Consider the following 57671-nt stretch of genomic DNA (forward strand, 5'->3'; position numbering starts at 1 on the left):
AGAGCATATTGAGCGCTTACAGCTCCATATTTAGATAGTAAAGTTTGAATTTTCTCTTTAGCAAGAGCTCTAGTTTTTGTGTAAGACTCCGAACCTTTACTATAATCATTTAACTCTATATCAGAGCTTTGATACTTATCAGAGATGTTTTTTGTGTCATTATCAGCAAAAGCAATATTTGGAGTAGCTGTAAATAACATACTAAGTACCAATGTGCTAGATAATAACTTAAATAATCTTTGCTTAAACATATTAAATTACCTCTTTTCCCTTTTAATAATTACAATTAGCATAACATTCTTAATTATTTTAATCAACAGATTATTGTTAAGAAAAATACATTTATAATAAGTTACATTTTATATATATGAGAGAAATAAAAAGATAAAATTTTGCTATTGGACTATTCATTTATTTAATTAAAATTTTATAATTGACAAATAGTTGTAATATTTAGAAGAATCGATTTCCTAATAATGCTTGAGGATATATGCATTATTTTGTGGCAAACTTTTTAAAAAAACACCTAGATTTTATGTTATAATCTCTGTAAAACGCATATGCTGAAAAGAGGGATTTAAATGGGAAAAATAAATTTTGATTATAGTAAAGCTACGGAATTTTTTTGCCAAAAAGAAATAGATGTCATGCAGCCGTATGTAGATGTGGCACATGATATGTTACATAATAAAACTGGTTTAGGAAATACTTTTTTAGGATGGATAGACCTTCCTAAAAATTATGATAAGGAAGAGTTTGCTAGAATAAAAAAATCTGCTGAGAAGATAAAATCTGATTCTGAGGTTCTTTTAGTAATCGGTATAGGAGGCTCTTATTTGGGTTCAAGAGCTGCGATAGACATGGTAAGTCATTCTTTTAGAAATGGGCTTAAAAAAGAGCAAAGAAATGCTCCTGAAGTATATTTTGTAGGTCATAACATAAGCTCAACATATATTATGGATTTACTAGATGTAATTGAAGGTAAAGATGTTTCTGTAAATGTAATATCTAAATCAGGTACTACTACAGAGCCAGCTCTTGCTTTTAGAATATTTAAAAATTATTTAGAAAAAAAATATGGAAAAGAAGAAGCTAGAAAGAGAATATATGCAACAACAGATTCAAGTAAAGGGGCGCTTAGACAATTAGCTACAGAAGAAGGATATGAGACTTTTGTAATACCAGATGATGTAGGTGGTCGTTTTTCTGTATTGACAGCTGTTGGATTACTTCCTATTGCAGCTGCAGGACTTGATATTGATGCCATAATGAATGGTGCAAATGATGCTCGTGAAGCATTTCAAAATTCTGACTTAAAAAATAATGACAGTTATAAATATGCTGTAGCTAGAACAATTTTACATAGAAAAGGAAAAGATGTAGAGTTATTGGTTAACTATGAACCTCAACTACATTATATGAGTGAGTGGTGGAAACAACTTTATGGAGAAAGTGAAGGAAAAGAAAATAAAGGATTATTTCCTGCTTCTGTAGATTTTTCAACAGACTTACATTCTATGGGACAATATATTCAAGATGGAAAAAGACTTTTATTTGAAACAGTACTTAATGTTGAAAGTTCTAAGAGAAATATAACTATAAATTCAGAAGAAGTAGATTTAGATGGTTTAAATTATTTAGCAGGCAAAACTGTAGATTTTGTAAATCATAAAGCTTTTGAAGGTACTCTATTAGCACATACTGATGGAAAAGTGCCTAACTTGGTAATAAATATACCTAAGTTAGATGAGTATAATTTTGGATATTTAGTGTATTTCTTTGAAAAAGCTTGTGGAATAAGTGGATATTTACTAGGAGTTAATCCATTTGACCAACCAGGAGTAGAAGCATACAAGAAAAATATGTTTGCTTTACTAGGAAAACCAGGTTATGAAAAAGAAAAAGAAGAATTAGAAAAAAGACTTAAATAATTTTAGATAGTTAAGGTTTAATTAAGATTAGAATAATATAATGAAATCATCGAAAGAGAGTTTACTCAAAATAGATGATTTCATTTTTTTATGGAAAATTGGGAAAAATATATTTTGATAATTTATATTATATTTAGATAGGGAGTGGTATGAGATGTCAAGAAGAAAGAAAGGTATAAGTTTAGTAATATTAGTCGCTATAATAAGTTCAATACTTAGTAGTTTGCTAACAATAATTTTAGTTAAAGATAATTTAGGAAGTAAATCTACAGGAAGTTCTACGCCCATAGTTGTAAGTGATGATGGAAAGAGCCAAAACATTTACCAAGCAGTTGCAGAAAAGGCAACACCATCTGTTGTAGGTATTACGACAACTAGCGTCGATACTAGTAATATGTTTGCAATACCAACTGAAACACAAGGAGTAGGAACTGGGATTATAGTAGATTCAAATGGATATATACTTACTAATTCTCATGTTATATCAGATGGCCAAGCAACTAGTGTTAATGTTTTATTTAATGATGGTTCAACAACATCAGGTAAAGTGGTATGGTTTGACCAACAACTTGATTTGGCTATAGTTAAAGTTGATAAAACTGGATTAACACCAGCTGAATTTGCAGATAGTGATAAAGTAAAAGTTGGAGATATATCAATAGCAATAGGTAACCCACTTGGACTAGACTTCCAAAAGACAGTTACTCAAGGTATAATAAGTGGATTAGATAGAACTATACAAACAGAAAAAACTAATATGACAGGGTTATTACAAACTGATGCAAGTATAAATGCAGGAAATAGTGGAGGGCCATTGTTAAATCAAAAAGGTCAAGTAATTGGTATAAATACAGCAAAAGCTTCTCAAGCAGAAGGGTTAGGATTTGCGATACCAATCAATACAGCTAAAAGTATAGTTGAAGAAGTAATAAAAACTGGAAAATATGAAAAAGTAACTTTAGGTATAAAAGGAACCGATGTATCAAATTATGAAGCAGCTACAGGTACAAAATTAAGTACTGACAAAGGAGTATATGTTGCAGAAGTAATATCTGGTTCATCAGCAGAAAAAGCAGGAGTAAAAGTAGGGGATATTATAACTAAAGTAGGAGATGCAGATATAACTGGTATGAATGACCTTAATAAAAAGTTATATACTTTCTCAAAAGGTGCTAGCACAAAAATTACATTAAATAGAGGCGGAAAAGCAGTAACAATAAATGTAAAATTCTAAATGTTACTAGAGAAACAGAGACTACATGGTAAAGTGTAGTCTCTGTTTTTATTTAATTTTTATAGTATATATATCTAAATTAATTAAAATAACATATTGTTTATAGAGATTATCTATATTTACTTATAAAAATAAAATTAATAAATATTTAAATTTAATTTATAAAATCAATATAAATATCATAATAAAATAAAAATTTTTAATATTACTAAAAAAATATAGACAAAATAATAACGAATATAGTATTATGTAATTGTAGAAATGCTTTTCATAGAAATAACCTATGAAGATGAATTACATAAAGATGAAAAAAAAGGAATGGATATTCTTTAGGGGTGAAAAAATTATGAATCCATTAGTTATAAATTTACAAAAATGTAGTATACATGATGGTCCAGGGATAAGAAGTACAGTTTTTTTTAAAGGATGCCCACTTGAATGTGTTTGGTGTCATAATCCAGAAAGTCAAACATATACAAAACAAGTTTTGTATAATGAAGAGAGATGTTCAAGATGTGAAGCATGTATAAATATATGTCCTCACAAAGCAATTTACAAAGGTGAAACAAAAATATGTCTAGACCAAGAAAAATGTGAGTTTTGTGAAACTTGTTTAGATTATTGTATAAACAATGCTAGAGAAATAGTAGGTCAAGAGTATTCTGTTAAAGAACTGGTTAAAGAGATAGAAAAAGATAGAATTTTCTATGAAGAATCAGGTGGAGGAGTAACTTTATCAGGTGGCGAAGTAATGGCTCAAGATATGGATTTTATTTGTGGAGTAATAAACATGTGTAAATCAAAGGGAATTCATGTGGCAATTGATACTTGTGGATATGCAAAGTCAGAAAATTACGAAAGAGTTGCTGAATGTGCAGATTTGTTCTTATACGATATTAAACTTATTGATGAGGAAAAACATATAAAATTTACAGGAAAATCAAATGATTTAATACTTAAAAATGTTAAACTTTTGAGTGAATCAGGAGCTAATATAAATATAAGAATACCATTAATTGTAGGTGTAAATGTAGATGATGAAAATTTAGAGGTTAAAAAAATGATAGAGTTTTTAAAGCCTTTGAATATAAAAGATGTAAGTCTTCTTCCATATCATAACATTGGTAAACATAAGTATGATAAAATTTATAAAAAGTATGAAGGAGAAGAGTTACAAAGACCTACTGAAGAAAAATTAGAAGAAATAAAAAGGCTGTTTGAAGCAAGTAATTTCAATACTAAGATTGGGGGGTAATAAAATGTTAAGAGGAACTTTTGAAAGAACTAAAAAATTAAGAGAAGAAAGTGTTAATGCAGAACCACACATATCTATTGAAAGAGCAGTACTTATGACAGAAGCTTATAAAAAATATGAAGGAAGTGTAGAAATTCCTGTACTTCGTGCTTTATCATTTAAACATTACATTGAAAACAGAACTCTTAGTATAAATGATGGAGAATTAATAGTAGGCGAAAAAGGAGATTCACCTAATGGAGCACCAACATATCCAGAAATTTGTTGTCATACAATGGAAGATTTAGAAGTAATGCATAATAGAGACATAATAAATTTTAGTGTGTCTGAAGAATCTAGAAAAATACATCAAGAGGAAATAATACCTTTCTGGAAGAAGAGACAAACCAGAGATAAGATAATAAATGCTATGACACCTGAATGGTTAGCAGCATATGAAGCAGGTATGTTTACAGAGTTTATGGAACAAAGAGCTCCAGGACACACAGTTTGTGGAGATACAATATATAAAAAAGGATTTTTAGATTTAAAGAAAGATATAGAAGCAAGACTAAAAGAATTAGATTTCCTTAATGACTTAGATGCATATAATAAAAAAGCTGATTTAGAAGCTATGGCAATAGCTTGTGATGCAATGGTTATATTAGGAAAGAGATATGCTGAAAAGGCAAGAAAAATGGCAGAAGAAGAAACTGATGAAGCTAAGAAAAAAGACTTATTGTTAATTGCTGAAACTTGTGATGTTGTACCAGCTCATAAACCAGAAACTTATCATCAAGCTATACAAATGTACTGGTTTGTTCATATAGGGGTTACTACTGAGCTTAATATATGGGATGCATTTACTCCAGGAAGACTAGACCAACATCTAAATCCTTTTTATGAAAGAGATGTAGAAAATGGAATATTAGATAGAGATAGAGCACAAGAATTACTTGAATGTTTATGGGTTAAATTTAACAATCAACCAGCACCACCAAAAGTTGGTATAACACTGAAAGAGAGTAGCACATATACAGACTTTGCAAATATAAATACTGGTGGAATAAATCCAGATGGTCAAGATGGTGTTAATGAAGTTAGTTATATAATACTTGATGTTATGGATGAAATGAAATTAATACAACCTAGTTCAAATGTTCAAATAAGTAAAAAGACTCCTCAAAAATTCTTAAAGAGAGCTTGTGAAATATCAAGAAAAGGATGGGGTCAACCAGCATTTTATAATACTGAAGCAATAGTTCAAGAGCTTATGGAAGCTGGTAAAACTATAGAAGATGCAAGACTTGGAGGAACTAGTGGTTGTGTTGAAACTGGATGTTTTGGTAAAGAAGCATATGTTTTAACTGGATATATGAATATTCCAAAAATACTTGAATTAACACTAAATAACGGTTATGACCCAATTGCGAAAAAGCAAATAGGTATTGAAACTGGAGACCCTAGAGATTTTAAATCTTATGAAGAATTATTTGACGCATTTAAAAAGCAGTTACATTATATGATTGATATAAAAATACAAGGAAATGCTGTAATAGAAAATATATGTGCAAAACATATGCCTTGCCCACTTATGTCTACAATAGTTGATGATTGTATAGCAAAAGGTAAAGACTATCAAAGAGGTGGAGCAAGATATAACACTAGATATATACAAGGTGTTGGTATAGGAACTATAACAGATAGTTTAACAGCAATAAAATATAATGTATTTGACAAGAAAAAATTTGATATGGATACATTACTTAAGGCACTTGATTCTAACTTTGAAGGATATGAAGCTATACTTAATATAGTTTCAAATAAAACTCCTAAGTATGGAAATGATGATGATTATGCTGATGGAATAATGGAAGAAATATTTAATGCATATTACAATGAAGTAACTGGTAGACCAACTGTTTGTGGTGGAGAATATAGAGTAGATATGTTGCCAACTACTTGCCATGTATACTTTGGAGAAATTATGGGAGCAAGTGCAAATGGTAGACTTTGTGCAAAGCCAGTTTCAGAAGGAATCTCTCCAGAAAAAGGTGGAGATACTAATGGACCTACAGCAGTTATAAAATCTTGTGCTAAGATGGACCATATAAAAACTGGTGGAACATTGTTAAATCAAAGATTTGCACCATCAGTAGTACAAGGTGAAAAAGGATTAGACAACATGGCTAATCTAGTAAGAGCATACTTTAATATGGATGGACATCATATACAATTCAATGTATTTGATAAAAATGTATTATTAGAGGCTCAAAAGAATCCTCAAGATTACAAAGACTTAATAGTTAGAGTTGCAGGATATAGTGACCATTTCAACAATTTAAGTAGAACATTACAAGATGAAATAATAGGTAGAACTGAGCAAACATTCTAGGATTGTTTGTAAATAAAACTTCTTACTATATAAAAATGTAACTGGTATAATAGTATATATTACCAGATACCATTTTAAAAAATTTTAGATTAATTCTGAGCTAACTTTCTGGATGGGAAGTTAGCTCGTTGAGTTTAATGAAAAAATCGTTAAATTTATATTTAATAAACTATATAAAGAAGTAATTTATAATAATCATAATAAAATTATATTTTATAATAACTAAGATAATTTTAAGCAGTTAAAATATTATAAATTTAGCTACTTTAAAATAAAAACTAATAGAAAAAGAGGAGATTTGATATGAAAACTTTAGGATTTATTGGTTCAGGAAATATGGGAAGTGCAATGATAGGTGGTATAGTAAAATCAGGATTAGTAAAAGCAGAAGATATAACTGTATCAGACTTAAGTCAAGTTGCTTTAGATAAAGTAAAAGAACAATTTGGAATAAATACTACAACTGATTCAAAGGTGGCTGTTGCAAATTCAGATGTAGTGATAGTAGCACTTAAGCCTAATATATGTGAAAAAGCTTTAGCTCCACTTAAAGAATTAATAGATGCAAGTAAAATAATAGTATCAATAGCAGCAGGAAAAACTATAGAAACTCTTGAAAGTATTATAGGTTCAGATAAAAAGATAGTAAGAGTAATGCCAAATACTCCAGCACTTGTTGGAGAAGGTATGTCAGCTCTTTGTAAAAATTCAAATGTTACTGATGAAGAATTGAATATGATTAAAGCTCTATTTGAATCATTCGGAGAAGCAGAAATAGTAGCAGAATATTTAATGGATACAGTTACAGGTATTAGCGGCTCTTCTCCTGCATATGTATTTATGTTTATAGAAGCTATTGCAGACGCAGCAGTACTAGCTGGTATGCCAAGACAGCAAGCTTATAAATTTGCATCTCAAGCTGTTATGGGCTCAGCTAAGATGGTTCTTGAAACTGGAAAACATCCAGGAGAATTAAAAGATATGGTTTGTTCTCCAGCAGGAACTACTATAGAAGCAGTTAAAGTGTTAGAAGAAGAAGGATTTAGATCAGCAGTTATAAAATCTATTGTCGCTTGCATAGATAAATCTAAAGATATGAGTAAATAGTAAATTAAGAATAAGATAAAAATATATGTCTCAAAATGAATTTTGTAGTTTATTTTGAGACATTATTTATATGTATTAACAACTATAATTCTACTAAATAAAAAAGAAGTAATCTTCATATTGATTTTTTACAGATTATATAGATATGTATTAATCTTTTTAAATATTAGTTTGATAATATGAATTTTATTTTAAAATAAAATATTTATATAAATAGCCAATAGAATCTATTATTTTAACGGTTTTTGATATATGGAAAAACTAGCAAAAGAACTTGGTGTTGAAATTGATATATGTCTTAGTTATATTAAAGATAGAAAAACACAAAATGAAGTGTGCATAAAGCTAATTGACAGTAGTATATATGTCTTAATTATAAGACCTAAAGATACTACAGATATGGATGCCCAGTTAGAAGCAGTGAAACAAATCATTGCAGGAACACAATCAAGTACTATATATGGACGGAAAGGTATTAGCATAAACCGCTATAAATGAAGCCTATTACGTGGCTAGAGGAGAAAGAATTAACTATACTGACACTTTGGATAATGGTAGTGAAAAACCAATATCAGCGAGTCTTATTATTGGACGCTTGGTTATAAAAGAAAATTTAGATAAGATACTAATTGATAGCAAATGTTATACAAAAGAAGAAGTTTATGGTTCTAATTAATTAATAATTATAACCATAATTAATAAAAATTCCTATGGTTTTTTAATGATACCATAGGAATTTTTATTTTATATTTTATTTTTCAGCCCATGCATACCTTTTGTAATAAATATACTAATAATTTTTGCAGTTTTTTCTGCTGTTTCTGAATTATTTCCACTATATTCTTTAGAAATCATTTCTAAACAGCCATCTATAATTCCTCCTATAATACAAGCATCCAAAATATCAACTGTTTTTTTATCTTCTATTGTATGACTACTTTCTTGAATGCCTTTTTTCAGTATTTCTTTATATTTATAAAAAAAGGATGTACTTTTACCATTACAAGATAAATTTTTAATTGTGTTTGCATGTTCTTGGAAAAAGGTAACAATTTCTAAAATTTGAGGATATGGATTTTCAACAATATCATAAATATTACTTTCCTTCATTAGACTTATACATTTATTGAATAGTTCTTCTTCTATTTGTTCTTGAACATCATAAATATCTTTAAAGTGTGCATAAAATGTTCCTCTACTTACATCAGCTAATTCTAAAACTTCTTTCACAGTAATTTTACTAATATCACTATTTATACTTAGTTTAATAAATGCTTGCTTTATTGCTTCTTTTGATTTTCTTATATCTCTTCTTTCTTTTTTCATCTTCTAATTATCTCCAATAATTTTTTGATATATGTATAAATTCATACAAAATTTATTTAATTTGTATAGAACTATACAAAACATTTATAATTTATACATTGTGTATAATATTATATAATAGTATACTCTATCTAAAATAAAAATCAAGTTTTTGGAAAGGTGGAATTTTATATGAATAGTATAAAAAAAGAAATAGAAAATATAGTATCTTCTTCTAAAAAAATTGGGAAAGCATACCATGAAACTGGTGTTGAAGTTGGAAAAGCTTATGCAAAAGCAGGTAAAAAAACTGCAAAATTATTCAAAGAATTATATGATGGTGAAGAAACATATGAGGTAAAAACAAAAGAAGATTGATTTGTAGAAACATAGGGAGTTGAACATGAAGTTAGGTAATAAGAGGCTAAATAAGTAAATAAGAGACTAAATAAGTAAAAAAGAAGCTATTACACAAAAATTTACATTTGTTTGTGTGATAGCTTCTATATTGTTATAACAAGATTTTTGTAAGAACTATTTTTGAAAGATAGCTCTTTAAATTTATTTTTAAATTAAAATATTTACATATTAGTGTGTACTACTTTTTTTATTACTGTTTTCCTCACCTGAGCAAGAATTAGTACTTGGACAACCAGAACAACCAGAACATCCACTACAGCTATTTCCATTTTTGGTAGATTTAAATTTATTAAACAAAATTAAAAATGCAAGAACTATGATTATTCCGCCGATTAAAGCCTCCATTATTGAATTTCCCATAAATAATACTCCGCCAATACTTTTAACTATAAAAGCCATTATCCATGCTAATATAAACTGATATGCAAATGATGTAAACATCATTTTATTTCCATATTCTTTTTTCATAGTTGCAAGAGCAGCTATACATGGAGTATATAGAGCTGTAAATATTAAGAATGTATATGCAGTAACACCATTAAATATTGTTGGTAATACAACAGTCAAATTACCATATAGTATATTCAAAGAGTTTACCACGATTTCTTTTGCTCCAAGACCACTTAAGATAGCAACTGAAGTTCTCCAGTCATCAAAACCAAGAGGTTTAAATATAGGAGATATAATATGACCTATAGTAGCTAAAAAGCTTACATTTATATCTTCTGTAAATCCAAATACATTAAATGAAGAAAGTCCCCAAATAACAACTGACATTGCAAACATTACAGTAACTACTCTTATTAAAAAACCTTTTGATTTATTCCAAGTATTTTTAATAAGTGCGTCTATAGTAGGTATTCTATATTCTGGTAACTCTAATATAAATGGTTCAGCCTCTGTCTTAAAAGCTGTTTTATTTAAAACTAGTGCAACCACAATTGCCATAATGATACCGACCAAGTATAATGATGTAGTTACTAAAGCAGCATTGTGTGGGAAAAATATAGCTACAAATAATGCATATATAGGTAGCTTTGCTCCACAAGTCATAAGTGGTGCAATAAGAGCTGTAACTCTTCTGTCTTTTTCACTTTCTAGTGTTCTAGTTGCCATTATAGCAGGAGAAGAACATCCCATACCCATAACTATGGGTATAAAAGCTTTACCAGATAGACCAACCTTTCTCATAACTTTATCCATCAAAAATGCTGTTCTTGACATATATCCACTATCTTCAAATAGAGATATACCAAAGAATAATGTAAATATTAAAGGGAAGAATGGTAAAGTACCACCAACACCTCCAATTATTCCATCAACAATAAGTGATTTAAACCATGGGCTAGAGTTAGCTAACATATCACTAACGGGTGTAGAGATATAAGCTTCTATAAGGCCTGCAAAGCCCTCTTGAAGTGGGCCTCCAACCCAATCAAAGGTGAACTTAAATAAAAGAAACAATACACCAATAAATATTGGATAGGCTAATATAGGATTTAAAACTATATTGTCTATTTTATCACTGATAGATTTTTTGTGTGTATATGTAGTCTTTGTACATCTTGATAAGATAGATTCTAACTTCTTATACGTTTCTGTTTCGCTTCCAAAGTCTGTTCGATATTTAAATGATTTTTTAGTAGCATCTTTAATTTCTGATTCTATTTTTTCTACGCCATCTTTCTTTTTTGCGATGATTGGAACAACAATTACTCCAAGTTCTTCACTTAATTTTTTATCATCTATATTAACACCCTTAGATTCTGCAATATCTAACATGTTAAGCAGTATAACGATAGGTTTATTAAATTGCATAAGTTGAGTTGTTAAGTAGAGATTTCTTGATAAGTTAGAAGCATCTACTACATTCACTATTACATCAACATCTTCATTTTCTAAATATGACTTAGAAACCTTTTCTTCATTTGAGAAAGTATCCATTGCATATATACCAGGTAAATCTACAACCTTTATTTCTTTCCCAATAAATCCTTCTTTTTTCTCAATAGTAACACCAGGCCAGTTACCAACATACTGATTTGAGCCTGTAAGCAGGTTAAAAACAGTAGTCTTACCAACATTTGGGTTTCCTAATAATGCTACATTAATCACAGGTAGCTCCTCCTCTATTATTGTAAAGAAATATTTTTAGCATCAGATTTTCTAATAGCTAAGTCAAATCCTCTAAATCTAATTATAATTGGGTCTCCAAATGGAGCAACTTTTTTAACTTCTATTTCAGTACTATTTATACATCCAAGTGCAAGTAATCTTTTAGATAATTTAATATCTCCATCTATATTATTAATAAGTCCTTTTTCTCCTATTTTCAAATCGTAAACAGTCATTATTAACACCTCCTAATGAAATTCATTATCATTAAAATTGTAACAAGTATGATACAAAAAGTCAAGGATTATAGGGGGAATTACAAGTTCAAATTGATGATATTTACTTTAAATATATTATAGAATATTTTAGTCTAAATTAGGTGTTTTTATATATTTTGTATTATAATGTAATATGATATATAAAATTTGGAGGAATTAACTTAATGAAAACTAGAAAAATGACATTTTTAGGTCTTATGATAGGATACAGTTTAGCCTTATATGTACTAGAGACATATATACCAAACCCTCTTATAATTATATTTCCAGGAGCAAAATTGGGTTTGAGTAATATTATAACTTTAATTTCATTAATGTTGTTAGGTGTCAGAGATACTGTTATAATTGTTACTATCAGGGTAATTTTGTCATCAATATTTGCAGGTCCTCTATCTTATCTTTTATTTAGCATAGGAGGAGCTTATTTGAGCCTTTTATTTATGTATTTAGCAAGTAAAATAAAGGGATTATCAATGATAGGAATAAGTATTTTAGGGGCAATAGGGCATAATATAGGTCAATTAATAGTTGCAAGTTTAATAATAGAAAATATACTTGCTATAGGATACTTGCCATTTATGTTAATGGCATCATTAGTAACGGGTATGTTTGTAGGATTAGTATCTAGGTATACGGTGCCCAAATTAAAGCATTTTTATAGTAAGTTTTATTGACATAATATTGACAAAATATAATATTGTTTGATAAAATGTATATAAAAATATACAAATTTGTAATAGTGGTGATTATTATGGCGAACAATGAATTAGAAGCGTTAAAAAATGAAATTGAAGCAGTTAGGGAAGAGATAAATACATACATAGAATATCCAGAAATATTTCAAGAAGAGCTCGTAGAATCAAGTAAGAAAATAGATATATTAATAAATAAATACATGTACTTAAGCAAATAGCCCACAGTTGTGGGTTTTTTTGTATTAAAAATTAACAGATATTACTATTTATCATATACTAATAATAATATTAAGGTATAAGATGTTATTTTTGATATAGAAATTATCTGTATGATATGATGTAGAAGCTATTTATATGATATAAATTATAATTGGGTCAGGAGGTTTTATATTATGGGCGATATAGGAACTAAGGAGATAGCAATAAGATTATTATTAGCATTAGTTATAGGAGGAATAATAGGACTAGAGAGAGAAAAGATAAGGCAATTTGCAGGATTTAGAACACATATATTAATAGCAATAGGTTCTTGTATTACTTCAATAACTTCAATCCAGTTATTGTCTGACTATAGTTTATATACAAATGCTGACCCAGCAAGAATGCCTGCTCAAGTGTTGTCTGGAATTGGTTTTTTAGGTGCAGGAGCAATTCTAAAGAACAAAGGTGGAGTGAAGGGGCTTACTACAGCCGCTGGGATGTGGGCAACTGCATGTATTGGTATAGCGGTTGGTTATGGTTATTATGAGCTAGCAATTTTAGGATGGTTGTTTGTAATGATAGCATTATTTGTGCTTAGGATACTAAATACGTTTCTATTTAGTCAAGAAAAAAATGTATTGATATTAAAAATAAATAATTTAGATTCAATACCTTTTTTATATGATAAATTTGAAAAAAATCAACTTATTGTAAGGAATATGGAAATAGAATGTCGTAGTGAAGAATATTGGAAAGTAAACTTTTTTATATCTTATGATAAGAGAATACACTTACATGATATTATGAAAGAAATAAATATGATAGAAGGAGTAATAAATGTAGATTATTTGGACTAAAATATATACAATATATTTTGTAAAGTAAATAAAATATAAAAATGAATTAAAATAGAGGTGTATAATATGGGAACTGATAGAAGTACGATAGAAGAAAAATACAAATGGAAAATAGATAAGATGTACTCTACTAAAGAAGATATTGAAAAAGACATAAGTAAAGTAAAAAATCTTATTCAAGAAGTAAAAGAATACAAAGGTAAATTTTCTGAGAGTAAGGAAAATTTATACAAAGTATTAAGTATCTCTGAAAATGCATCTAGAATCATCCAAAATCTATATGTATATACTCATATGAAACAACATGAAGATACTAGAATCAATGATAATCAAGGAAGAGCCACTAAGACAGAAATGTTATCAACTGATTTAGGAGTGGCTACTTCTTATATAGTTCCAGAAATACTGTCTATAGAAGAAGACAGATTAAATGAATATTTGAAAGATGAGAAGTTATCATTTTATACAAAATATATAAAAGATATATTGAGAGATAAGCCTCATACTTTGAGTGAAAAAGAAGAAGAAATACTTGCAGCTACATCTGAATTATCAACAGTTCCAGAAAATGTATATGATATGTTAGCATATGCAGATATGGAATTTCCTGAGATAGAGGATGAAAAAGGTAATAAGGTTAAACTTTCACATTCAAACTATTCTCTATTTATAAAAAGTAAAAATGGAAGAGTTAGAAAAGAAGCTTTTGAAGGAGAATTTTCTACTTATGGAAAATATAAAAACACATTTGCTTCAACACTTTATGGTGGAATAAAGTCAGAGATATTTTATGCAAAAACTAGAAAATATAATTCAGCAATAGAAGCATCGCTATTTTCAGATGATGTAAGCCTAGAGGTTTATAATAATCTTATATCAGCAATAGATGAAAGTATTCCTACTTTGAATAAGTATGTTGAACTTAAAAAGAAGTTCTTGGGATTAAATGAAATACACATGTATGACTTATATGTTCCTCTAACTGATAAATTTGATATGGATATACCTTATGAAAAAGCACAGAGCATTATATTAGAGGCACTTAAGCCTTTAGGAGAAGAATACTTAAAAGTTATAAAAAATGCATTTGAAGAAGGTTGGATTGATGTATATGATAATGAAGGTAAAAAAGGAGGAGCTTACTCTTGGGGAAGCTATGATTCACATCCTTATATATTAATGAGTTATAAAAATGACCTTAACTCTCTATTTACATTAATTCATGAATTAGGTCATTCTGTCCATAGCCATTATTCGAGAACAAGTCAGCCATTTTTATATTCAGATTATAAAATATTTGTTGCAGAAGTTGCATCTACATTAAATGAATTACTTCTTATAAATTATTTATTAGAAAATTCTAAGTCTAAAGATGAAACTATATATCTATTAAATTATTATTTAGAGCAATTTAGGACTACTGTTTATAGACAAACTATGTTTGCTGAATTTGAAAAAATTGTACATGAAAGAGTAGAAAGTGGAGAGCCACTTACTGCTGATGAATTTACTGATATATACTATAAATTAAATGAGAAGTATTATGGAAAATCTGCAATAGTAGATGAGCAAATAGGGATAGAGTGGGCAAGAATTCCACATTTTTATTCAAATTTCTATGTGTATAAGTATGCTACAGGATTTTCTGCTGCAAGTGCATTAAGTCAACAGATACTTTCAGAAGGTAGTAAAGCTGTAGATAGATATATAAACTTCTTAAAAAGTGGAGGGTCAGAGTATCCTTTAGAACAATTGAAATCTGCTGGTGTAGATATGACGAAAAAACAATCTATAGAAGAAGCTTTAAATGTGTTTGCTAGTTTGGTTAATAAATTAGAAAAAGAATTATAAAATATGATAAATTAATAGCTTAGATAAAAAATTATAAGAATATTATATGATGTATTATACTAGTGTTGATTGGAAAACACTTAAAAAAATTAATCTAATTTTAAATATACTATATAAAATTAAATTTTTACATGTATTTAACAATATTTACATTTACTTAACCTCGCTCTAATATTCACTTAACAAAAAATATGTATTATTAAAATATAGCAAATATGAAAACAAAAAAATTAAAATATAAGCGGGGGTAAGTAAAATGTTCAAAAAGAAAATAGGAGTTCTTTTAGCTAGTACAATGTTGGTTGGAGTCTTAGCAGTAGGATGTGGTTCTGACTCTGGAGGTTCAGGAGATTCAAATAAAGTTTCTGTTTCAGGTTCAACTTCAATAGGGCCTCTTATGGAAACTATTGGAGAGAAGTTTCAGGAAAAAAATCAAGGTGTTAGTGTAGAAGTACAACAAATTGGTTCTTCTGGAGGTATAAAAAATGCAATAGAAGGAACGTCTGAAATAGGTATGAGTTCAAGAGATTTAAAAGATGAAGAAAAAAGTGCTGGATTAAAGGAAACTAAGATAGCAATAGACGGTATAGCATTAATAACTAATAAAGACAACCCAGTAAAAAATCTTACAATGGACCAAATAAAAGGTATATACACAGGAAAGATAACTAACTGGAAAGAAGTTAACGGAAATGATGAACCAATAGTAATAGTATCAAGAGAAGAAGGTTCAGGAACTAGAGATGGATTCCAAGAAATTGTAGGATTCAAGTCAGAAGAATTGACTAAAGATGCACAAATAAGTGATGGTTCAGGAAATATAAAAACTACAGTTGAAGGAAATAAAAATGCTATAGGATATATATCATTTGGATATGTTGATGAGAAAGTAAATAGTTTAAAAGTAAATGATGTTGATGCAACTGATGCCAATGTAATAGCTAATAAATATCCAATATCAAGACCATTTATATTAGTTAATAAAGAAGATAAATTATCAGAAAAAGGTAAGGCTTTGATAGACTATATATTGAGTGATGAAGGACAAGCACTTGTTTCAGAAAAAGGATTCATTAAAGTTAATCAATAAGATAAAGCTAATTATTAAGATAAAAACTTAACATAAAAAAATATATGATACCCTGCAAAGTCAGCTTATAAAAATGCTACTATAACTTGCAGGGTATTGTCTATTATTGATGATAGAAATATAAACATTTTTAAATAAAAAATATATATAGTTAGTACATTATATTTAAAAAATATGTAAATATTGACAAGATAATATTACAATGTTAGAATAGAAATGAAATTTATCAGAACAATTTAAACAAGTTTAATGAAAATATTTTAGAAACTGAGAAGTATATCTTATTATTGGGCATCTAGAGGTATATGGAGTTAGTGGTGCAACCGGCTATGAATATAATTTTATATTACATAGCCTTTTTTTTGTTTTAAATTTAACATAGTTGATATGAAATTTGAAAATTATAAGCTTTAATAACTTTACTTATATATATAAATGGCTATATTTAGCCAAAGTAGCCCTTTGTTGGAAAAGGGAAATTTTTTTAAAAATATAATGCAATTATAACGAAGATATAATAATTTTATAATCAATTAAAATACATAATATAATTTTTTTATAACAATGTACTTACCAAAATAATACAATTTATTTTATATTATAACCATATAAATCGTATAAATCAATACTCAAACTGGCTAATGGACAAGTTTCTATAAATATCGTATATATATGAGATATAATGATTTTAAGTTCCATTTTCCAACAATCGGAGACTTTGATTAGTATTTAATAATGAATGCTTAATATTTAAGACAATGTTCAAGAATTATTCAAAAATACTTAAGTTTTATAGTCTAGTTTGTAAAGATATTATAAAATAATAATATTAGTTAGATAAGAGGTAAAACATTATAATTTGTAATACTTATAACTTTAGATTATGATTAAAATATTTTTGAATGGAGTGGTGTAATGTATAACTTATTAGTTGTAGATGATGATGTTGATATTTTAAACATAAATCAAATTTATTTTTCTAACATAGGTTTTAACGTATACACAGCAGAGACTGCTAAACGTGCAATGAAGATAGTAGAAAGTATAGTTTTAGACTGTATAATACTAGATATTGCACTACCAGATTCAGATGGATATAAAATATGTAATGCTATAAAAGAAAAGGTTAACATACCTATAATATTTTTATCTAATTACGAACATGAAGAGGAAAGAGTTCAAGGTTTTTTATCTGGAGGAGATGATTATATAACAAAGCCATATAGCTTAAAAGAACTTGAACTTAGAATCTATGCTCGGATGAGGCAATATAAAAACATTACATCAGTTCCTAATGTGTTAAAGTTTTCATCCCTAGTAATAAATGTAAATTCAAGAAAAGTAACCTTTGATGAAAAGGGTATTGACTTAACCACCATGGAGTTTGAAATCCTATTATTTTTAGCTGAAAATAAAGAACAAGTATTTTCAAAAATAGAGATATATAATCAAGTTTGGAAAATGCCTGATGTTGGAGATCAACATACTGTACAAGTTCATATTGCACAGATGAGGAAAAAAATTAATTCTTTAAGCAGAGAGCATCAATATATTCAAACCGTGTGGGGTAAAGGATATAAGTTTGTACCATAAGCAAGATAATGTAAGCAATAAATAGTTCTTATTTTATCATTTAATATTACTACAAAAGAAAGAGATGTGGTTAATGCAATGAAAAAGTCTAATGTACTAAAAGGAACTCTCATTGTATTGATAGTCTCTCTGTTGGCAATAATAGGATTAAATTTTCTTTATAAATATGATAATAAATATACATATAAGTCTATTAGAGCAAGTGATGGAATTTTAACTATAGATGAGGATACTTTTTCTAAAAATAAACTTGTTTTTCTAATAGATGATTGGGAATTTTATAACCATAAGATATTTAAGCCAAAAGATTTTAGAGAGAAAGATATAAAACCAGAATATATTTTTATAGGACAATATCCAGATTTTTCCATGAGAAAAGAAAAACAATCGCCATATGGAAATGCAACTTATCGCATGAGGATAAAAAATGAAGGTAAAGACAAAGTACTAAGCCTAGAACTTCCAGAAATCTTTTGTTCAAGTGAAGTTTGGATAAATGGTGAAATAGTCTCTAAGTTAGGAGATATAGGTACAGAAAGATATAGACCTAAAATTAAAAACGCAGTAGTAAGTTTTGTTGCAAAGAAAGATACAGAAATTATAATCAATGTGTCCAATTTCTCACATTATTATAGCGGTTTGTATTATCCACCTGCATTAGGAAAAACAAAAGATGTAAGTAATATGATATTTTATAGATTAGTTTTTTATAGTGTTATTTGTTTTACAACTATTGCAATAGCTATATTTTCTCTAGCTGTTTGGGTACTTTCAAAACAAAGCAAGCTATATTTATACTTTGGATGTATGTGTATTTTTTTTGCTATACACGTGTCATATCCTTTTATACATTTAATGGGGCTTCCTTTAGTGAACTTTACATATGCAGTTGAAGATTCATCATACTTTATAGCAGTTTTATGTATTATTTGTATAAATGGAAATATATCCAAAATTGAAAGAAATAAAGTATATAGATTTTTAATTTTACCATTAGGAATTACTATGTGTATCATATCCATTGTGATACCAGTTATTCTTCTTCCATATGATATATACTTTGTTAATATCTATGGAAAATTAATAGACATATATAAATATGTTGTATTTATTTATATATTGATGTCTTCAATAGTTTCAATTTATAAAAAAACATACTTTGAGCAATTAAGCTCCTATATTTTAGTTTCAGCAAACATAGTGTTTGGTGTCAGTATATTATTTGATGTAGTGACTAGTAATAGGTTTGAACCTATATTTACAGGATGGCAAACAGAATACTGTGGTTTTTTAATAGTTATTTTGTTTTCTATTATGATGATAAATAGAAATAGAATAATAATAAAAGAAAATGAAAAACTCACACAAAATCTTGAGCATGAAGTTGAAGTAAGAACTAATGAACTTACAACACTATTAAATGAACGTAAAAAATTCTTGGCAGATGTAGCACATGATTTAAAGGCACCTGTTTCAGCTATACAGGCATTTATAGATTTAATAAAGGTGGGGAATATTCATGTAGATGAGGAGACAAGAACCTATCTTTATGCAATAAACCAAAAATCAAATGAAGTTCAAAATAGAGTACGTAGTTTACAAGAATTTACATTACAAGATAAAAAAATTGGTCTTAGTGAAAAAATATGTCTGAATGATTTTATTAAAGAGGTATATGAAAATAATTTACCAGATACACAAGCATGTGGTGTAAATTTTGAAGTTTATATATTAGATAAAAAAATATATGCAAAAGTAAATAAAGAAAGATTGGCTAGAGCATTTGAAAATTTAATTTATAATGCTTTGAGCTTTACTTCATTTGATGGGAAAATAATTTTGTCAGTGAATAAAGAAGATGGATTTGCAATTATTAAAATTTCTGATAATGGTAAAGGTATACCAGCAGAAAATATACCAAAGATATTTGACCGATTCTTTACAGAAAGGGACAATAGTACTTCAAAAGGTCAAGGGTTAGGATTATATATTGTTAAATCCATTATAAGAGAGCATGATGGAGAGATTTTTGTAGATTCAGAGTTGGGAAAAGGAACTGTTTTTACAATAAAATTAAGTTTATGTTTTTTATAATAAATAGTTATTTAATATAAAAGAATAATGATATTTAGGAGTGATTATAATGCAAACTAAGATATTAATAATAGATGGAGACAAGAATAATTGCCAGGAATTAAAAAATTTCTTGGAGCAAAAAGGAATAAATGTAGATTTGGCGTATAACTGTGAAGAAGCTATTGGAAAAATATTTAGCAATAAATACGATTTGATATTTTTAGAAATAATCTTAACTGATGGTGATGGATGGACTTTATGTAAAAAGATTAGAAATGTAACTACGTGTCCGATTGTTTATATGACTTATATAAATGAAGACCAAAGTATTTTAAATGCTTTAAATTCTGGTGGTGATGATTATTTAATCAAACCTTTAAATTTGGAAATACTATATGCAAAGGTAAAAGCAATTTTAAGAAGAGTAAATTCATATATAAATAACAATGAAAGCAATACAAGATTAGAAGAATACAATAGAACAAGTGGAGTAATAAAATTAGAAGATAAAATAATAAAATTAACTCCAACAGAAAATAAGTTGTTGAACTATTTTATAGAGAATCCAGAAAAGACCTTAACTACCAAAGAGATATATGAACATGTATGGTTAAATGATTATCTAGAGGATAATTATAGTGTAGTAGTTGCAGTGAACGGACTGAGAAAGAAAATAGAGAAAGATTACAAAAATCCTCAAAAAATCATAACAATAAGAGGAGCAGGGTATTACTTTAATAAGGAATAATAAATATATAGATTATAAAAGGTTAAATCTAGTTAACAAATTTTAATAGCAGATATAAATAATAAATTACGTGTAGTACGTATTATTACTTATATCTGCTATTTTATTGTTGCCAAATATAGTTAAATTGTAAAGTAAATGTCAAATATAGTCCAAAAAGTAAAATTAATGTTAAAAAAGTGAATATAATTTTACACTTGTTTAACTTAAACCTAATATAGATTTAACTTAAAAAAAGTAGAATAAAAATATAGAAAATTTAATAATGACGAACTTATAAAAATTTAAATTTTAAATACAGAACGAAAATAAATAGGTATATTTTAATGGGAGGATATTATGATAGTAAAATCTAGGTTAGTAGGTTTAGAAAAAAATGACAATAATGGAAATAAGACTAAATATATAGTCGAAAAAGTAGCAAAAAATATATTTCTATTAAGTGCTTTAGTAGCAGTCGCAAGTTTACTTTTGATAATAGGATTTGTATTTTATAAAGGGTTAAGACCTTTTATATTTGAGGGATACTCATTTATAGATTTTTTAACAGGTGCGGATTGGGTTCCTTCAGCTAATAAGTTTGGAATATCATCTATGATAGCAGCATCAATAGTTGCTACAATTGGTGCACTTATAATAGGAGTACCAATTGGAATATTAACATCTATATTTATAGCAGAAGTAGCACCTAAAAGATTAGCAAAAATAATGTCACCAGCAGTTGAACTTCTGGCAGGTATACCTTCAGTACTATATGGGGTGTTTGGCCTTGCAGTAATAGTTCCAATGATACAAAGTATATTTAATCTTCCAAAAGGACAGAGTTTATTAGCAATAATAATAGTATTAGCAGTAATGATGCTTCCAACAATAATATCTGTATCAGAAACAGCTATAAGAGCAGTACCAAAAGCATATAAAGAGGGTTCATTAGCACTTGGTGCATCAAAAATAGAAACAATATTTAAAGTTGTATTACCAGCTGCAAAGTCTGGAGTATTAGCAGCAGTAGTACTAGGCGTAGGAAGAGCTTTAGGAGAGACAATGGCAGTAATACTTGTTGCAGGAAATTCACCAGTTATGCCAACTTCTATAACAGATAGTGTAAGACCACTTACAACTAATATAGCACTTGAAATGGGATATGCATTTGGGACACATCAAGAAATGTTATTTGCAACTGGAGTAGTATTGTTTACATTTATATTAATTTTAAACTTAGTTTTAAATAAACTTTCAAATAAGGCGGTAAATTAAGATGAGAAAGTTCAGAGAGAATATATTGAAATTATTAGTATATCTATCAGCATTATTTACAATAGTATCACTAGTAGTTATAGTAGGATTTATATTTATAAAGGGAATCGGAAATATGAATTTTAACTTCTTATTTAGTAATTATTCAGCATCAGGTGATGGTGGTATATTCCCAATGATAATTACAACATTATATACTGTATTGGTTTCTATAATTGTAGCAACACCAATAGGAATCTTAGCAGCTATATATTTACAAGAATATGCTAAAAAAGGAAAAGCAGTTACAGCTATAAGGTTTGCCACTGAAAGTTTATCAGGAATACCATCTATAGTTTATGGATTATTTGGAGGAATTTTCTTTGTAGTTACTTTAAAAATGGGATATTCAATAGTTGCAGGGTCACTTACAGTTGCAATAATAATATTACCAGTAATAATTCGTACAACAGAAGAAGCTTTAAAGACAGTTCCTCAATCATATAGGGAATCATCTCTAGCATTAGGAGCTACTAAATTTCAAACTTTATATAAAGTAGTACTTCCAAGTGCAGTACCAGGAATTTTGTCAGGAGTAATATTGTCAGTTGGTCGTATAATTGGAGAATCAGCTGCTATACTACTTACAGCAGGTACTGTAGCTAAGATGCCAGGAGGAATATTTGATAGTGCAAGAACACTAACTGTACACTCATACTTACTAACTAAAGAGAGTGGAGACATAGCGACAGCAGCTAGTATAGGTATTGTTTTAATAGTAATTGTATTAGTATTAAATATGTTAGCAAGATTTGTTGCTAAGAAGTTAAATAAGGCTAATTATTAAATTTAAGAGGTGTGAATGATGGAATTAATCAATAAAATAAAAATGAGTGTAAAAGATTTGGATTTATTTTATGGTGACAAACAAGCTCTAAATAAAATAAATATGGATATAAAAGAAAATAAAGTTACTGCCTTAATAGGTCCATCTGGATGTGGAAAATCTACTTTTATAAGAACATTAAATAGAATGAATGACCTAATAGAAAATGTAACAATTACAGGGACTATTTCCGTTGATGGAGAAGATATCTATACTTCAGATGATGTTATAAACCTTCGTACAAAAGTAGGAATGGTATTTCAAAAACCCAATCCATTTCCTATGAGTATATATGATAATGTTGCATATGGACCTCGTACGCATGGGTTAAGAGATAAAAAGCAACTAGACAAGATAGTAGAAGAAAGTTTGAAGGGAGCAGCTATTTGGGAGGAAGTTAAAGATAGGCTTAAATCATCTGCATTAGGATTATCTGGAGGACAACAACAACGTATATGTATAGCGAGAGCAATTGCTATGAGACCAGAAGTTATACTTATGGATGAACCTACATCTGCTTTAGACCCAATTTCAACATTAAAAGTAGAAGAACTTATAGAAGATTTGAAAAAGGACTATACAATAGTCATAGTTACACATAATATGCAACAAGCTGCTCGTATATCAGATGAAACAGCTTTTTTCCTAAATGGAGAGGTTATAGAATTTAGTGATACAAAAACTATGTTTACTACTCCTGTGGATAAAAGAACAGAAGACTATATAACAGGTAGATTCGGTTAAAATATATAACTATAAAGGAGTTAGACAATGGTCAATAATAGTTTAGATATAAGTATTGATACTTTAAAAGAGCAGACAGTACTTATGATGGAAAAATGTGAAGAGGCAATAGAAAAGTCTGTAACTTGTATGATAGAAAAAGATTTAGAAGGTGCAAGAAAAGTAGTGGATGATGATGAAGAAATAAATAAATTGAGAGAAGAAATAAGAGATAAAAGTATAGAATTAATAGTGCTAAAACAGCCAATGGCGAGAGACTTAAGATTTATTTATTCTTTGGGAAACATATCAATAGAATTAGAACGAATTGGAGATTATGCAGCGAATATAGCTAGAGAAATGTTGAAAATAGGTGGAGAAGCTTATATAAAAGAGTTGATAGATATACCTAAAATGGCAAAGGAATGTAAAAATATGATGTCTCAAACTAGAGAGGCTTTAATATCATTTGATGCAAGTATAGCTTATAATGTTGGAAGTAAAGATGACATTGTAGATGATTTATATGAGCAAGTACAAATTGATTGTTTAAAAATAATGCATGAAAATTCAAATACAATAGATCAAGGTGTAAAACTTTTACTTATAGGAAGATACCTTGAACGAATTGGAGACCATATAACAAATGTATGTGAAAAAATAATCTTTGCAATTGAAGGTAAAATGGTAGAGATAGGATAAAAAACTGCTTTATAGCAGTTTTTTTATTGTCTAAATTAAAAAGCAATTGTTAAAAAAATGCGATTAATGGGTAAATTTAAAAAATTGTGATATACTAGGAACATATTAAATATGAGGATGCGTATTTTATATAAGGTGCTTTTAGGAGGTGGAAATTTGAAACTTCAAAAGATGGGTATGAGGACTATAAAGACAGGAATTAGTGTAACTTTATGTATGCTTCTTGGTAATTATTTGGTTGAGAATATGTTTTATTCTCTAGTAGCATGTATAATTTCTGTTCAGGACACAGTAAAAGGTTCTTTAAAGACAGGAATCAATAGAGTAGAAGGTACTATTTTGGGTGGTATAATAGGATTTTTATTTGCTATCACCAAAGCAGGAGACCCATTTTTATGTGGTCTTGGTGTAATGTGTTCAATATATCTATGTAATCTGTTTAAAATAAAGTCAGTAGTTGTTGCCTGTGTCACTTTTCTAGCCATACATCTAGGTGTAGGAAACAATGACCCCGTATACTATTCTTTACACAGGGTATTAGATACATCTGTAGGAGTTTTATTTGGTGTACTCGTTAATTATTATGTTGCTAGACCAAACTACCTAAATAGTGTTATAGATGAGTTTAAAAAAATAGAAGAACTTTCAATGTTGCTTATTGAAGAAAAAATACTTAGAAAAGAAAATCTAGATGTAGAAAAATTTGAAGAAGAAGTAGAAAAATTGGAAGAAATATATTCAAAACTTATCGACGAGCTAGACTATAGTTTAAGTGAAACCAATATAGAAAAAATAGAAAATGCCTTAAGGATATGTAGAGAAATCCACTTTCACATGCAATCTATAGAGTTACTAGAAAATAAACTCTATTTAAAAGAGCATACATATAAATACCTTAAGAAAACATATGGTGTGGATGAACTGGATTGGAATGTAGATGAAGAAAAAAGTCCAGTGTTTAACTATCATTTAATGAAAATAATGCTTGAAATAGAATTATTGAAAAAATTAAATAAGTCATATCAATAATAGTCAATAAATAATAAATAAAAAATAGTATCTTTGTAAATATTAAACATATATAAGTTTAATTTACGGAGGTACTATTTTTTATGAATACTATAAATGATAATTCTAAAATATTAGAAAGATACAAAATGAAGCTTTTTGGAGAACTTGTAAAGGCAGTATGGAATGAGGATACAGAAGATATTGAAAACTTGCCTGAAAAAATTTTAAGTGAAGAGTTAAACGAAAATTTAGATAGTCATTTTGATAATCAATTTGACAAAGATACTATGGTGAATTTAATCAGGGTAACTATGGGATTGGATGTAACAGGAGATACAGATAAAAACCTAAAAGATGCATTGCACGAAGCTGTAAATTTGGATGAAGTAAAAAGACCAATAATATCTATAATATCAGATGCTTGTAAATATTGTGATGAAAATAATAAAGAAGATGAGTCATGCAATATAAGAAATAAGCATATTAATTGTAATGAGGAAGATACATGTAGTGCCTGTGGTGATTGTGTGTCAAGATGTAAATTAGGTGCGATATCAGATAAGATTGAATTCATACCAATGATAAAGCTATTAAAAGATATAAAGAGTCCCGTATATGCAATAGTCGCACCAGCTTTTGTAGGTCAATTTGGAAAAGATGTAAGTCCTGGTAAGTTAAGAACTGCATTAAAAAAGATAGGATTTGAAGATATGATAGAAGTTGCTTTAGCAGCAGATATGCTTACTGCAAAAGAAGCATATGACTATTATGAGCATATGAAAAAGGACGAAGAAGGATGCTTTATAACTAGTTGCTGTTGCCCTATTTGGGTTAGCTTAATACAAAATAGTTTTCCTCAAATATTAGATAAGGTATCACCATCTGTGTCACCTATGATTGCTTGTGGTAGAGCTGTAAAGATTTTAAATCCAGAGGCTAAAGTTGTATTTATAGGCCCTTGTATGGCAAAGAAGAAAGAAGCAATGTTGGAAGATATAAAGGATGCAGTTGATTTTGTACTTACGTTTAAAGAATTACAGGAAATATTTGATGCATTAGAACTAAATCCAGCAGTAATGGATGAAAGTAATAGAGTAGAAGCATCTCTTTCAGGTAGAGTTTATGCTAGAACAGGGGGTGTAAGTAAAGCAGTCAAATTATCAGTTAGAAGAATTGATAAAAACATAAAGTTTAAAGAAAAAGCATTTGAAGGAACAAAAGAATGTATGGATGGTCTGAAGAAAGTTTTAAATAAAGAGATAGAGGCTACTTTCATAGAAGGAATGGGTTGCGTAGGAGGTTGTGTGGGAGGTCCTAAGCGTATTTTAAGTGTAGAAGAAGGTACTAAGAATGTTGATGAATACAGTGAAAGTACAAATATGGAAACACCATTTGATAATTTAAATGTTCTACAATTTTTAACTTCTATGGGAATAAAGAGAGTAGAATCATTGGGAGAAAAAGAAGAAGAACAAGTAAAGAAAATATTTAGCAGAGACATAAAAAGTAATAAGAAGGACAATAAATATAAAAAATAATTTTTTTAGTTTGAGTTTATGTTTTTATAAAAAGGGAGATATGGGGGATGAAAATTAAAGATAATAAAACTGTTTTTCATGTAATTATACGTGTATTTCTTGTGGCTGTTTTAATTTTAACTGGGACATTATTAGAAGAAAAAATTAACAATGTTCCAGTTGAAAATCTCAATACAAAAGATAAAACTACATTAGAATTACTTTCTCAAAATAACACTTTAGGAGAAATTATATATAAAACATCTCAAGAAGAGAGGAAAGGACCAGGAGCTACATCTGAAAAAGTTGCATACATAACAATAGATGATGGACCATCAAAATATACAAATGCGTTGCTCGATATTTTAAAAGAAAATGATGTCAAAGCGACATTTTTCATGCTTAATCAAAATATGAAAAACCACAAAGAAGAGGTGAAGAGAGTCTTAGAAGAACAAAATTCGATAGGGTTTCATAGTGTAAGTCATGATATACATAAGTTGTATAAGAGTCCAGAAGTAACAGTTGGAGAATTTGACACATGTAATAAAACGCTACAGGATATAACTGGTCAAAGCTCAAAGTTAATAAGACTACCATATGGAAGTAAGCCATATATGCCAGAAGGTTCATACGATAAGCTTATGGCAAATAATTACCTAATTTGGGATTGGAATTTAGATACACAAGACTGGAAATCGTCCACAAGTCAAATAGTTAGTAATATTTTATATTATGGAAGAAAAAGAGATGAATTAGTAGTATTAATTCATGAAAAAGAACAAAGTGTAAATGCTTTAAATAATATGATAAGAATTTTAAAAGAGAGAGGATATACTATATTGCCAATTACAGAGAATGTTATGCCTAAAAACTTCTGGCAAGAAAACCTATAGTGAACTTTAAAAAATATAAAATAAAGCATTTATAAAATATAATACATAACTTAATTACATTTAAAATATTATAGTTAAAATGTCATATAGGAAAATAACATATAAAGTGAAACTAACATAAAATTGATAAAATAGTAGTAAAAATGTCAATAAAGTAATAGAATAATTATTGACTATGTAAAACAAAATAATTTAAAAAAATAGTATAGATTATAATAATTAGCATAGAATATAAAAAATGATAATTGGGAAAATTCAGAAAAAATAAAATAAAAATAATTGACAAAGAGAATAATATTTGTATATAATAATATATAATATTAAAGACTAAGAAGAAGAGGAGTAAGTAAATACTACTAAAAGAGAGGAAAATTCACTGGCTGTAAGATTTTCTAAGTATAAGGTTTGCTGAATGTAGCTTTGGAGTTTCTAAACTGAACTATTAGTAAGTTTAGACGGTTAGAATCGTTAAATTCTTTGAGAGTCAAAGTTATTAAGATTGTCATTAACTATTAATTTAATTATGTGTTGATGAATTTTTAATCTTTGGAATTAAGGTGGTAACGCGAGCTTTTCGTCCTTTTAAAAGAGGATGAAAGGCTCTTTTTTATTCCCAAAAATATTTAAAAAATTTATTTATAAAAATATAGGAGGCAATACAATGGAAAATACGAACTTATCAAAAACTTATAATCCTAAAGATTTTGAGGCTAGGCTATATAAAAAATGGATGGATGAAGGGTATTTTAAATCTAAACCAAACCCAGATAAAAAACCATTTACAATAATGATGCCACCTCCAAATATAACAGGTCAATTGCACATGGGACATGCTCTTGACCATACTCTTCAAGATATACTTATTAGATGGAAACGTATGGATGGATATGAAGCTTTTTGGCTTCCAGGAACTGACCATGCTTCTATAGCAACTGAAGTTAAAGTTGTTGAAAGAATAAAAAAAGAAGAAGGTAAGACTAAATACGAAATAGGAAGAGAAGAATTTTTGAAGAGAGCTTGGGCATGGAGAGACGAATTTGGAGGAAAAATAGTTAATCAGCTTAAACAATTAGGAGATTCTTGTGATTGGGATAAAGAAAGATTTACTATGGATGAAGGTTGCAATGAAGCAGTTATAGAGTTCTTTGTAAACCTATATGAAAAAGGACATATATATAGAGGGAATAGAATAATAAACTGGTGTCCAGACTGTAAAACTACTTTATCAGATGCAGAAGTTGAGCATGAAGAGCAGGATGGAAACTTTTATCATATAAAATATCCATTAAAAGATAGTGAAGACTTCTTGGAAATAGCTACTACTAGACCTGAAACAATGATAGGGGATACTGGTATAGCTGTAAATCCAGAAGATGATAGATACAAACACTTAATAGGAAAAACAGCAATACTTCCATTAGTAGGAAGAGAACTTCCAATAGTTGCAGATAGTTATGTAGATTTAGAGTTTGGAACTGGTGCTGTTAAGATGACTCCAGCTCATGACCCTAACGATTTTGAAGTAGGTTTAAGACATAATCTTGAGCAATTAAATACAATGAATGAAGATGGAACTATGAACGAAGTTTGTGGAAAATATGAAGGTATGGATAGATTTGAGTGTAGAAAAGCCATCATAGCAGACTTAAAAGAACAAGGATATCTAATCAAGATAAAAGAGCATAATCACAATGTAGGAACTTGTTATAGATGCCATACAGTAATTGAGCCTAGATTATCAGAGCAATGGTTTGTTAAGATGGAAGAACTTGCAAAACCAGCTATAGATATTCTTAAAAAAGGAGAATTAGAATTTGTTCCAGATAAATTTGATAAAACTTATTTACAATGGTTAGAAAATATAAGAGATTGGTGTATATCAAGACAATTATGGTGGGGTCATCAAATACCAGCTTACTATTGTCAAGAGTGTGGAGAAATAGTAGTTGCTAAAAAGATGCCAGATAAATGTCCTAAATGTGGAAGCACTCATTTTAAACAAGATGAAGACGCACTAGATACTTGGTTTAGTTCTGCATTATGGCCTTTCTCTACCCTAGGATGGCCAAATAAGACAGATGCATTAGATTATTATTATCCAACAAGTGTACTTGTTACAGGATACGATATAATATTCTTCTGGGTAGTTAGAATGGCATTTGCAGGTATGTTCTGTATGAATGAAAAGCCATTTGACCATGTACTAGTTCATGGCTTAGTAAGAGACTCTCAAGGTAGAAAAATGAGTAAATCTTTAGGAAATGGTATCGACCCATTAGAAATAATCGAGCAATATGGAGCTGATGCACTAAGATTTACATTAACAACTGGAAATTCCCCAGGAAATGATATGAGATTCTATATGGAAAGAGTAGAATTTGCTAGAAACTTTGCTAATAAATTGTGGAATGCATCAAGATTTGTATTTATGAATATTGATGAGGAGATAATTAAGAATATAAATAGAGAAAATGTAAAAGATAATTTAACTCTAGCTGACAAATGGATAATATCAAGAGCCAATAATATTGTAAAAGAAGCTACTAATAACATGGATAAATTTGATTTAGGGATAGCATTACAAAAGATATATGATTTTACTTGGTCAGAATACTGTGACTGGTATATTGAAATGGTTAAACCTAGATTATATGGAGATGATACAGATGCTAAGTCTGCTGCTTTATATACATTAACTTATGTACTTGAAAAAATATTAAAATTACTACATCCATATATGCCATTTATAACAGAGGAAATATACACTCATCTTCCTACTGTTGAAGGTTGTATAATAGTATCTGAATGGCCAAAATATAATGAAGAAGATAATATGGTTGATGAAGAAGAAATGATGAGTTTATTAATGGAAGGTATAAGAAGTATAAGAAATGTGAGAGCAGAAATGAATGTACCACCTTCTAAGAAGGCTAAATTAATAATAGTACCAAGTGAAGATAAGATAGAAACTATTGAACTTGGTAAGGATTATTTTATAACTTTAGCATCTGCTTCAACTGTTGAGATAGCAAAAGACAAATCAAATGTACCAGAAGATGCAGTTGGTGTAGTTATTGATGGTGTTGAAATATTCATACCTCTTAATGAATTAGTTGACTTTGAAAAAGAAATTGAAAGGCTATCTAAAGAAATGAAAAAGTTAGAGGGAGAGATAAAGAGAGTTAATGGAAAACTTGCAAATCAAGGATTCTTAGCAAAAGCTCCTGAAAGCTTAATAGAAGAAGAAAAAGCTAAAAAAGAAAAATTTGAAGAAATGATTAAATCTGTTGAGGAAAGATTAGCAAATTTAAAAACTAAAGTAAAATAAATGTGTGGGATAAAAACATACAAAGAGTACTAAATATGTATTCTTTGTATGTTTTTCTTTCTATGTAGATAAATATGATGTTATAATTTTTTAGAGATATGTGATATTTTTATCTTATTATGACTGTATTAATTTTATATTTTTGAACTTTATAATCAATAAAAAATTGATATATTATAATATTTAATATAGGATAATAAATACATGTTGCGTTTGTTTTCCTATATTTTTTATGTTGTATAGTTAAAAAAAAAGATAAATATGTCAAAAAATAAGTTTATATATCAAAAATAATTGTTATGAGTAATTTAATCGACAATTTAAATTTATATCAAAATTTAAATATAAAGCTAGTTAGATACAGTTTGTAAATTGAAATAAAGTAAACTAAATGATATTTTAGATTTGGAGGTGATATTATGTTTAGGGTAGTTATATGTGATGACGAGAAAATACAAAGAAGCATACTAAAAGAGTTTGCAGAAAAACTGTTGTCTGAAAGGTGTCTAAATTATCAAATATTGGAATTTTCCTGTGGAGAAGATTTACTCTCCAAATACCCAGAAAAAATTGACATTATATTTTTGGATATCCAAATGAAAGATATTAATGGAATCGAGGTGGCTAAAAAAATAAGAAAATTTGATGAAAAGGTAGAGATTATATTTACGACAGCTTTTTCAGAGTATGCCCCACAAGGTTATGAAGTTCGTGCTTATAGGTATTTAGTAAAACCTATAGAGTATAGTAATTTCGCAATGGGTGTAAATCTTTGTATTGACAACCTTCAAAGAAAGAAGGAGCGTTATATAGTTTTGTACAATAAAAAAGGATTTAACAGAATACTGATAGATTCTATTTTGTATGTTGAAACTGTAAAGAGAGATTTAGTTGTACATACATCAGGTAGAGATTATAAAGCTAATATGAGTATGAAACAAGCGGAAAAGTTATTGTGTGAAAATGGCTTTTTTAGATGTCATACAAGTTTCATTGTTAACTTGAGAAGAATAGAAGATATTGGAGACAATATGATTACTATTAATGAAAAATTTATACCTATTAGTAAGTACAGACTTAAAGATTTAAAAGCAACTTTAACAAGCTTGTTATGTGATATAATGTATTAATTTTGAAAAAGGTAAAGAAATATAGTAAAAAATATTTAATGTCATCACAAAGCTATTGATTCAAAGCTGTCTTAATGTAGAAGAAATTTTCTATATTAAGACAGTTTCTATTATGTAAAGTGGTAATTTAGTAGTTATCAATATTGTTTTATATGTAAGGTATCCCAATTATAATCTGCATTAATTTAATTTTTAAATATTAACCTCAATATAGTATATTTTATATTTTGTACTATATCATATGTTGTATATAGTATTATAATATAATTCCAAATAAAAATATGGATATTGCACCTACAGCTATTGATACTGCAATAGATTTAAATTTATAAGCTACTAATAGTACTATTATGCCTGAAATAATCTTAGGATTAGTAAATGAAAGGTATAGATTATCTCCATTAAAGAAAATATCTTTTGCTATTAGTGAACTAAGTATAGCAATAGGTATAAATTTCATGATATCTTTAATAGATTCAGGCATATCATTTTTTGAGAATATTATCATAGGTAAAATTCTTGGAATATAAGTAACAATTGCCATGCCTAAGATAACTATAATTATGTAGTTATTATTCATAGTTGCCTTCCTTTCTATGTGTTAATTTTTGAATATAAAAACCAAATAAAGCAGATAAAATAGATGCTATTATAATAACTAAACTATTCTTAAAGAAAGTATATAAAACTACTGATAATAATATAGAAAGTATAGAAACAAGTACATATATTTTATTTTTAATTTGATTAACTATTAGAGTAATGAACATAGCTGTCAGCAGAAAGCCAGCAACAGAATCGCTTATATGAACAATCTCTCCAAGAAATGCACCCACGAAGCAACTTACAGCCCATACTATTATACAAAGGTTATTTAAGTATAAAGCATGTGTATCAGTCCAATTTCCATAAGTATATTTTTCTAAGTTTATAGCAAATGTTTCATCTGTAACACCATGACAAAAATACATTAAAAATTTCATGTTCTTATTTTTTATGTGTATATGTAAGTTAGAGCTCATTAGGAAGTTGCGAAGATTCAATATAAATGTAGTTAAAATTATTGAAGTAATACTTCCGTTTGAAGCGAGCATAGAAGCAGCTACAAATTGTGAGCTACCAGCAAATACTATAAATGACATAAACAATATATAGAAGGCTGGTAGACCTGATTTTTGAAGCATAATACCACAAATAAGTCCTAAGGGAATATATCCTAGAAATATTGGGATTGATGCTAGAAAGCTTTCCTTTAAGATTTCTCTTTTTGACATGTCTTTTTTCAAATACAATCACCCCTTAAAAATAATGAATATTTATAAAATTCTATAAATAATTGTTTCATTTTATTATAGCTATTTTAGCTAGTTATATCAATGATTAAGATGGTAGCCTGTAAGTATCAAAAATTCACTTATAGTCTGTAGAACTTATGGTAATGATTTTATAAATAGTTTAATTCTATTAAAAGATTTCCTTTTATGCAATTTATTTATTGAAATATGATATAATGTATAGATATATGGTATTATTTAACATGCAAGAGAAATTTTATTTGATTGGATTTTTTAGATACTAACAAAATATAGTTTTTTAATATTACTTACGGATATTAATTTTTAGAATAGTGCTTAAATGGGTTGTACAACATATAAAGATAATTATTCCCCTAGATAAATAGAATTAAGATATATAACATTTAAATTACAAAATATGAAATATAATTAATTGTGAATAATAAATAATAAAATATACAAGGGGATTGTCTAATAAAAAAGACAGTCCCCTTTTTACAAATAATTCTAAAATGTGATATAAATCTAAAAATTTTATCGTAATATTTAACAATTTAATGACAATAATTGATATAATTAAGATGAATTAAGTATATAGTGTACTTATTTTACGTTTTTAGCAACAAATATAGCATTTAAAAGATAAATTGTGCCACATAAATTAAAGTTTAAGATGAACTATTAATGTAGATATATTAAAAACTTTTAGTAATGGAGAATATATGTGATATGAATAATAAAGTTAAGGTTGCAGTATTAGATACAGGAATAGATAAAGAACATGATTACTTAAAAGATAACTTAGTTGGAGGAATTGCTTTTGAATGTATGCATGACTATATCTTTATATCAGACAAATTTGATGATGAGGATGGTCATGGAACTGCTTGTGCATCAATAATAAAAAAGGAGTATGAAGATGTAGAACTATTTGTGATAAAAGTTTTAGGTAAAGATAGTATTGCAAATATAAAGGTTCTTGAAGAGGCATTAAAATACCTTTTGGATACTAATATAAGACTGATTAACTTAAGTTTATCAGTTATAGGTGTAGAAAGTGTTAAAGGTTTATTTGAAGTTTGCTATGAATTGTTTAGAAAAGGAAAGATAATAGTATGTTCCTTAGCCAATAACTTTGACTTGAGTTATCCAGCTATGTTTAACAATGTTATAGGTGTAAGGGCTTCTACTTTAGATATAGAGAATTCTTTTTGGTACAATAAAAAATATGATGTTCAATGTGTTATGGATAGTAATTCATATATAAGTTGTGATATAAATAATTCTTTCAGATTGCCACCAAAATGTAATAGTTATGTAGCTGCAAAATTTACTGGGAAAATAGCTAAAATATTGTCAGAAGAACCAAACATAACAGTATCTGCGTTAAATAAAAAACTTGAGTCTCTAGCAACCAAAAATTGTTGGAGTAGTCGTGATTTAGATAAGTATAGTAGGATTCCAGATTTTAAAGTGGATTTATATGATAAGGAAAATGCTCTGCTTATGGAAGTTGCGGATGTTATTAGAGAGTGTTTAAATACTGAAGCTGAGAATGAAAAATTATTTCAATGTAGTCTTTTTAATAAAGAGATAGGATTAGTTTATGATAATTGTTTTAATCTATTAGAAAAATTAGAGAAAAGATTTGATTTGAAATTTAATTATATGGATATATCAAAATATGACTTAGTTTCAATATATACATTAACTGAATTAGTAGAAAGATATAAAAATACAAAAGATAAATAAAAATTTATTAACTAAATTTAATGTAGAAGGTGTTAGATTATATGTATTCTTTGTTAGTAGATTAAAAGTTAAAAATATACTATAATTAGATAACATAAAATAAAATGCCAATACAGGGGGAATTAGATAATGAAATATGAAGAAGCATTAGAATATATATCACAAACCAATAAGTTTGGTATAAGATTAGGGTTAGATAATATTGGAAAATTATTAGAACTGTTGGGAAATCCACAAGAAACTTTAAATATAATACATGTAGCTGGAACTAATGGAAAAGGTTCAGTGTGTTCTTTTATTTCTAATATATTAAGAGAAAGTGGATATAAGGTCGGCTTATACACATCTCCATATCTAGAAACTTTTACTGAGCGTATAAGAGTAAATGGAGAGAATATACCACAAGAAGATGTTGCTAGAATAATTGGTTTAATAAAAGAAAAGATAGAAGTCATGGTAAGCCAAGGTTATGCATATCCAACTGAATTTGAAGTGGTTACTGCAATGGCATTTTATTACTATTCCGAGCAGAAAGTAGATTTTGTAGCTTTAGAAGTTGGATTAGGTGGAAGATATGATGCTACAAATATAATAACAAAATCACTTGTAAGTGTAATAACATCTATAAGTTTAGACCATACAGGAATACTTGGAGATACAATAGAAAAAATAGCATATGAAAAAGCTGGTATAATAAAGGAAAATGGAATAGTACTTGTATATGACCAGACTGATGAAGCAAAGGATGTTATAAAGTCAGTTTGCAAAGAAAAAAATGCAAAATACATAGAAGTTAATTTTGATGATATAAATATAAAAAAATCAAACATAAACTTTCAAATATATGACTGTAATATAATGGGAGAAACTTATAAGAATCTTGAAATAATGTTGATAGGTGAACATCAAATAAATAATTCTATATTGGCAATGAGTGTACTAAAATATCTAAAAGATATAAAAAAATTAGATAATATAAGTGAAGAATCTATAAGAAAAGGTCTTATAACTACTAAATGGCCAGGAAGAATAGAAAAGATAAAAGAAAGTCCAATATTTATAATAGATGGAGCACATAACGAAGATGGAGCAAAATCTTTAGCAAAAGCACTTGATAAACATTTTAAAGACAAAAAACTAACTTTATTAATAGGCATGTTGGAAGATAAAGATATTGATGGTGTCTTGGACATACTAATGCCTAAATTTAGCAAAGTAGTGACAACAACTCCTAATAATCCAAGAGCTATAAATTCAGATATATTAAAAGAAAAAATATTAAAATATGTAAGTGATGTAACATCAAAGCATGAAATAGAAGATGCAGTTAATTATACATTGGAAACATCAAACAAAGATGATATTATAATAAGTGCAGGTTCTTTATATATGATAGGCACAGTTAGAACTTTGGTAAAGAAATTATAATCTTATAAAATAAATACATAGATATAAATATATGGATATAAATAAAAGATATATAAAGAGGAGTTGGCTAAAATAATAGACAACTCCTTTTTTAATGAAATCAGTTTTTAGATTAGCGTATCACTATATATTAGTAATATCTATATAGATTGACGAATAGCTTTAGATAATTGGTCTGGGCAAGAAGTACCCTTACCTCCACAATCAATACCATTTAATTTATCAGCAATTTCAAGAGCATTTTGACCAATTATTAAACTCTTAAGCCCTAATAAATTTCCATTACATCCGCCTATAAACTCAGCATCAACAATCACATTATTTTCATCAACTTCAAAAAACATCTCTCTACAACAAACACCACTTGGGTTAAAAGTAACCTTCATAAAAAAGACCTCCATTAATTATTATTTCATTGTGTCAACATCAATAATAATACCAAATATATGTATAATAATGCAACTATAAAGCATAATACAAGCTAATAAAATAATATATTATTGTAGTATATGTATTGTAGAGAGGAGGGGTTATGTGAAAATCTATATTTCTAACTACCTATCAAAGAGCATTAGTATAGTTGATTATTCTACACTTGAACTAGAAAAAGAAATAGTATTAGAGGATAATATATATCCACATCATTTTTGCATAGAAAAGGAAAAAAATTTGATATACATACCTAGTTCGAGCAATGGAATACTATATGTTTTAGACTTAAGTAATGATAAAATAATTGATACTGTTTCTATAGGAGGAAGTCTTAGTCAAGTTATGCTTAGTGATAATGAGCTATTTGTAGCAAATGAAGATTCAAATAGCATATATGTGTTGGATAAAAATACATTAAATCCAATAGGAATCATTGGTGTTGATAATATGCCACATGGATTTGATTTTGACAGAGAGAGTAAAAAGTTATATGTACCATGTATAAATTCGATAGTATGTATAGACACAATAAATAAAAGTATACAAAAGAAAATCAATATGGACTTTAGAGCATGGCATATAGCACTTGATAAACAAAAGAAAGAAATGTATATATCAACACTTGATGGAAAGCTTGTAATAGTTGATGAAGTAAGTATGGATATAAAAAAGGTATTATATGAATTCTTATTGCCAGTAGAAATAAGGTTTAATTATAGTGGGAAAAAAGTTTATGTTGCTGACTTGGGTTATAATAATGTAAGAATTTTGGATTATACAACAAGTAAATATATTGGAAATATTGAAATAGATGGAATTCCTCAGGGATTAGAAATATCTAAAGATGAAAAGTTATTATTTGTATCAGATACTCAAGAAAACTCAGTTAAAGTATATGAAACTGCAAATAATAAATTAATAAAAGTAATCAAGGTAGGAAAAGAGCCTACAACTATAGTTTGTTTGTAGGCCTTAATGTATGTCTCTTATAAGTAAGTCGATAACTTCAGCATACATATAAGATGCATTGTTTTTCCAATTGTTACAAATAAGTTTTGCTTGTTTCTCTGATGAAACATTTAGATTTAAATCTATTAAGTTAGATTGATTTTCTATGACTCTAAGATTGACAATAAATTCATTATCACTTTGTTTTACGAAGCTAGATTTTACTTGAGTATCTGCTAGTAAATTTTCTTTATTAGAATCTATATACTTGTCTATTTTTTCAGTAACACTAGTAGGTATTCGATTAAAAAAGTATTCTAGACTTTCTACACCTCTTTGAGTAAGAGCATAATATTCTCTGTCAGAGTCTTTATATGTAGTCAAAAACTTAGATTCCATAAGCTGAGATAAAAGCTGTTGTAATGAAAAGTAATTCATCATTTCAGTCTCTAATACTACTTGAGTTATTTGAGAATTAGTTAAATCCATTTTAATTTTTTCCAATATATACAAAATTAAAAGTTTGTGATAAGCTAATTCTTCAGATGAGTTTTCAAACATAAATATCATCCTCCGTCAAACTATTTCTATATATAATATATTAAACTAATTTATACAAAATTAAAAGAATAATTTGTATAGTATCATTAATCTTTAACAAATTAGATAAAATTAATTTTATAAATGAAGACAAGAAAACAGGGCTACCAATCGGCAGCCCTGTTGATACCCAGGTGTCAAAATTTACTATCTATTTTCCAGCCATTTGTCTTTCAGCCATTTCAACTAATTTCTTAGTCATGTATCCACCAACATATCCATTTTCTCTAGCTGTTAAGTTACCTTTGTCTATGTTTTCATAGTTAGATAAACCTATTTCGTTAGCTATTTCTAATTTCATTTGATTTAAAGCTGCTTTTGCTTCTGGCACTACTGTTCTGTTTGAATTTGACATAGTAAATTTCCTCCTTAAATAATTAGTTTATGATGTCTAACAACACTTTTATTTATGTGATGTTAATACTAATTTCTCCAAAATAAAAATAATATATACAGAAAAATAAAGGTAAAAATGTAAAAAATATAAAAAAATTAAAAAAAGTAGTATTTTAAAGGATTTAATTGGCCTAATATAGAGTTTATTTTTTTATTTGTTGTCCTATAAATTAAATATTACAGTACTTTTTTGAGCTAAAAAAAAATAAATTTTAAATATAGAAGAATTTATTTAAAAGGGGGAACAGTATGAAAAGAGAAGTTAAGAGAACTAAAGCTTTAATATATAGTGTTTTATTTTTTTCATTATTATTGGTACTAATATTTGCTCTTGTTTATGGAATAAAATATGTGTGCGCTAAATCTGATAACTCAAAAATGCCTATATATAGAGTTGATACAAATGAGAAAAAGATAGCTCTGAGTTTTGATGTTGCTTGGGGAACTGATAACATGGATGATATTCTTAAAATTTTGGATAAACATAACATAAAAGCTACTTTTTTTCTAGTTGGTAGTTGGGTGGATGATAACAAAGAAATTGTTAAAGCTATAGATGAAAAAGGACATGAGATTGGAAATCATTCAAATACACATGCTAATTTAAAAGAGATATCAAAAGAGGATATAAAAGAAGAAATAGAAACTACATCGGAAAAAATATTTAGCATAACAGGTAAAAAGACTAATCTATTTAGACCACCTTTTGGAGACGTAAACAATAAAGCTATGGACATTTGTGGGGATTTAGGTTATAAAGTAATTAAGTGGGATGTAGATTCGATAGATTGGAAAGAGCTTGGCCCAAATCATGTAATTGAAAAAGTAATAAAAGAATCTCAGCCTGGTTCAATAGTTTTATTTCATGCTAATATAAATGATGTAGATAACTATTTGGACACCATAATAAATAGACTTAAAAAAGATGGATATAGCTTAGTAAAAATATCTGATTTATTATATAAAGACAATTACATAGTTGATTCTAATGGAGTACAAAAACTAAAAAATTAATAATTAATAAATGTATATTTTTAGCAGTGTTGTGGAAAATTATATAGTATATGTTAGAAAAGTGTCGATAAAAAGACGGTGTCTGTTTTTTGACACTTTTTTATGTATGTATGTAATATCAATAATTATAGATTAAATCAGTAAAAAAAACGTCTAATAATTGACTTTTTTTTATTGGGTTTAAATGATTAAATTGAATTATAAACGCTGTAAGATAGTATTTTCAAAGGGTATAACTTTGTTTAAAAGTTGGCATAGAAATTGCTTTGATAATAAGCGATATGTTCTATAGAAATAAACAATATGTTAAAGTCTTGTAATAGAAAAACAAGATTAATATTATTTGAACAGCTTATAAAAAAAATTAATATATTTAAGGGGGCGTACTAGTTGAACAAACTATATTCTATTTTATTAAAACAACACGTTGGTGGTCCAGATAAGCCAGTAGTAAGTGTTGGAGATGTAGTAAAAAAAGGAACTCTAATCGCAGAACCAGCTGGATTAGGAGCAAATATTTATGCCAGTGTTAGTGGAAAAATAAGTGAAATAAATGACCAAGCTATAGTAATTGAAGCTGATGAAGCACAAGATGATACTTTTGAACCATTAAAAGGAGAAAGTATACTTGACTTAATTAAAGAAGCTGGAGTTGTAGGAATGGGTGGAGCAGGATTCCCTACTCATATAAAATTAAACATAGATTTAAAAGGTGGAACAATATTAGCAAATGCAGCTGAATGTGAACCTTTACTAGCTCATAACATAAAAGAAATAGAAGAAAATCCAGAAATAGTTTACAAAGGTATAAAATATGCTATGGAAGTTACTAATGCTGGAAAAGGTATGCTAGCAATAAAAAGCAAACATCCAGAAGCAATAGCAGCATTCAAAAAAGTAATAAAACCAGGAGACAATATAGAAGTTGCTGAACTAGTTGATATGTACCCAATGGGAGAAGAGAGAGCTATAGTAAGAGATGTTCTAGGAAAATTACTTGAGCCAACTCAATTACCTTCAGAAGCTAATGCAGTAGTAATAAACGTAGAAACATTAACTAGAATAGTAGAAGCTGTTGAGCAAAAAAGACCAGTTATATCTAAAAATATAACTGTAGTTGGTCAATTAAACAGTGGAAAAGAATCTATAGTATTTGAAGATGTGCCAATCGGAACTACTGTTGGAGAATTAATTGAAAGAGCTGGTGGAATAAAAGGTGAATATGGTGAAATAATCCTAGGAGGACCTTTCACAGGAAAAGCTACTACTTTAGATACTCCAATAACTAAAACTAGTGGTGGTATAATAGTTACTATGCCATTTGTTAATGAAAAAAGAAAAATGGGTCTTTTAGTCTGTGCATGTGGACCTAACGAAGAAAGAATGAGAGACATAGCAGCTAAAATGGGCGTTACTGATATAGTATCAGTTCAAAAATGTAAACAAGCTCAAGAAATAAAAGGTGCATTAAAATGTGAAAATCCAGGACACTGTCCAGGACAAGCTCAAAAATGTATAGAATTTAAAAAAGCTGGAGCAGAAGTTATATTAATAGGTAACTGTACTGACTGTAGTAATACAGTAATGGGTTCTGCACCAAAATTAAAATTAGGTGTATATCATATAACTGACCATGTAATGAGAACAGTTAATCACCCATTAATAAGAAGAATAAAAGGTGACGTAAGATTAAAAATAAAATAATTAATTAATGTAAAATCATATATTAATTAATGTAAAATCATATAATAAAAACATCTTTAGAAGTGAGTCTTAAAAATTACTTCTGAGGATGTTTTTTTATGTAATATATAAGTTAAATTTATAAAATATATAAATGAAATGGAAAAAATAGACAAAAATTAATCTATATTGTATAATAATGACAATAGCTATTAAAATTATATCAGACAAAAATAGTAAAGCTCAAGTATGTGATTTGTGTTGACATATATAAATTAAATTTAGTTAACTATCCAATAGAGTAAAAGTTTTTGTGTTATTTAAAGATACTCCATGGTATCTTTTTTAGTATAGAAACGAATTTTTGTCTTATATTAGAAAAATTATTTTGAAATATTAGTTTGTATTTTAATACATTCATAAAAAGTGCACTTAAAGAGTTAAAGCATTGAACAAAATATTACAAAAATAAAAATTACAAAAACCTATTTATAGAAACTTTGAAGTATATCTTAAATTTGGGCACTTAAGGGATATATGGAGTTAGTAGTGCAACCTGCTATAAATATAAATAGGAGTAACTTTTAATTATCAAAAATATATAAACAGATATAATAAAGTACATAAATCATAGTAAATATAAATAAATATAAAATATATTTTTGAAATAGCTCCCTACATTCATAAAGAGTGTAGAGTGGCAGAACATCTGCCCAAAACTCCTTTAATTGCTGGAAGTTCCTAAAGCTAACTAAACCACAACATAATCATGAAATAAGGATAGATGTGATAGAGTGTCTATTTGATAGATACTTGATGGTTACGAAAGTAGAAAAAATTAGTTAGATAGCATAAGGTTAAATCCTAAGTGCCTTAAAAATGGATAATCAGCAGGTAAGCTTCGAAAAGAAGAAACTTCAACGACTAGAGAGAAATCTCGTACCTACAAGTGTGGGGAAATGGGGAGTACCTAATTATTAGGTAATGATATAGTCTGTGCTTAATAGAAATATTAAGAAGTTCATTAGAGAACTGGTTAGGATTAACGACCCTAATTGAACACGCTAAAGATGTATTGTGGAATCAAATCTATACAAGAATATAATATTTTGAATTATATTAGATAGATACAATATATATTTTTAGTATCAGGAGAATTTTGAAAGTAAAAATTAAAAAATCAAGCATAATTAGTTTAGCCATCGCTTTTAGTATGGTATTTGCTACATTTACGCCAATAGTATCTTACGCTGCTGAAATGAAGGGCAAAGATGTAGTTCTTGATGGTGAGAAGCCATCAGAGGGACAAACTCCAGAGGGAGAACAACCATCAGAGGGGCAAACTCCAGAAGGAGAGCAACCATCAGAGGGGCAAACTCCAGAAGGAGAACAACCATCAGGGGGACAAACTCCAGAAGGAGAACAACCATCAGGGGGACAAACTCCAGAAGGAGAGCAACCATCAGAAGGACAAACTCCAGAAGGGGAACAACCATCAGAGGGACAAACTCCAGAAGGGGAACAACCATCAGAGGGACAAACTCCAGAGGGAGAGCAACCATCAGAGGGGCAAACTCCAGAGGGAGAACAACCATCGGATGAACAAACTCCAGAAGAAGAACTAGTAGTAGAAGAAATGAACTTAAAGCAAAATATTGAGAAAATTCTTGATATGACTTTATCTCAGATAACTAAAATTGTATATAATTTCTGGGAAGATGAAGAATCTGTAAAAACAGATGAACAATCAGAAATTAGACAAGTACTTACTTCAAAAGATCAAAATTTACATCTATGGTATGATAAAAAAGCAAAAGTAAAAAATACATGTTTACTAAAAGAAGATGGTTCAAATAGACCTTATTATGATATAAGATTTGATGATATTACAAAGACGTTAACTTTTGATTATATAGTAGAGGGTCTTATAGGCGCAAGTACTAAAGATAACAAATATATAATAGATGGAGAAGATGGCGAACAAACTGCATTTTGTTATAATAATAATCTAAAAGCTCCAACCAGTGATGGTAAGAGTCCATATTTACCAGCAGAAGATTTTAATGGTCAAGAAAATAAAAATGAAGATGCAATTAAATCTATAATCTATGCAGGTTCTGAATTTGATGGATTTGGATATAAACAACAGTTCAATTTAGGTGGAGAAGAAAATGAAGGTGCAGTTTATTCAGCAACTCAAAGTGCAATATGGATTATGCTTGGACAAGTGGATGAACAAGCAAAACTTAAACAATATCAAGGAAGTATAAACTTTTATGATATACTTATAGAAAGTGCAAAGACTGAAGAAGAAAAAGCTGAATATCAAAAAGGTAAAGAACAAGCAATAAATATAAAAGCTTATTTAGAAGCATTGTTAGATGCAGGTCATAAACAACTAAAACCAGATGATACAGGAAAACCTAGCCTAAGCAATGGTTCAACTGATATTAAATTTGATAAAAATGAAGATGGAACTTATGAAACAGAAGCTATAGCTTTAGTGGGTTATAGTGGTGTAGTTAAGTTAAGATTGCCAAATGGAGTAACTGCCTATGACGAAGAGGGCAATATAATAGGTACAGGTGAAGTAGAAGTTTCAACACAACATAAATTTAAACTTAAAAGTGTTGAAAAGCCAGATTCAAAGGCTAATATCTCTGCAGTATCTTATGATTATATTTTCCCTAAAGCTATTCAATATTATAAGTCAGTTTTTGATTTTGGAGAGAAAGACCATTCATCTTTATTACCAGCTAGTAAGCAAAATTTATTGAGTTATACAATAGAACAAAAGAATGGTGAAGAAGTTAACTTTAATATAGGTTTACCAACAGATGGAGGTTCAGATGTAAATCCACCAGTGCCACCAACAGATGATACTGTAAATCCACCAGTACCACCATCAGGAGGAGGAGACTCAAATGGACATAAGCCATCACCACCAACAGATGACACAGTGATAAATCCACCAGTGCCACCAGCAGATGATACTGTGATAAACCCACCAGTACCACCAACAGATGATACTGTGATAAACCCACCAGTGCCACCAACAGATGATACTGTGGTAAATCCACCAGTACCACCATCAGGTGATACTGTGGTAGATACATCAGTACCACCAACAGATGATACTGTAATAAATCCACCAGTACCACCAACAGATGATACTGTGGTAAAATCACCAAAAACAGGTGACGAAACTCAAATAATGTCATATGTATTTATTGGCATAATTGCAATTTGTGGATTAGGGTATCATTGTAAAAGAGCAAAAAATTAATCTAGATTATTACTTATTAAGTTTAAAAATACATTGTCTCAAATTGATTTAAAAATCGTTTTGAGACATTTTTTTTGCGTAAGTATAACTTATTTTAAAGTGTACACTAACTGTTTTATGAATAGAAAAATGGTTTGAAGGTGAAAATAGTATTGAAAAAGTAATGTACTAAGTATATAATTCATTTGATTTTATTTGTATGAATTATAAGTCAATTTTAGTGATTATACAAATTTAGATATTAATCTCTTAAGAAATTTTAATATTAATTATTCAATAAATTATTATTATAATATGCTAGAATAAATATATATAAATAAGTTTTGATGAGGTACTACTATAAAGGGGGGACTTTATGTTTTCGATACCAGAAGTAAAAAAAGTAGAAGAAGTAATGGATACAAAATTTACAACTATAGACGAAGACACAAAAATAGAAAGTGCAATAAAAGAAATGATAAGAAGTAATACAAAAACTCTAATGGTAATAGATTCATCTAGTGAATTAAAAGGAATTATATCTATGACTGATATACATAATCTTTATGAGATGCATAAAAAATATGAAGGCCAACCAGTAAAACTTATAATGAAAAAAGATGTTATATATGTCAGTGAAGGCTTAACCTTAGATGAGTGTAGAGATATAATGATATTAAAAAATATAGGTATTCTTCCTGTGCTTAGAGATAATAAAATCATTGGTGTCTTGAAACAAGAGCATATTAGAGATTATTTATACATGCATTTAGAAGATTATGGATTAACTTTAAAATACATTATAGGTCAGATTAAAGAAGGAATTTGTGCTATAAATAATGAAGGTGTTGTAATTTTATGGAATAATTTTATGGAAGAAAGGTATGATATAAAGTCTGAAGACATAGTGGGTCGACCGATGAACGAGTTTTTGGAAAATACTATTTCAGAAAAAGTACTAAATAGTAAAGTCGGTATGAGTGATTTATATTTTACTGACAAAAAAGAAAACATGTATGCATTAGTTCATGCAAATCCTATATTTTATAAAGAAGAATTCATTGGTGTTGTATGTACTGAAGTAGACGTTACAGAAGCTAAGATATTAGCTCTTGAACTTGAAAAAGTAAATGATACATTAAAATATTTAAAAGATGAAGTAAAAAATTTATCTAAAGGTAGCTTTGACAAGATTTTAGGTAAAAGTTATAAATTGGAAAAATCGAAAGCGATTGCAAAACAAGTAGCTAGAACCAACAGTAGTATATTCATTTGGGGCGAAAGTGGTACAGGTAAAGAAGTATTTGCTAGAGCTATTCACGATTATAGTGAGAGAAAAGGTCAATTTATACCTGTTAACTGTAGTGCTATACCAAATGAATTATTTGAGAGCGAATTTTTTGGTTATGAATCAGGTGCATTCACTGGAGCAAGTAAAAAAGGTAGAATAGGTATATTTGAACTTGCGAAGGATGGAACAGTATTTTTGGATGAAATCGCAGATTTACCTCTTAGTATGCAAGCTAAATTGCTTAGAGTATTGCAAGAAAAAGAAATAAGACGAGTTGGTGGAGATACTACAATAAAAATAAATCCTAGAATAATATCAGCTACTAATAAAGATTTAGAAAAAATGGTAAAAGCAGAAAAATTTAGAGAAGATTTATATTATAGATTAAATGTTGTAGAAATAAAAATACCACCTCTTAGAGAGAGAAAAGAAGATATAGGATTATTAGTGCATAGTTTCTTGGAAGAAATATGCAAACAAAACAATAAGCCTGTTCTTACAATAAGTAAAGATGTAATTGATATATTTCAAAATTATAGATGGAAAGGGAATATAAGGGAATTAAAAAACACAATTGAAAATATTGTTGTCCTATCCCAAAATCCTAGAATAGAAGTAGATGATGTACCAAGCTATATGATGGATTCTAGAAATAACAATACAGAGGAAGAAGAATATCCTCTAGATTTGACGAAAGCTACTCAAAAGATTGAAGTAAAAAATATAACAAAGGCACTTAAAATGTCTAATGGAAATAAAGCTAAAGCTGCTAAAATATTAAACATACCAAGAACTACGTTATATTATAAGATAGATCAGTATAAAATAGATGTGTCTAAAATATGACACATGACTAAATTTTGACAAAATAATAATCTTTAATTTGAAACCAAGCAAAATCAATGTTTGGAGTAGTATGATATATGTGACTGTGTTAAAAAAAATAAAAAAGTGTTGATTAATTGACACTTTTTTTGTTTTGAGAAAATGTTTCCAAACATAAAAAACAGGGTGTTGTAAATAAATAGTTATATAATATTTGGCTAAAAATAGCGATAGAGGAAGGTTGTATTATAGAAAATATCTTTTTGTTAATAAGTTGGCATAGGAATTGCTTATATATAAAGTGACTTCAAATGAGAAAAAAATAGTATTAATTATGACGATTTATGTAAGTTGAAAAGTTTTAACACTTAGGGCTGTTAGTAGGGAACAGTAAATATGTTAATTATTAAGAGTGTTAGGGCATCAATATAAATTAAAAATCAAATGAAGGAGGCATTTTATTATGTCAATAACTTTAGAAACAGCTCAAGCCCATGCAAATGATCCAGCAGTATGCTGCTGTAGATTTGAAGAAGGAACAATAATAGCACCAGAAAACTTAGAAGACCCAGCAATATTTGGAGATTTAGAAGATTCAGGATTATTAGTTATTCCAGAAAATCATTTAACAGTTGGTCAAGTATTAGGAGCTAAATTAACAAAAACTTTAGATGCATTATCTCCAATGACTACAGATAATGTAGAAGGATATAAAGTAGCAAAAACAGATGCTGAAGAATCTGCTAAAGAAGTAGAAGCTCCAGTAGCTCAAGGTGCTACAGTTCAAGCTACAACAGGTCAAGTAATAAAAATACACATAAAAGAAGGTAAAGATATAAACTTAGAAATACCTTTGAAAATAGCTGCTCAAATGGGAGTAGTACCACAAAAATAATAGTTGAAATATAACTATTAAAGCCGGTTTTAATTTACTTGATTCCTCAGTTAAGGGGTTACCTGTTGAGGAATCGAGATTTAAAATAATAAATAAGAAAATAATGTAAGGAGGTATTTTATACTATGTCAATAACTTTAGAAACAGCTCAAGCCCATGCAAATGACCCAGCAGTATGTTGTTGTAGATTTGAAGCGGGAACAATAATAGCACCAGAAAACTTAGAAGATCCAGCAATATTTGCAGACTTAGAGGATTCTGGATTATTAACAATACCAGAAAATGGATTAACTATAGGTCAAGTACTAGGAGCTAAGTTAAAAGAAACTTTAGATGCTCTATCTCCAATGACTACAGAAAATGTAGAAGGATACAAAGCAGGAGAAGCTAAAGAAGTAGTAGTAGAAGAAGCAGTAGTAGAAGAAGCTCCAGCAGCTTTAGAAGCAGTAGTGCCAGTAAGCACAGGAGTTTTAGGTGAAACAGTTAAAATACACATAGGTGAAGGTAAAGATATAAGCTTAGAAATACCTTTATCAGTAGCTGGTCAAGCGGGAGTTGTTGCTCCAGTAGCAAACGTTGTTGCTCCAGTAGCAGGTGCAGTAGCAGAAGTAGCTCCAAAAGCTGAAGAAAAGAAATTATTAAGAAGCTTAACTAAAAAACACTTTAAAATAGACAAAGTTGAATTTGCTGATGAAACTAAAATAGAAGGAACTACTTTATACATCAGAAATGCAGCAGAAATATGTAAGGAAGCTAATGACACTCAAGAATTAGTTGTTGATGTTAAATTAGAAATAATAACTCCTGATAAGTATGAAACTTACAGTGAGGCTGTATTAGATATACAACCAATCGCTACTAAAGAAGAAGGCGAATTAGGTTCAGGTATAACAAGAGTTATAGATGGAGCTATAATGGTATTAACTGGTACAGATGAAGATGGAGTTCAAATAGGTGAATTCGGTTCTTCAGAAGGTGAATTAAACACTACTATAATGTGGGGTAGACCAGGTGCTGCTGACAAAGGTGAAATATTCATCAAAGGTCAAGTAACAATAAAAGCTGGAACTAACATGGAAAGACCAGGACCTTTAGCTGCTCACCGTGCTTTTGATTATATAACTCAAGAGATAAGAGAAGCTTTAAAGAAAGTTGACAACTCTTTAGTAGTAGACGAAGAAGTAATCGAGCAATATAGAAGAGAAGGTAAAAAGAAAGTTGTTGTTATAAAAGAAATAATGGGACAAGGTGCAATGCATGATAACTTAATATTACCAGTTGAACCAGTTGGTACATTAGGAGCTCAACCAAACGTTGACTTAGGAAACATGCCAGTTGTATTATCTCCACTTGAAGTATTAGATGGTGGTATCCATGCATTAACTTGTATAGGACCTGCATCAAAAGAAATGTCAAGACATTACTGGAGAGAGCCATTAGTAATAAGAGCTATGCAAGATGAAGAAATAGATTTAGTAGGTGTTGTATTTGTTGGTTCTCCACAAGTAAATGCTGAGAAATTCTATGTATCTAAGAGATTAGGTATGTTAGTTGAAGCTATGGAAGTTGATGGAGCTGTAGTAACTACTGAAGGTTTCGGAAACAACCATATAGATTTCGCATCTCACATAGAGCAAATAGGTATGAGAGGTATACCAGTAGTTGGTGTAACTTATTCAGCAGTTCAAGGTGCTCTAGTTGTTGGTAATAAATACATGACTCACATGGTAGACAATAACAAGTCTAAGCAAGGTATAGAAAATGAAATATTATCAAACAATACATTAGCTCCAGAAGAGGCTATAAGAATCATGGCTATGCTTAAAAATGCTATTGCAGGTGTAGAAGTTAAAGCTCCTGAAAGAAAATGGAATCCAAATGTTAAGTTAAATAACATAGAGGCTATAGAAAAAGCTACAGGAGAAAAAATAGTATTAGAAGATAATGAGCAATCTTTACCAATGAGTAAGAAGAGAAGAGAAATATACGAAAAAGACGAAAACTAAAATTTAGATAATAACTAAGATTTAGATAACAATATAAATTTAGATCCAAGTTTAAAATAAGTATAGAGAGGTAAAATTATAATGGATAGATTAAAATATATCTCATCAGAGACTTTTTATGAGGGTGTTATAGTCGAAATCATGGGTGGTGGAGTAACTATAGACCTAAAAGGTAGACTTGGACAATTTAAAATACCTAATAGAATGCTTATAACTGACTACGAACTTAAGATAGGTCAAGAGGTTGGATTCATGCTAAGCTATCCTGAGGTATTAAGTCCAGAACCTAATCATGAGTATGTAGAAAATATTAGGAGAGAAAAAGAAAAGCAAGCAGAAATGCAAGCTAAAAAGAAGCAAGAAGAAGAAAAATAATAATAATTAATCGTTTGAAAATAGAAGGGAGAGGAAATATATGAGCCTTACAACAGTACAAGGACTTCAATCTGAAATATTTGTTCCAATAACACCTCCTCCAGTTTGGACTCCTGTAACTAAAGAATTAAAAGATATGACTATAGCTTTAGCTACAGCAGCTGGTGTTCACTTAAAATCTGACAAGAGATTCAATCTAGCAGGAGATACTACTTTTAGAGCTGTACCTAACACAGCTACAGTTGATGAAATGATGGTATCACATGGTGGATACGATAATGGAGATGTAAATAAAGATATAAACTGTATGTTCCCTATAGATAGATTACATGAATTAGCTGCAGAAGGATTTATAAAAGCAGTAGCTCCTATGCACTATGCATTCATGGGTGGTGGAGGAAACCAACATGTCTTCACTGAAGAAACTGGTCCTGCTATCGCTGCTAAACTTAAAGAAGAGGGAGTAGACGGTGTAGTCATGACAGCTGGCTGAGGTACTTGCCATAGAACTGCCGTGATCGTGCAGAGAGCAATAGAGGAAGCTGGAATACCTACAATAATAATCGCAGCTCTTCCTCCAGTAGTTAGACAAAACGGAACTCCTAGAGCAGTTGCTCCATTAGTTCCAATGGGTGCTAATGCTGGTGAACCACATAACATAGAAATGCAAACACATATATTAAGAGATACATTAGAGCAATTAGTTGCTATACCATCTGCTGGTAAGATAGTTCCATTACCATACGAATATAAAGCTCACGTTTAAAATGTAATTTATATTTGAAAATACAAAACCCTTCTCCTACATAATTAGGAGAGGGGTTTTAAGAACAAAGGTGGCTATTATGGAAGAAAAAATAATGAGAAGACTTGTTATAAAACCGTTTCATATGAATGAAGTTAATTTCGGTTCAAAAACTTCTATAAAGAAAGATGTACTTACAATTGATTTATCAAGTATAGATGAAATAAAAGCAAGAGAAGATTTAATAACAGATATAAAAGTAGATATTATAAAACCTGGAGACTATGACAGGGAAATTAATACTATTATGGACATTATACCAATATCAACCAAAGTTTTAGGCAGATTGGGAGAGGGAATTACACATACTTTAACTGGTGTATATGTAATGCTAACTGGTGCAGACGAAGATGGAAATCAAATGCATGAATTTGGTTCCTCAGAAGGAATTTTGAGTGAACAAATGGTGTTTGGTAGATATGGGACTCCATCAGTTGAAGACTATATAATCCATGTGGATGTAACTCTTAAGGGAGGTTTACCTTTTGAAAGAACACTTCCACTTGCAGCATTTAAAGCATGTGATGATTTTATACAAGAAATAAGAACGTCTTTGAAAATGGAAGACGGAAGAAATGCTACTCAAGTTCGTGAATATTTTGACAAAATTCGACCAAATGCAAAAAAGGTTGTCATAGTAAAACAAATAGCAGGTCAAGGGGCTATGTATGACAATCAGTTATTCTCAAAGGAACCTAGTGGTTTTGAAGGAGGAACATCAATTATAGATATGGGAAATGTACCTATGATTATATCTCCTAATGAATATAGAGATGGTGCCCTTAGAGCTATGACTTAAGAGAGGTGGATATTATGGGAATAGGACCTTCAACAAAAGAAACATCTCTTCATCACTTTAGAGACCCACTTTTGGATATAGTTGAAAGTGATAAGGATGTAGATTTACTTGGAGTAATAGTAGTAGGAACTCCAGATGGAAATGAAAATAAAACTTTTGTAGGACAGAGAACAGCTGCTTGGCTGGAAGCTATGAGAGTAGATGGAGCTATAGTCTCTTCAGATGGTTGGGGAAACTCACATGTTGACTATGCTAATACATTTGAAGAAATAGGAAAAAGAGATATACCTGTAGTTGGAGTAACATTTAATGGTACTCAAGCTAAGTTTGTTGTAAGCAATCAATATATGGATACCATAGTTGATATGAACAAATCAAAAGAAGGTATTGAGACAGAAGTTGTTGGAGAAAACAACACAAATGAGATTGATGCTAAAAAAGCTTTGGCATTTTTAAAATTAAAAATGAGAAAGCATGGATAAAAAATTTAAGTAAGGGGATGAGTTTTGTGGGAATTTCTACATCAATGAAAAACACATCACTTCAGATTTTTAGAGACCCATTACTTGATTTAATAGACAATGATCCTGACGTAGATTTGCTAGGAGTAGTTGTAGTTGGTACATCAGAGCACAATGAATGGAAATCCTTTTTATCAGCCAGGCTTGGAAGATGGGTTGAAGCATTGCGACCTGATGGAGTGATTATAACCTTAGATATGGCAGGAAACCAGCATATTGATTTTACAAATGCTATATCAGAGTTTGTAAAATCAGACATACCTACAGTAGGTCTTACTATTATGGGAGCAGATGGTCTAGTAGTTACCAATCAGTACTTAGATAAAGCTACCATAATTGATTATAAAAAGACAACAGGCTACATAGAAACAGAAGTAGTTGGAGACAATCACTTGGATGAAGTTGATGTAAAAAAAGCATTAGCTTTTCTAAAACTAAAAATGCGTAAAAACGCAAAATAAACCTAAGGGGGAATTTGATATGAAATTTAGCAGAAGTATACAAGCTATAGACTCTCATACAGCAGGAGAAGCAACTAGAATAGTTGTAGGTGGAATACCTAACATAAAAGGAAATTCTATGCCTGAGAAAAAAGAATATTTAGAAAAAAATCTAGATTATTTAAGAACTGCTATAATGTTAGAGCCAAGAGGACATAATGATATGTTTGGTTCTGTAATGACTCAACCTTGTTGCCCAGATGCTGACTTTGGAATAATCTTCATGGACGGTGGCGGATACCTTAACATGTGTGGCCATGGTACAATAGGAGCTATGACAGCAGCTATAGAAACAGGTGTAGTTCCAGCAGTAGAGCCTATAACTCATGTAGTTATGGAAGCTCCAGCAGGAATAATAAGAGGGGACGTTACAGTTGTAGATGGAAAAGCTAAAGAAGTATCATTCTTAAACGTACCAGCTTTCTTATATAAAGAAGGTGTTGAAGTTGACTTACCAGGTGTTGGAACAGTTAAATTTGATATATCATTTGGTGGAAGCTTCTTTGCTATAATACATGCAAGTCAATTAGGTTTAAAAATAGAACCTCAAAATGCTGGTAAATTAACTGAACTAGCTATGAAACTTAGAGATATAATAAACGAAAAAATAGAAATACAACATCCAACTTTAGCTCATATAAAAACTGTAGATTTAGTTGAAATATATGATGAGCCAACTCATCCAGAAGCTACTTACAAAAACGTAGTTATATTTGGTCAAGGTCAAGTTGACAGATCTCCATGTGGAACTGGAACAAGTGCTAAATTAGCTACTTTACATGCTAAAGGTGAATTAAAAGTAGGAGAAAAATTCGTATATGAAAGTATATTAGGAACTTTATTCAAAGGTGAAATAGTTGAAGAAACTAAAGTTGCAGATTTCAATGCTGTAGTACCTAAAATAAGTGGTTCTGCTTATATAACTGGATTTAATCACTTTGTAATAGATGAAGAAGATCCACTTAAACATGGATTTATTCTTAAATAGAAACAAATAAATTGGGAAATTAAAATAGAATAGTAACCTCTTGCTGGTTACTATTCTATAGCTTTTAGGCTATAAGATTCAGAATATATAAAAAAATAAAAAAACAGGAGGATGGATTATGGTAGCAATCTTAAAGGCATTATACGTAGTATTCGCAGCAATCTTTGCAGTTGTATTTGGTAAAGACGTAGCTAAAGCAAACAAAGAGGGGAAACTAGAAGAACAAAGTACTCCAAAAGTTGCTGTAACAGGATTTATAACAGATTTTTTTGATACATTAGGAATAGGCTCATTTGCTCCAACAATAGCAATGTCAAAAGCTTTAAAATTAAACATACCAGATAAGAAAATGCCTGGTACGTTAAACGTAGCACATACTATTCCAGTTGTTACTGAAGCATTTATATTTACATCAATCATACCAGTTGATGGTGTAACTCTAGTATCTATGGTTGTAGCAGCAGCAGTTGGTTCATATATAGGTGCAGGAATAATAGCTAAAATGGACGAAAGAAAGATACAAATGGTTATGGGTGTGACTCTAGCATTAACAGCAATATTAATGTTATTAGGTCATCCTTGGGTTAATGTATTACCAGGTGGAGGAAATGAATTAGGTCTTACTGGTGTTAAGTTAGTAATAGGTGTAGTAGGTAACTTTATACTAGGTGCTTTAATGACAGCTGGTATAGGACTATATGCTCCAGGTATGGCAATGGTTTACTTCTTAGGAATGTCTGCAAAAGTTGCGTTCCCAATAGTTATGGGTTCTTGTGCATTATTAATGCCAGTTGCAAGTATGAAATTCATAAAAGAAGATGCATATACTAAAAAAGCATCAGTTATAATAGCTATCTGTGGTTTAATAGGGGTTTTCGTAGCAGCATATATAGTAAAAACTTTACCAATGGATATATTAAAAGCATTAGTAATAATAGTTATAGCTTACACTTCTGCTACAATGATAATGGCTGCAAATAAAAATAAAAAGACTGCTTAGTATTTATTAAATATTACAGCTAACAATAAAAATTATAAACTGCTTTGGAACGTTAATATTAATGTTCTAAGGCAGTTTTTTATTTATTAGATATAATTATATAAAGCAATTAGTGTGCCAATTATACAATATATATATAAGTTTAGTAAATTAAGTATAAATATAGCTATATTTTCTAAAGTTAAGGTGTAAACTGAAGTTAAATATTTAAATTTAATACTAGATATAAGAAAAAAAGTTAATATATTGATGTATATTAACAAAAATATTAGTATAATAAGTCAAATATAACTTATAATTGAAGAAAATTGAGTTTATAATGACTTGATAGTTATCTGAATCATTTGAATTAATTTGAAATATTGATATTGCTTATGTGTATAAATTAGCCTTGAGTTATATATGACTTAAAAGTAGATAAGGAGTAATTTAATAATTAATTTTGATTAAAATAAATAATATATTGTATGAATCCATAATAGTTTTACAAACTTTAAATCAAAAGATTAAATGAAATTTATAAATAAATAAAAAGTTTTAAACAGCAATCAAAGATTTGTAATAAAATACATCACTCACAAATATATTTATTATATAAGCTGATACCAGAAATATAAGAATTAACAATTGTGGAGGGATAAAATATGATAGCTGTTAAAGATGAGAATAACGTAGTAAACTTAAGAGGGGAGTTAGACAATAAGCTAGAATTTAGTCATGAGATATTTGGAGAGAAATTTTATAATGTGAAAATAAAGATAAACAGACTAAGTGATTCCTTTGATACACTTCCTATGACTGTGTCAGAGAGACTTCTTCAAGATATTGATATCAATAAACAAAATTTAGTCAATGTTGTAGGTCAATTGAGATCATATAATAAAACCTTAAATAATAAAAATAGATTAGTGCTTACAGTATTTGTTAGAGAAATAAAGGCTATAGAGGAGGAAAATAAAGACCCAAACAGCATATTTCTAGATGGGTATGTATGTAAAGAGCCTGTGTATAGGAAAACTCCTTTAGGAAGGGAAATAACTGATTTATTGGTAGCTATAAACAGACCTTATAATAAATCTGATTATATACCATCAATAGTTTGGGGGAGAAATGCAAAGTTTGCAAAAAACTTAAAAGTTGGTGATAGAATACAGCTTTGGGGTAGAGTTCAAAGTAGAGAGTATGAGAAAAAAATAGATGAGGATAATGTAGTGAAAAAAATGGCATATGAAGTATCTATATCAAAAATAAAAAAATTAGATGAAAATAATAATGATTAAATATTAAAAATATATTGTTTTTTCATTAAAAAAACTAATAAATTTGCTATAATAATATATTAAAAATAAATAAAGATTGTTTAAAAAAATACTAATGAAATATCTCTTGAATAGTTGCTCGCCATTTATTATAATGTAATCTGTACATAATTTATAATTGAGAAAATGAAGAGGTGAAGCATTGTGAAAAGCATATTATATCAGATAAATAGACAGCCAGTTAAAGCTAAATATACATCTGATGAATTAGAATGTTTTTTGGATACAATTGAGTATAATGTAGGGGATAAAATATTGCTTGTTGGCCATATAGGAAACCTAGGCAAGAGATTAAGAGGTCTTGGTACTTCTGTAACTATACTAGAGAATAGTAACTATGAAGATGTATGTTATTCTTTAGTATATAATGAAAATTGCAATGTAGTTAAAGGTAAGTTAGAGTTTTTGCCGTTTGATGATAATCAGTTCAACAAGATAATAATAGTAGACCAATTTAATGTTATTACAGATTGTGAAAAAGCTTCATCTGAAATACAAAGAGTTTTAAAAGGTAATGGAGAGGTTATATTAGAAGATTTAAACTTAAAAAATTTAAAAGTTAAACTAAACTATCTTAAGCATAAATTTTGTGGTTCTGTAGCAAAGATTCACTATCCACATGAAGTATTTAATATATTTTCAAGATTAAATTTTGATGGTATGATTAAAGAGTCAAATAAATTAAAATATATTTATGTGGGAAAAAGAAGATAAATGAGTTAAAATATAAATATGGATATAATATAAAAGACTAGGTTAAGCCTAGTCTTTTGTTATAAGGAGATGTAGATATGGAAATAAATTATGAGTTAATAATAATTGTTATGCTCTTTGTAATCCTAATGTCAATTCAATTTACTTTAAATAAGATATATTTAATCCTTAAGGAAATAAGACAAATACTTATGTTAAGAAAAAATAAGGAATGATAACTATGATAGATTTAGAATATATAAAATCTGATATTCAGAACAT

Annotated in this window: 52 protein-coding genes, 1 pseudogene, 2 riboswitches and 1 other annotated feature (1 of these 56 running past the window's edge); of the genes and pseudogenes, 44 read left to right on the forward strand and 9 right to left on the reverse strand. The window is 28.8% G+C overall.

The window, feature by feature from the left end; all coding sequences use genetic code 11:
* The coding region (locus IR151_RS06255; protein WP_227433669.1) for a hypothetical protein at positions 1–251 on the reverse strand (251 nt) is incomplete at its 3' end.
* 330 nt (positions 252–581) lie between these two features.
* Between IR151_RS06255 and IR151_RS06260 the strand changes: the two genes are divergently transcribed.
* From IR151_RS06260 to IR151_RS06290, 7 genes are all read left to right on the forward strand, one after another.
* Positions 582–1931 carry a glucose-6-phosphate isomerase gene (locus IR151_RS06260; protein WP_227433670.1) on the forward strand — a complete coding sequence of 450 codons (1350 nt, stop codon included), beginning with the start codon at positions 582–584 and terminating at the stop codon, positions 1929–1931.
* A 154-nt stretch (positions 1932–2085) separates the two neighbouring features.
* The gene (gene htrA / locus IR151_RS06265) at positions 2086–3165 is read left to right on the forward strand and encodes a serine protease HtrA (protein WP_227433671.1); all 1080 of its coding nucleotides are present in this window, start codon (positions 2086–2088) and stop codon (positions 3163–3165) included.
* 346 nt (positions 3166–3511) lie between these two features.
* Positions 3512–4420 carry a trans-4-hydroxy-L-proline dehydratase activase gene (locus IR151_RS06270; RefSeq protein ID WP_227433672.1) on the forward strand — a complete coding sequence of 303 codons (909 nt, stop codon included), beginning with the start codon at positions 3512–3514 and terminating at the stop codon, positions 4418–4420.
* Between the two features lie 4 nt (positions 4421–4424).
* Entirely contained in the window at positions 4425–6794 is a 2370-nt protein-coding gene (gene hypD, locus IR151_RS06275; RefSeq protein WP_227433673.1) for a trans-4-hydroxy-L-proline dehydratase, read from the forward strand.
* A 303-nt stretch (positions 6795–7097) separates the two neighbouring features.
* Complete coding sequence (gene proC / locus IR151_RS06280) at positions 7098–7901, forward strand: pyrroline-5-carboxylate reductase (protein ID WP_227433674.1); 804 nt, start codon at positions 7098–7100, stop codon at positions 7899–7901.
* 252 nt (positions 7902–8153) lie between these two features.
* Positions 8154–8399: a hypothetical protein gene (locus IR151_RS06285; RefSeq protein WP_227433675.1), complete on the forward strand. Its 246-nt coding sequence runs from the start codon at positions 8154–8156 to the stop codon at positions 8397–8399.
* 10 nt (positions 8400–8409) lie between these two features.
* On the forward strand, positions 8410–8577 hold the full coding sequence (locus IR151_RS06290) for a hypothetical protein (protein WP_227433676.1): 168 nt from the start codon (positions 8410–8412) through the stop codon (positions 8575–8577).
* A 68-nt stretch (positions 8578–8645) separates the two neighbouring features.
* Here the strand turns inward: IR151_RS06290 and IR151_RS06295 are convergent, their stop codons facing one another.
* Positions 8646–9227: a TetR/AcrR family transcriptional regulator gene (locus IR151_RS06295; protein WP_227433677.1), complete on the reverse strand. Its 582-nt coding sequence runs from the start codon at positions 9225–9227 to the stop codon at positions 8646–8648.
* Positions 9228–9398: 171 nt separating this feature from the next.
* On the opposite strand from IR151_RS06295, the gene IR151_RS06300 reads away from it, so the two are divergent.
* Positions 9399–9584: a hypothetical protein gene (locus tag IR151_RS06300; protein ID WP_227433678.1), complete on the forward strand. Its 186-nt coding sequence runs from the start codon at positions 9399–9401 to the stop codon at positions 9582–9584.
* A gap of 210 nt (positions 9585–9794) precedes the next feature.
* Here IR151_RS06300 and feoB read toward each other — a convergent pair whose 3' ends face one another.
* Both feoB and IR151_RS06310 read right to left on the reverse strand, forming a co-directional pair.
* A complete protein-coding gene (gene feoB / locus IR151_RS06305) occupies positions 9795–11741 on the reverse strand; it encodes a ferrous iron transport protein B (protein ID WP_227433679.1) in 1947 nt (648 codons plus the stop codon).
* 17 nt (positions 11742–11758) lie between these two features.
* The gene (locus IR151_RS06310; RefSeq protein WP_227433680.1) at positions 11759–11977 is read right to left on the reverse strand and encodes a FeoA family protein; all 219 of its coding nucleotides are present in this window, start codon (positions 11975–11977) and stop codon (positions 11759–11761) included.
* Between the two features lie 206 nt (positions 11978–12183).
* Between IR151_RS06310 and IR151_RS06315 the strand changes: the two genes are divergently transcribed.
* The 17 genes from IR151_RS06315 (at position 12184) to rgaR (ending at position 32559) form a co-directional block, all read left to right on the forward strand.
* Positions 12184–12693, forward strand: coding sequence for a Gx transporter family protein (locus IR151_RS06315; RefSeq protein WP_227433681.1), 510 nt, complete (start codon positions 12184–12186; stop codon positions 12691–12693).
* A 77-nt stretch (positions 12694–12770) separates the two neighbouring features.
* Positions 12771–12932: an aspartyl-phosphate phosphatase Spo0E family protein gene (locus IR151_RS06320; RefSeq protein WP_009891746.1), complete on the forward strand. Its 162-nt coding sequence runs from the start codon at positions 12771–12773 to the stop codon at positions 12930–12932.
* A gap of 174 nt (positions 12933–13106) precedes the next feature.
* Complete coding sequence (locus IR151_RS06325) at positions 13107–13772, forward strand: MgtC/SapB family protein (protein WP_227433682.1); 666 nt, start codon at positions 13107–13109, stop codon at positions 13770–13772.
* 66 nt (positions 13773–13838) lie between these two features.
* Positions 13839–15623: an oligoendopeptidase F gene (gene pepF, locus IR151_RS06330; protein WP_227433683.1), complete on the forward strand. Its 1785-nt coding sequence runs from the start codon at positions 13839–13841 to the stop codon at positions 15621–15623.
* Positions 15624–15879: 256 nt separating this feature from the next.
* Complete coding sequence (locus tag IR151_RS06335; protein WP_227433684.1) at positions 15880–16713, forward strand: phosphate ABC transporter substrate-binding protein; 834 nt, start codon at positions 15880–15882, stop codon at positions 16711–16713.
* A 254-nt stretch (positions 16714–16967) separates the two neighbouring features.
* Positions 16968–17051: riboswitch (cyclic di-GMP riboswitch) on the forward strand.
* Positions 17052–17628: 577 nt separating this feature from the next.
* Positions 17629–18306, forward strand: a complete 678-nt coding sequence (locus IR151_RS06340) for a response regulator transcription factor (protein ID WP_227433685.1) — start codon at positions 17629–17631, stop codon at positions 18304–18306.
* A gap of 78 nt (positions 18307–18384) precedes the next feature.
* Positions 18385–20400, forward strand: coding sequence for a sensor histidine kinase (locus IR151_RS06345; protein WP_227433686.1), 2016 nt, complete (start codon positions 18385–18387; stop codon positions 20398–20400).
* 49 nt (positions 20401–20449) lie between these two features.
* The gene (locus tag IR151_RS06350; protein ID WP_227433687.1) at positions 20450–21130 is read left to right on the forward strand and encodes a response regulator transcription factor; all 681 of its coding nucleotides are present in this window, start codon (positions 20450–20452) and stop codon (positions 21128–21130) included.
* A 339-nt stretch (positions 21131–21469) separates the two neighbouring features.
* Entirely contained in the window at positions 21470–22387 is a 918-nt protein-coding gene (gene pstC, locus IR151_RS06355; RefSeq protein WP_227433688.1) for a phosphate ABC transporter permease subunit PstC, read from the forward strand.
* 1 nt (position 22388) lies between these two features.
* Positions 22389–23213, forward strand: a complete 825-nt coding sequence (gene pstA, locus IR151_RS06360; protein WP_227433689.1) for a phosphate ABC transporter permease PstA — start codon at positions 22389–22391, stop codon at positions 23211–23213.
* An 18-nt stretch (positions 23214–23231) separates the two neighbouring features.
* Positions 23232–23996, forward strand: coding sequence for a phosphate ABC transporter ATP-binding protein PstB (gene pstB / locus IR151_RS06365; RefSeq protein WP_227433690.1), 765 nt, complete (start codon positions 23232–23234; stop codon positions 23994–23996).
* Positions 23997–24023: 27 nt separating this feature from the next.
* Positions 24024–24677, forward strand: coding sequence for a phosphate signaling complex protein PhoU (phoU, locus tag IR151_RS06370; RefSeq protein ID WP_227433691.1), 654 nt, complete (start codon positions 24024–24026; stop codon positions 24675–24677).
* A gap of 156 nt (positions 24678–24833) precedes the next feature.
* The gene (locus IR151_RS06375) at positions 24834–25706 is read left to right on the forward strand and encodes an FUSC family protein (protein WP_227433692.1); all 873 of its coding nucleotides are present in this window, start codon (positions 24834–24836) and stop codon (positions 25704–25706) included.
* A gap of 83 nt (positions 25707–25789) precedes the next feature.
* Positions 25790–27226 carry a [Fe-Fe] hydrogenase large subunit C-terminal domain-containing protein gene (locus tag IR151_RS06380; protein WP_227433693.1) on the forward strand — a complete coding sequence of 479 codons (1437 nt, stop codon included), beginning with the start codon at positions 25790–25792 and terminating at the stop codon, positions 27224–27226.
* A 47-nt stretch (positions 27227–27273) separates the two neighbouring features.
* The gene (locus IR151_RS06385; protein ID WP_227433694.1) at positions 27274–28101 is read left to right on the forward strand and encodes a polysaccharide deacetylase family protein; all 828 of its coding nucleotides are present in this window, start codon (positions 27274–27276) and stop codon (positions 28099–28101) included.
* A gap of 320 nt (positions 28102–28421) precedes the next feature.
* Positions 28422–28686 (forward strand) — a binding site (T-box leader).
* A gap of 76 nt (positions 28687–28762) precedes the next feature.
* A complete protein-coding gene (locus IR151_RS06390) occupies positions 28763–31429 on the forward strand; it encodes a valine--tRNA ligase (RefSeq protein ID WP_227433695.1) in 2667 nt (888 codons plus the stop codon).
* A gap of 419 nt (positions 31430–31848) precedes the next feature.
* Positions 31849–32559 carry a two-component system response regulator RgaR gene (rgaR, locus tag IR151_RS06395; RefSeq protein WP_227433696.1) on the forward strand — a complete coding sequence of 237 codons (711 nt, stop codon included), beginning with the start codon at positions 31849–31851 and terminating at the stop codon, positions 32557–32559.
* A gap of 256 nt (positions 32560–32815) precedes the next feature.
* Here rgaR and IR151_RS06400 read toward each other — a convergent pair whose 3' ends face one another.
* Both IR151_RS06400 and IR151_RS06405 read right to left on the reverse strand, forming a co-directional pair.
* Positions 32816–33139: an AzlD domain-containing protein gene (locus IR151_RS06400; protein ID WP_227433697.1), complete on the reverse strand. Its 324-nt coding sequence runs from the start codon at positions 33137–33139 to the stop codon at positions 32816–32818.
* Positions 33132–33845 carry an AzlC family ABC transporter permease gene (locus IR151_RS06405; protein ID WP_227433698.1) on the reverse strand — a complete coding sequence of 238 codons (714 nt, stop codon included), beginning with the start codon at positions 33843–33845 and terminating at the stop codon, positions 33132–33134. The genes IR151_RS06400 and IR151_RS06405 overlap by 8 nt, the downstream gene beginning before the upstream one ends.
* 738 nt (positions 33846–34583) lie before the next feature.
* On the opposite strand from IR151_RS06405, the gene IR151_RS06410 reads away from it, so the two are divergent.
* Together IR151_RS06410 and IR151_RS06415 are read left to right on the forward strand one after the other, a co-directional pair.
* Positions 34584–35606: a S8 family peptidase gene (locus IR151_RS06410; protein ID WP_227433699.1), complete on the forward strand. Its 1023-nt coding sequence runs from the start codon at positions 34584–34586 to the stop codon at positions 35604–35606.
* 129 nt (positions 35607–35735) lie between these two features.
* Positions 35736–37034 (forward strand): bifunctional folylpolyglutamate synthase/dihydrofolate synthase, encoded by a 1299-nt coding sequence (locus tag IR151_RS06415; RefSeq protein ID WP_227433700.1) that lies wholly within the window; start codon positions 35736–35738, stop codon positions 37032–37034.
* A gap of 140 nt (positions 37035–37174) precedes the next feature.
* Here IR151_RS06415 and IR151_RS06420 read toward each other — a convergent pair whose 3' ends face one another.
* Positions 37175–37420 carry a TIGR03905 family TSCPD domain-containing protein gene (locus tag IR151_RS06420; RefSeq protein WP_227433701.1) on the reverse strand — a complete coding sequence of 82 codons (246 nt, stop codon included), beginning with the start codon at positions 37418–37420 and terminating at the stop codon, positions 37175–37177.
* A 148-nt stretch (positions 37421–37568) separates the two neighbouring features.
* On the opposite strand from IR151_RS06420, the gene IR151_RS06425 reads away from it, so the two are divergent.
* Complete coding sequence (locus tag IR151_RS06425; RefSeq protein ID WP_227433702.1) at positions 37569–38435, forward strand: YncE family protein; 867 nt, start codon at positions 37569–37571, stop codon at positions 38433–38435.
* Positions 38436–38438: 3 nt separating this feature from the next.
* Here the strand turns inward: IR151_RS06425 and IR151_RS06430 are convergent, their stop codons facing one another.
* A complete protein-coding gene (locus tag IR151_RS06430) occupies positions 38439–38975 on the reverse strand; it encodes a DUF4364 family protein (RefSeq protein ID WP_009891708.1) in 537 nt (178 codons plus the stop codon).
* 190 nt (positions 38976–39165) lie between these two features.
* Positions 39166–39369, reverse strand: coding sequence for an alpha/beta-type small acid-soluble spore protein (locus IR151_RS06435; protein WP_003422115.1), 204 nt, complete (start codon positions 39367–39369; stop codon positions 39166–39168).
* A gap of 290 nt (positions 39370–39659) precedes the next feature.
* Here IR151_RS06435 and IR151_RS06440 point away from each other — a divergent pair, with 290 nt between their 5' ends.
* From IR151_RS06440 to IR151_RS06510, 16 genes and pseudogenes are all read left to right on the forward strand, one after another.
* Positions 39660–40424: a polysaccharide deacetylase family protein gene (locus tag IR151_RS06440; RefSeq protein WP_227433703.1), complete on the forward strand. Its 765-nt coding sequence runs from the start codon at positions 39660–39662 to the stop codon at positions 40422–40424.
* Positions 40425–40814: 390 nt separating this feature from the next.
* Positions 40815–42128 carry a proline reductase-associated electron transfer protein PrdC gene (prdC, locus tag IR151_RS06445; RefSeq protein WP_227433704.1) on the forward strand — a complete coding sequence of 438 codons (1314 nt, stop codon included), beginning with the start codon at positions 40815–40817 and terminating at the stop codon, positions 42126–42128.
* 463 nt (positions 42129–42591) lie between these two features.
* Positions 42592–42677, forward strand: a riboswitch (cyclic di-GMP riboswitch).
* Positions 42678–43266: 589 nt separating this feature from the next.
* Entirely contained in the window at positions 43267–45393 is a 2127-nt protein-coding gene (locus IR151_RS06450; RefSeq protein WP_227433705.1) for a Cys-Gln thioester bond-forming surface protein, read from the forward strand.
* Positions 45394–45748: 355 nt separating this feature from the next.
* Entirely contained in the window at positions 45749–47509 is a 1761-nt protein-coding gene (prdR, locus tag IR151_RS06455; RefSeq protein WP_227433706.1) for a sigma-54 dependent transcriptional regulator PrdR, read from the forward strand.
* 442 nt (positions 47510–47951) lie between these two features.
* Positions 47952–48368 (forward strand): annotated as a pseudogene (locus IR151_RS06460) (D-proline reductase (dithiol) proprotein PrdA); the annotation flags it as partial.
* A gap of 140 nt (positions 48369–48508) precedes the next feature.
* Positions 48509–50389 (forward strand): D-proline reductase (dithiol) proprotein PrdA, encoded by a 1881-nt coding sequence (gene prdA, locus IR151_RS06465; protein WP_227433708.1) that lies wholly within the window; start codon positions 48509–48511, stop codon positions 50387–50389.
* Positions 50390–50470: 81 nt separating this feature from the next.
* The gene (locus tag IR151_RS06470; RefSeq protein WP_227433709.1) at positions 50471–50764 is read left to right on the forward strand and encodes a CBO2463/CBO2479 domain-containing protein; all 294 of its coding nucleotides are present in this window, start codon (positions 50471–50473) and stop codon (positions 50762–50764) included.
* A gap of 40 nt (positions 50765–50804) precedes the next feature.
* The gene (gene prdB / locus IR151_RS06475) at positions 50805–51530 is read left to right on the forward strand and encodes a D-proline reductase (dithiol) protein PrdB (RefSeq protein ID WP_079739805.1); all 726 of its coding nucleotides are present in this window, start codon (positions 50805–50807) and stop codon (positions 51528–51530) included.
* A 79-nt stretch (positions 51531–51609) separates the two neighbouring features.
* Entirely contained in the window at positions 51610–52368 is a 759-nt protein-coding gene (gene prdD, locus IR151_RS20140; protein WP_255287823.1) for a proline reductase cluster protein PrdD, read from the forward strand.
* Between the two features lie 14 nt (positions 52369–52382).
* Entirely contained in the window at positions 52383–52850 is a 468-nt protein-coding gene (locus IR151_RS20145; protein ID WP_003422094.1) for a glycine/sarcosine/betaine reductase component B subunit, read from the forward strand.
* A gap of 17 nt (positions 52851–52867) precedes the next feature.
* The gene (locus tag IR151_RS06485; protein ID WP_227433710.1) at positions 52868–53350 is read left to right on the forward strand and encodes a glycine/sarcosine/betaine reductase component B subunit; all 483 of its coding nucleotides are present in this window, start codon (positions 52868–52870) and stop codon (positions 53348–53350) included.
* Positions 53351–53369: 19 nt separating this feature from the next.
* The gene (locus tag IR151_RS06490) at positions 53370–54377 is read left to right on the forward strand and encodes a proline racemase (protein ID WP_021386243.1); all 1008 of its coding nucleotides are present in this window, start codon (positions 53370–53372) and stop codon (positions 54375–54377) included.
* Positions 54378–54495: 118 nt separating this feature from the next.
* On the forward strand, positions 54496–55377 hold the full coding sequence (locus IR151_RS06495) for a TSUP family transporter (protein ID WP_227433711.1): 882 nt from the start codon (positions 54496–54498) through the stop codon (positions 55375–55377).
* Between the two features lie 644 nt (positions 55378–56021).
* On the forward strand, positions 56022–56657 hold the full coding sequence (locus IR151_RS06500) for a single-stranded DNA-binding protein (protein ID WP_227433712.1): 636 nt from the start codon (positions 56022–56024) through the stop codon (positions 56655–56657).
* 183 nt (positions 56658–56840) lie between these two features.
* Positions 56841–57410 (forward strand): class I SAM-dependent methyltransferase, encoded by a 570-nt coding sequence (locus IR151_RS06505; protein WP_227433713.1) that lies wholly within the window; start codon positions 56841–56843, stop codon positions 57408–57410.
* A gap of 211 nt (positions 57411–57621) precedes the next feature.
* On the forward strand, positions 57622–57671 hold the start of the coding sequence (locus IR151_RS06510; protein ID WP_227433714.1) for a sigma-54 interaction domain-containing protein. Its footprint extends 1726 nt past the window's final position; the window shows 50 of its 1776 coding nt (coding positions 1–50); it begins with the start codon at positions 57622–57624; the stop codon falls past the right edge of the window.

The organism is Clostridioides sp. ES-S-0006-03, assembly GCF_020662275.1.
Taxonomy (GTDB): domain Bacteria; phylum Bacillota; class Clostridia; order Peptostreptococcales; family Peptostreptococcaceae; genus Clostridioides.

Excerpts from the sequence above, each read along its gene's own strand:
- prdA (WP_227433708.1), top strand. The coding sequence starts at position 48,509 with ATGTCAATAACTTTAGAAACAGCTCAAGCCCATGCAAATGACCCAGCA.
- IR151_RS06390 (WP_227433695.1), top strand. The coding sequence starts at position 28,763 with ATGGAAAATACGAACTTATCAAAAACTTATAATCCTAAAGATTTTGAG.
- IR151_RS06325 (WP_227433682.1), top strand. The coding sequence starts at position 13,107 with ATGGGCGATATAGGAACTAAGGAGATAGCAATAAGATTATTATTAGCA.
- IR151_RS06335 (WP_227433684.1), top strand. The coding sequence starts at position 15,880 with ATGTTCAAAAAGAAAATAGGAGTTCTTTTAGCTAGTACAATGTTGGTT.
- IR151_RS06310 (WP_227433680.1), bottom strand. The coding sequence starts at position 11,977 with ATGACTGTTTACGATTTGAAAATAGGAGAAAAAGGACTTATTAATAAT.
- IR151_RS06400 (WP_227433697.1), bottom strand. The coding sequence starts at position 33,139 with ATGAATAATAACTACATAATTATAGTTATCTTAGGCATGGCAATTGTT.
- IR151_RS06350 (WP_227433687.1), top strand. The coding sequence starts at position 20,450 with ATGCAAACTAAGATATTAATAATAGATGGAGACAAGAATAATTGCCAG.
- IR151_RS06385 (WP_227433694.1), top strand. The coding sequence starts at position 27,274 with ATGAAAATTAAAGATAATAAAACTGTTTTTCATGTAATTATACGTGTA.
- IR151_RS06410 (WP_227433699.1), top strand. The coding sequence starts at position 34,584 with ATGAATAATAAAGTTAAGGTTGCAGTATTAGATACAGGAATAGATAAA.
- IR151_RS06420 (WP_227433701.1), bottom strand. The coding sequence starts at position 37,420 with ATGAAGGTTACTTTTAACCCAAGTGGTGTTTGTTGTAGAGAGATGTTT.
- pepF (WP_227433683.1), top strand. The coding sequence starts at position 13,839 with ATGGGAACTGATAGAAGTACGATAGAAGAAAAATACAAATGGAAAATA.
- rgaR (WP_227433696.1), top strand. The coding sequence starts at position 31,849 with ATGTTTAGGGTAGTTATATGTGATGACGAGAAAATACAAAGAAGCATA.
- IR151_RS06270 (WP_227433672.1), top strand. The coding sequence starts at position 3,512 with ATGAATCCATTAGTTATAAATTTACAAAAATGTAGTATACATGATGGT.
- htrA (WP_227433671.1), top strand. The coding sequence starts at position 2,086 with ATGTCAAGAAGAAAGAAAGGTATAAGTTTAGTAATATTAGTCGCTATA.
- pstA (WP_227433689.1), top strand. The coding sequence starts at position 22,389 with ATGAGAAAGTTCAGAGAGAATATATTGAAATTATTAGTATATCTATCA.
- IR151_RS06415 (WP_227433700.1), top strand. The coding sequence starts at position 35,736 with ATGAAATATGAAGAAGCATTAGAATATATATCACAAACCAATAAGTTT.
- IR151_RS06490 (WP_021386243.1), top strand. The coding sequence starts at position 53,370 with ATGAAATTTAGCAGAAGTATACAAGCTATAGACTCTCATACAGCAGGA.
- IR151_RS06340 (WP_227433685.1), top strand. The coding sequence starts at position 17,629 with ATGTATAACTTATTAGTTGTAGATGATGATGTTGATATTTTAAACATA.
- IR151_RS06315 (WP_227433681.1), top strand. The coding sequence starts at position 12,184 with ATGAAAACTAGAAAAATGACATTTTTAGGTCTTATGATAGGATACAGT.
- hypD (WP_227433673.1), top strand. The coding sequence starts at position 4,425 with ATGTTAAGAGGAACTTTTGAAAGAACTAAAAAATTAAGAGAAGAAAGT.
- prdD (WP_255287823.1), top strand. The coding sequence starts at position 51,610 with ATGGAAGAAAAAATAATGAGAAGACTTGTTATAAAACCGTTTCATATG.
- IR151_RS06345 (WP_227433686.1), top strand. The coding sequence starts at position 18,385 with ATGAAAAAGTCTAATGTACTAAAAGGAACTCTCATTGTATTGATAGTC.
- IR151_RS06430 (WP_009891708.1), bottom strand. The coding sequence starts at position 38,975 with ATGTTTGAAAACTCATCTGAAGAATTAGCTTATCACAAACTTTTAATT.
- IR151_RS06485 (WP_227433710.1), top strand. The coding sequence starts at position 52,868 with ATGAGTTTTGTGGGAATTTCTACATCAATGAAAAACACATCACTTCAG.
- IR151_RS06500 (WP_227433712.1), top strand. The coding sequence starts at position 56,022 with ATGATAGCTGTTAAAGATGAGAATAACGTAGTAAACTTAAGAGGGGAG.
- IR151_RS06380 (WP_227433693.1), top strand. The coding sequence starts at position 25,790 with ATGAATACTATAAATGATAATTCTAAAATATTAGAAAGATACAAAATG.
- IR151_RS06285 (WP_227433675.1), top strand. The coding sequence starts at position 8,154 with ATGGAAAAACTAGCAAAAGAACTTGGTGTTGAAATTGATATATGTCTT.
- IR151_RS06260 (WP_227433670.1), top strand. The coding sequence starts at position 582 with ATGGGAAAAATAAATTTTGATTATAGTAAAGCTACGGAATTTTTTTGC.
- IR151_RS06320 (WP_009891746.1), top strand. The coding sequence starts at position 12,771 with ATGGCGAACAATGAATTAGAAGCGTTAAAAAATGAAATTGAAGCAGTT.
- prdR (WP_227433706.1), top strand. The coding sequence starts at position 45,749 with ATGTTTTCGATACCAGAAGTAAAAAAAGTAGAAGAAGTAATGGATACA.
- IR151_RS06495 (WP_227433711.1), top strand. The coding sequence starts at position 54,496 with ATGGTAGCAATCTTAAAGGCATTATACGTAGTATTCGCAGCAATCTTT.
- IR151_RS20145 (WP_003422094.1), top strand. The coding sequence starts at position 52,383 with ATGGGAATAGGACCTTCAACAAAAGAAACATCTCTTCATCACTTTAGA.
- IR151_RS06300 (WP_227433678.1), top strand. The coding sequence starts at position 9,399 with ATGAATAGTATAAAAAAAGAAATAGAAAATATAGTATCTTCTTCTAAA.
- IR151_RS06295 (WP_227433677.1), bottom strand. The coding sequence starts at position 9,227 with ATGAAAAAAGAAAGAAGAGATATAAGAAAATCAAAAGAAGCAATAAAG.
- pstB (WP_227433690.1), top strand. The coding sequence starts at position 23,232 with ATGGAATTAATCAATAAAATAAAAATGAGTGTAAAAGATTTGGATTTA.
- IR151_RS06470 (WP_227433709.1), top strand. The coding sequence starts at position 50,471 with ATGGATAGATTAAAATATATCTCATCAGAGACTTTTTATGAGGGTGTT.
- phoU (WP_227433691.1), top strand. The coding sequence starts at position 24,024 with ATGGTCAATAATAGTTTAGATATAAGTATTGATACTTTAAAAGAGCAG.
- IR151_RS06435 (WP_003422115.1), bottom strand. The coding sequence starts at position 39,369 with ATGTCAAATTCAAACAGAACAGTAGTGCCAGAAGCAAAAGCAGCTTTA.
- proC (WP_227433674.1), top strand. The coding sequence starts at position 7,098 with ATGAAAACTTTAGGATTTATTGGTTCAGGAAATATGGGAAGTGCAATG.
- IR151_RS06440 (WP_227433703.1), top strand. The coding sequence starts at position 39,660 with ATGAAAAGAGAAGTTAAGAGAACTAAAGCTTTAATATATAGTGTTTTA.
- pstC (WP_227433688.1), top strand. The coding sequence starts at position 21,470 with ATGATAGTAAAATCTAGGTTAGTAGGTTTAGAAAAAAATGACAATAAT.